The sequence below is a fragment of the Sphingomonas sp. BL-S-28 genome, assembly GCF_055521515.1.
The window spans coordinates 1,931,845-1,989,515 of sequence record NZ_CM145483.1 but is presented as its reverse complement, the minus strand read 5'-3'; the positions used below and the strand labels follow the sequence as shown (position 1 = coordinate 1,989,515).

Genomic DNA, 57,671 nt, shown 5'->3' with positions numbered 1-57,671 from the left:
GCTAGGCAGGGGGTCACACCCCGGCCATGCTTCGAAACCGCTTGCCTGCGCACCTCGCGCGCAAGCAAGCGGCACCATCAGAAATGCCAGCGCAAGTTGCCCAGAACCCGGCGCGGCTGACCGTACCAGCCCGAGTTGAAGAACCCGACGTTGCGGTAATAGGTCTTGTCCAGCACATTGGTGGCGTTCACGCCCACGCTGACATTGGGCGAAAGGTCGTACCGCACCAGCAGGTCGAGCAGGAAATAGCTGCTCTGCGAGACATTGCCGGTCGCGGTGACCGGCTGCCCGTTCGCCTGGAAGGCACCGGTGGGGATCGGCATCGCGCGATAGATGCGGCTCTGCCAGGTTCCGCCGCCGCCCAAAGTCAGCGCGCCGATCTTGTAGGTGGTGTTCAGCTTGGCCAGATGCTCCGGCGTGTCGGGCGAGAAGCGGCTGCCGTCCGCATTTTCGCTGTGCACGTAAGTATAGCCGCCGGCCACCCGCCAATCGCGCGTGATCGAACCGGCGATCTCCAGTTCCGCGCCCCAGGTCTTGACCCCGCTGACCGCGCGGTACGGCGTGCTGCCGTCCGGCAGCGGCGCCGCGCCGGTCAGCAGTTCGGCGACATTGTCCTGCTTCATGTGAAAACCGCTGAGCGCGGCATAGAGCTTCTTGTCGAAGAACTCGCCCTTGAAACCGAATTCGTAATTGGTGCCAGTCAGCGGCGCGAGTTGGTCGTTATTGACGTCGCGCTGGCTCTGCACGGTGAAGACCTGCGCATAGCTGGCGAAGGCGGATATCTGCGATGTCAGATCCCAAACCACGCCGGCGTAGGGCGAGAACTTGTTGCCTCCGCTGTTCGCCGTGCGCGTGAGCGCGCCGGGATTGGTCGTGGTGTTGTAGGTCCGCGTCGTCGTGTCGGCATCGGTATAGCGACCGCCGAGGATGACCTTCAGCCCGTCGAAGGGGTTCAGGCGCACGGCACCGTAAATGCTGGTCTGCCGCGTGCGATCGGTGCTCGACGGGAAACCGCGATCGGTGGTTGCGGGGCGCGGGACGGCGCCGTCCCAGCTGAAGATGCTGGGGAATGCCGTGTAGGTCGTGGTGCCGACCTTGAAGGTCGACAGACCGTAAGCGGGCGTCAGCGTGGTCGCCACGGTTTCCAGTTCGCGGTCGTAGTGGTTGACGCCGAAGACCAGTTCATGGTCGCGGCCCAGCAGGCGCAGCGGGCCGGTGGCATAGCCGTCGAACGAATCCTCACGTGTATGCGAGATGCCGTACGTGTTCACGACATTGAGGCCGAGGCCCGTCTCGCGATCGGGGAAGAACGTGCTGTTGGAACCGGCCAGCAGCAGGCTTTCCGTATCGGTCCAGCGGTGGTTGTAGGCGGCGCGGGCGACCCAGCGGCCGATCTCCTGCTCAAGAACCCCGAAGGCATTGGTATTCTCGCGCTCCCAGCGGTTCCAGCGCGCGGCGGCGCTGTAGGAACGCGGCAGGTCGGTTCGCGTGCCATCGCTGAAGAACAGCGGGACGCCGCTCCACGAACCGCCCTCGCTGTCCGTCTTGAGATAATCGACGCCGGCGCGCAGGCGGGTCGTTTCGGTGATGTCCGCCTCGACGACGCCGTACAGGCTGGGAGAGGTGTCGTGCTGGAAATCGAGGTAGCTGTCCCGGGTGGTATAGGCCGCGACGGCGCGGGCGCGGATCCTGCCGCCGGCAATCACCGGGCCGCCGACATCGGCCTCTGCACGGACATAGTCCCAGGAACCATAGTTGAGGCTGACGTTCGCCTTCAGGTCATTGGTCGGCCGCTTGCGCACGAGGTTGATCGTGGCCGAAGGATCGCCCGTCCCGGTGACGAGACCCGCGGCGCCGCGCACGACTTCGATACGCTCGAAGATCGAGGTATCGGGCATGACGCTGTTGCCGCTGGCACCGACGTTGAAGTTCGATGGCACGCCGTCGAGCTGGAAATTCGTGATGGTGAAGCCCCGCGCCTGGAAGCGGGTGCGATTGCTGTCGTAGGATTGGACAGAGACGCCCGGCGTCTGTTCCAGCACGTCCTGCACGGTGATGAGGTTGAAATCCTCGATCCGCTGGCGGGTGATGACGGTGACCGATTGCGGCGTTTCGCGCAGCGTCAACGGCAGCTTGGTGGCCGTATTGGTGTCGCCGGTCTGGTATCCGTCGCTCTGCCCGGTGACGAGGATTTCGTCGATGCGGCTTTCTGCCGTCTCCGCTTTTCCGGCTCGGTCGCCGGTCTGTGCATAAGCGCTGGACGCGGCAAGCGCGATCAGGGCGCTGCCGGGCGCGATGACGCGCCTCATCGTTGTGAACATCGGTCCTCCTGTTGGGAATTTGTGCTGTCGCCGCCCCGCCATGTCGCACCGGCGGGGATCAGCTGCGCCTTATTTATCTTGCGAGGCATTCGCAATAATGCGATGCCGGTTTGGCCCGATCGGCACTTCTTTGGCCCGATCGGGCAGCAAGTCCCCCATCCAGGCCCATTTCACGATTGCCATGAACCGCGCGAAATCCAGAGCCGACCACCTGCCTGCCGTGGCGATCAAAAGCGCCAGCCTTAAGCGTGACAGCGCCATCGTCGCGTTCCGGGGCCGCCAGAGCGACGGCTATTACGACCCACCGCACACGCACGATCGCGGCCAGTTTTCCTATCGTATCGAAGGATTTTCGATCGTGCAGGCGCCCGGGCGGCGCATTTTCCTGCCGCCCGGACGCGGGGTGTGGATTCCCGCCGGCGTCGTTCACGAAGTGACTTGCCGCGGACCGGCAGCCTACAATGCCTTCTACGTCGACCGCATGGCCGCGCCGCAACTGCCGGACGTGCGCGTGATCGCCGTTTCGCCCTTGCTTCATGCCTTGGTGGAATGCCTGCTGGACGAAGATCCCCTGGCCCATGCCGAGCGTCATGCGCGTATGACCGGCCTCATTCTCGATGAAATAGAGCGATCGGCGGATATCGGCGCCACTGCCCCTGTCATGCCGCAGTCCGCCCGGCTGCGAACGCTGTGCGACCGCCTCTACATGGATCCGGCCAGCCCGCTGGACCTCGACGCCTGGGCGGCCGACGCGGGGATGAGCCGAAGAAGCTTCACGCGCTCCTTTCGCGAAGAAACCGGACTATCGCCGGGCAAATGGCACCAGCAATTGCGGATGCATCATGTCGATGGTCTGCTGACGCAGGGATTGTCGCTGCAACAAGCCGCGTTCCAGCTGGGTTACAGCGGTGTTTCCAGCCTTGGCCGCGCCTATAATCGCACGTTCGGGGCACACAGCCTGTCGTCCGATGCGCCCTTTCGGACCGGCAGTTAGAGCGTTTTCTAATCAGGTGGAATCACCTGATGACTCGGAAAACGCGTCCAACCAATGATCTAGAGCAGCCGAGCCGACGCAGTCGGATCGGGAATTGCTCTAGCGGGCATTCGCGGCACGCCTGGCGAAACCGGGATCAACTTAGAGCAGTTTTCGACCCGACTGCGCCGGATCGACTGCTCTAAGTTTTTGGTTTGACGCATTTTCCGAGTCATCAGGTGATTCCACCTGATTAGAAAATGCTCTAATCGGCAGCGTCGCGAATGATCGGGCATGTCATGCAATGGCCGCCGCCACGACCCCGGCCCAGTTCGGCGCCGGAAATCGTGATGACCTCTATCCCGGCCTTACGCAGCAGGGTGTTGGTGTAGACGTTCCGATCATAAGCAATCACCACACCCGGCGCGAGGCAGACGAGGTTCGCACCGGAATCCCACTGCGTGCGTTCACGCATGTAATGGGTGCCGCCGGTCTCAACCACGCGCATGTTATCGACTTTCAGCGCGCGGGCGACGGAGGCAACCCATCCACCTTCCTCCTGCCGCACATCGAAGCCGCCGTTCGCCCCGGGCCGGATCATGTAAGGCGTGATGGTGTTGACGATGTCGGGATAGATCAGCACGCAGTCCCGATCCGCGAACGTGAAGATCGTGTCCAGATGCATGGCGGCGCGCAGCCGGGGCATCCCCGCTACCAGTATCTGGTCCACGACATCCTGCTGAAACAGCGAACGGGCCAGCAAGGCGATGCCCTGCCGCGACGTGCGTTCGGACATGCCGATCAGCAGCGTGCGATTGCCCGCCGGCATGACATCGCCCCCCTCGATCGTGGCAAGGCCGTGATCCTCTTCCGGGTTGCCGTGCCAGATCGTGGTCTTGCCGGCGAAATCGGGGTGAAACTTGTAGATCGCCGTCGTCAGCAGCGTCTCGTCCTTGCGCGCGGGCCAATAGAGCGGGTTGACCGTGCAACCGCCGTAGATCCAGCAGGTCGTGTCGCGCGTGTAGAGCGTGTTGGGCAAAGGGGTGATGAGATATTGCCCGATTCCGTGTGTCTCGCGAATGAGTTCCATCAGCGCGCCGGAGTGGCTTTCCGGAAACTCCTCCACCGACAGGCCGCCGATCAGGATTTCCGCCAGTTCACGGTTCGGTAAGCCCTCCAGATAGCTGCGCACATCGGTCAGCAGGCCCAGGCCGACCTCGTTTTCGGTCACCCGGTGATCCAGAATCCACTTTCGCGCCTCAGGGATGCCGGCCGTCACGGTAAGCAGGTCGTGCATCTCGACGACGTCGACGCCTCGGTCGCGCATCTTCTGCTGGAAATCGAGATGATCGCGCTTGGCCGCGTCCACCCAGAGCACATCGTCGAACAGCAGGTCGTCGCAGTTCGAAGGTGTCAGGCGCTGATGCGCCCGGCCCGGCGCGCAGACCATCACCTTGCGCAATTTGCCGACTTCGGAATAGACGCCATATGGAATGTCTGTGGACATGCGGCACTCCTTCTGAATAGCCCGATTTTTCAAATCACACGACGATGCGGCCACTGAGCAGCCCGGCCAGCCCCAGCAGGCCGGCGACCAGAACGACCAGGAAAATCACCAGTTCGGCGGCATTGAACAGCCGCTCGCCCTGTTCGCGCCGGGCCCAGACATAGAGTATTGCGGTCCCCGGGATCAGAAGGATCGCCACGAGCATGACGTGCTCCAATCCCGCCGCAACGAACATGACGAGGGAGTAGAGCACGGCTACCCAGGCAATCACCTGATCGCGTCTGGCCTCACCGGCCGCGGCTTCATAGCCTTCCCCGCGGCGGGCGATGAGCACGCCGTAACCGGCGACCAGCAGATAGGGCAGCAGGGCGCTGACGCTGGTCAGGTCCAGCATCAGATTGAAGGCGTCCTGCGACCAATATGTCGAAATGACGAAGAGCGAGACGAGAATGTTGGACAGCCAAAGCGCATTCGCCGGCACCCGATTGCGATTTTCTCCCGAAAAGAGCCGAGGCATGTCGTGCGACCTGGCGGCCGCGAACAGGACTTCGGCACAGATCAGCGACCAGGCGAGATAGGCCCCCAGCACCGAGACCAGCACCCCGATCGAGATGAACACGCTGCCCCACGGCCCGACGACAGCGGCGAGCGCGCTGGCGAGCGAAGGCTGGCGCAGCCCGGCGACATCTGCCTGCGGCATCACCGCATAGGGCAGCAGCGTCACCGCGACCATCAAACCGGTCACGCCCACGAAGCCCAGGATGGTTGCCGTGCCCACGTCGGCGCGTGTCTTTGCGAAGCGCGAATAGACGCTGGCGCCCTCTATCCCGAGAAAGACGAACACGGTGATCAGCATGGTGTCGCGCACTTGCGCCACCAATGTCTTCTCCGGCATCCCCTCCCCGCCCCAGAAGTTGGCCGCGAAAGTATCCCAGTGGAATGCCAGCAGCATAAGCAGCAAGGCCGTAACGATGGGAACGATCTTGGCGATGGTGACGACGAAATTGATGAAGGTGGCTTGCTCGATCCCGCGCAGGATCATGAAGTGGAAAGCCCATATGCCGATCAGCGAGACGACGATCGCGACCGCCGAGCTGCCGTCGCCGAAGATCGGGAAGAACTTGCCGAGCGTCGCGCCGATCAGCACCCAGTAGAACACATTGCCGAGAATGGAGCCCAGCCAGTAGCCGAAGGCGGACAGGAAACCCATGTAGTCCCCGAAGCCGGCCTTGGCATAGGCGAACACGCCCGCGTCGATATCCGGCTTGCGCGCCGCCAGCGCCTGGAAGACGCGCGCCAGCGCGTACATGCCGGAGCCGGCGATCAACCACGCGATGATCGCCCCGAACGGCCCCGTGGCCGAACCGAAACGCGCCGGCAGATTGAAGATGCCCGCCCCGATCATCGAGCCGACGACCATCGACGTCAGCGAAAACAGCGAGATCTTGTTGTCCTGGCTCGTCATCTAGGTCTCCCGGCATGGTAACTTCGGTGGCAGGCGACTTGCGTATTCACTTGATAATCTGGGGGCCGATCCTCTGGACTCCGCGTTTCCCCTCATAAATCCGCGCGCAGCGTGATTGCTGGAAGCACCTTGAATGCGGAGCGGTCCGCGCTTTTCAGATTGGAATCGACTTCCAGCCAGAGCACCCCGACCCCCAGCGCGCGAAGCGGGTTGAAACGGCCCGGCGGCGGCGCGAGCAAATTCGCGATATCCACCCCCGCAAAGCCTTCGAAGCGCCAATCCCTGCGCTTGCCCGGCACGGCGCCGTCGTCCTGCCGGTACCACCGGCGATCGATCGAGATTTCGCCGATCAGCCCGATGCCATCATCCAGCATGGGGTAGTAGGCGTCGATGAAAAGCTCGGTCGCAAGGTAATCATCTGCATTATCGCTGGAATTCAGCCACCGCGGGGCCAGTTCGACGCCGACCTGCCCGGCGCCGACTTGCGCGCCGTACCGTATCCCTGCCGTCAGGGTCTGGTCGGTGGCCAGCCCGCTGCCGAAGAAATTGTCCATCACATGGGCCAGTTCGTAACGCGCAAAGCCGGCAAAACCGGATGCGCTCTGATGCGTTCGCAGCTCAAGCGAAGCGGCAACGGCGGATTCCGCGATGTCTCCGTGCTCCAGAAGCATGGAAGGCCCGGCATCGAATTCCATTTCCAGCCGGTCGGACAAGGGCTGGGCGGTGACGAACGTCAGCGCCGTGCTTGTGGATGTGCTTGTGCGCGAATTCGAACCCAGCGGATTGTGCGAGGCGATCTCGGGAGCGAATTCCAACTCGATCGCCGACGCGCCAACGGCCGTTCCGTCATAACCGGGAATATGCAGCCGATCGATCTCGTCCTGCGGCCCGCGCAGATCGGATTGGAACGTTTGGGATTCATCGCGTGCAGGGGCCGGTGGCTCCGCCAGAACGGGAGGTGAAACAACCATTGACAGTAATCCGATCGCTCGGATTGCCCGATATTTCACTAAACCCTCCGCTTGAACCCGGAAGCTGAACAGGTCTGCCGCAGCCTCGCCCAACACTTGCGGAACTTATTTTTCCTTTATTATTAGATATTTATCAGAGCCATGAGAAGGCCATCACCCGCCACCCTCATCACTGTGATGGTCGCCGGAATTGCCTGCCCGGGAATGGTGCGCCCGTTTTACGGCGCGGCATATCGGGAAAAACCCGTGCGCCAAGGTGGTTACACTTGCGGGCTTTAGCTGTTCAAACGATTGCCGAAACGCCATAGATGCGGCCATTCGGCATGCGAAGCAAAGTCGCCACGGGAATGGAACGATGATGGATGCTCTCCCCACGCGGCTCCGCTGCCGCCCCATGCTGGGATTGGCGGCGCTGAGCCTGCTGCTGGCATCGCCCCCGGCACACGCGGACGAGGTGGTGGAAACCTTGATCTCCGGGCTGGCCGCGCCGGATGCCGATGGCAGGATTTCCGTGGAACTGCGGTTTCTGAATCCCGGCGCGTCCCCCGCCACGGTTATTTTGCCGGAGCAAGTGGCGGCAAGGCTGGCAGGCCCCGAGACCTCGGAAACCGTACCGCTCGATCGTTCGGCGGAGATCCCGAGGTCGATCATCCTCGCCCCGCAAGGCTTCGCCCGGGTGCGTTACCGTCTGCCGCCCGGTTTCGCGCCAAAGGACATGACCCTGTCCATCCCGCAATGGCGCACCGCCGAGATCGCGCTGCACGGCCCTGCGGATGTCAGACTGGCCGAGGCGCCCGCCCAGCCCGGCCAGTCCGTTCGACCCGTCGCGGCCGTCGCGGTCGCCGCGTCCGCGCAACCGGTGCCTGCGGAACCGAACCAGGGCCCGCCGGCGGATCGCAGCGTGGGCAATGCCTTTGTCGGCAACCTTGCCCCCTACGAGCCCATCTATGCAGTCTACGGCCCCGGCACCAATACCGAGGCGCGGATACAGATCAGCTTCGAGTACCGTCTGTTCGGATCGCGCAGCGCCCACGACCTGCCCTCATCCTGGCGTAACGGGCTGCATCTGGCCTATACGCAACGCATGTTCTGGGATTTGCGGGCTGCATCCAAGCCGTTCCGCAATATCGATTATCAGCCGGAACTCATCTACGTCACCCCCGCCAAGGCCTGGGACAACGGCATGACGGTGGCGCTGCAGGGCGGATTGCGCCACGAATCGAACGGCCGCGACGGCGACGATTCCCGCAGCGTGAATTCGTTCTACGTCGCGCCGATGGCCGCCATTCCCTTGCGCGGCGACTGGCGCGTGCTGGTGGCGCCAAGACTGTCCTTCTACATCGGCGACAAGTCGGACAATCCCGACATCGTCCGCTATCGGGGCCACGCCGGGCTTTTCCTGCAAGTGGGCGATCCGAACGGCATTCGCGCCTCCACCAACACCCGCTTCAATTTCTCTTCCGGCAAGGGCGCCATCAATACAGAGGTGTCTTATCCCCTGCCCCGACTGCTGGGGGGCGGCCCCGACCTCTATCTGATCGTCCAGGGCTTCGCCGGCTATGGCGAGAATCTGCTCGACTACAATCGTTCCATCACGCGGCTGCGGGTCGGATTCGCGCTGATCCGCTGACCAGCGAGGCGAGAGGGGAAATTCCGGGCGCCTTTCCGTTCCGGCAGACATCACGCCTTGGTCCGGCTTCTGGCACGCGCCGGTGAACCACACATGCCAAGACCCCGCCGCCAGATCCCGCCACGGCCGGGCGAGCGGGCGGCGCTGAAAATCCCGTGAAATATCGCGCATATCAGACGATTGGATCGGCTGGGCCTTCCAGAGGCAGCAAGTCCTGCGACAGACGTCGCAAGTGCGATGCATTTGCAACACCATGCGAAAATCTTGACCCACCCCTTGCGGCTATCGCGAATCAGTCGCATTAGCGCCTCCGAATTAAGCCACTCTTCGGAAACAAGGGGGAAATAATGTCCATCTCACGTCTGCGCGGCTCACTGGCCAGCGCCTCGCCCGCCTATCTCGCGCTCAGCTGTTTTGGCCTTGCCGCTTCCCCCGCCCTCGCTCAGGAGCAGGACGCAGCAAGCACCGCCAAGCCTGCCCGTCTTGGCGGCGTGACCGTCACCGACACGGCGGTCGAGGATGACGGCATCAAGGTCGACCATGTCGCCTCGCCCAAGTTCACGCAGCCGCTGCAGGATACGCCGCAGACGATCCAGGTGATCAGCAAGGAGCTGTTCAACCAGCAGGGCGCGACCACCCTGACCGAAGCCCTGCGCAACAGCCCCGGCGTCGGCACCTTCTACGCCGGTGAGAACGGCAATACCTCGACCGGCGACGCCATCTACATGCGCGGCGTGGATAGCTCGGGCAGCATCTTCGTCGACGGCATTCGCGACATCGGCACGATCTCGCGCGATACCTTCAACACCGAACAGGTCGAAGTCGAAAAGGGCCCCGCTGGCACCGACAACGGCCGCACTTCGGCGGGCGGTTCGATCAACATGGTCTCCAAGCGCGCCAATATGGACACGGCGGTTTCCGGAACCGCCACGGTCGGCACCGATGGCCAGAAGCGCGGCACGGCGGACTTCAACCAGGCGATCGGCGGCATTCCCAACGCAGCCGTCCGCTTCAACGTGATGTGGCAGGACAGCGACGTTGCCGGCCGCGACCATGTCAACAACAGCCGCGTCGGCGTGGCGTCCTCGTTCGGTTTCGGCCTGGGCACTTCGACCCGCGCCTACCTCAACCTGATGTATGTCGACCAGAACAACATTCCGGACGGCTTCGTGCCGACCATCGGCATCAAGTACTGGGAACCGCAGGCGGGCATCGAGCAGCTTTCGGGCCATCCGGTGGATTCCACCAACTTCTACGGCACGCGTCAGGATCATGACAATGTGACCGCGAAGATGGCCACCTTCATCCTTGAGCACGACTTCTCGGACTCGGTGAAGCTTACCAATAGCGCGCGCTGGGGCCGCACCGATCAGGATTACCAGCTCACCTCGTTCATGACGACGGCGGCGAACATCAAGTGGACCGACATCAACGATCTGTCGACCTACACGATGGCCCGCAGCAACGTGAACCTGAAGGATATCTCCAACAAGATCCTGACGGACCAGCTGAACCTGCGCGCCGATTTCGCGACCGGATCGATCGAGCACAACCTCAGCGTCGGTGTCGAATTCACCAGCGAACAGCAGTACCAGCGCACGATGGCCGGCACCGGCACCCTGCCGCGCGCCAGCCTCTACGATCCCAACTGGAACGATGCGAACAGCTATGTCGCCTCGTACACGGGCGGCCATTCCAAGGGTAAGACCAATACCCAGTCGTTCTATGCGTTCGACACGGCGAAGTTCTTCGATGACATGCTCCTGGTTACCGGCGGTGTCCGCGTCGATCACTATAAGCTGACCTATTTCGTCAACGCGCCCTGCGCCACCGCGGCCGCTTGCGGCACGTCGCCGACCGGGACGATCCTCACCACGACCGACCTGAAGGACAAGGGCACCCTGTTCAACTGGAAGCTGGGCGCCGTGTTCAAGCCGGTGCAGGCGGTCAGCCTCTACGTCAACTACGCGCTTTCGCAGCAGCCTCCGGGCGGCGCGAACTTCACGCTCAGCTCCGCGCTCAACAACGCGGCCAATCCGAACATGGACCCGCAGAAGGCCGATACCTTCGAAGCCGGCGTGAAGTGGAGCGCATTCGACGGTGCCCTCGCGCTGAACGGCGCCGTGTTCCGCACCAAGATCAGCAACGAGATCAACAGCAGCGATCTCGACGATAACGGCAACCCGACGCAGACCGGCAAGAAGCGTGTCCAGGGCGTCGAACTCTCGGCGGTGGGCAACCTCACCCCCGAATGGCAGCTCTCGGCAGGCTACACCTATCAGGACGCCAAGGTCATCAATGGCCCGAACGTGGCGCAGGACGGCACCAACTTCATCACCTACACGCCGAAGAACGCGGCCACGCTGTGGACCACCTACAGCTTCCCGTTCGGTATCCAGGCCGGCGGCGGCGTCCGCTATGTCAGCGGCCTGCACCGCGGCACCGACGGTGCTGTCGGCACCCCGGTGAAGACCGACGGCTACACCGTGGTGGACGCGATCCTGTCCTACGCGCTGACGCAGAACATCAAGCTGCGTGCCAATGCCTACAACCTGTTCGACAAGCATTACGTGCAGGCGATCAACAAGAGCGGCTACCGCTATACCCCGGGCACGCCGCAGACCTTCCTGTTCAGCGCCGACTTCCAGTTCTAAACAAAGTCGGCCACATCCGGACGGCGGGAGTTTCGACTCCCGCCGTCAGTTTTTTACCAGCGGACTTTCGCCATGCTTTTGCACATACCCCAGGTTCTTACCCCGGACGAAGTGGCCGAATTCCGGCGCAGGCTGGATGGGGGAGACTGGACGGACGGGCGGGAAACCGTCGGTGCACAAGGCGCCAAGGTCAAACGAAACGAACAGTTGCGGGACGATTCGCCGCTCAAGGCCGAATTGGGCGATGCCTTGCTGCGGGCGCTGAAGCGCAGTCCGCTGTTCTTTGCAGCCGCCCTGCCGCGGCGGATATTGCCGCCGCGCTTCAACCGGTATGCAGGCGGCGGCGAGTACGGATTTCACGTCGATGGCGCCGTGATGAGCCTGGGCGGCGACGATCAACTTCGCTCCGACATTTCGTGCACCGTGTTCCTCAACGATCCGGATGACTATGACGGCGGTCAGCTCGTCATCAGCGATACCTACGGCGAACATGCCGTGGCCAAGCCCGCGGGCGATGCCGTGATCTATCCGTCCAGCAGCCTGCACCGGGTCGAGCCGGTGACCCGGGGAGAGCGGATCGCTTCCTTCTTCTGGATACAGAGCCTGGTCCGCGACGATGCGGAGCGGCGGATGCTGTTCGAACTCGATACCTCGATCCAGAAGCTGACGCACGACAACGCCGATCAGGACGCCGTGCTCCAGCTCACCTGCGTCTACCACAACCTCCTGCGTCGCTGGTCGGAGATCTAGGCCGTCACGCAGTGCCCTGCGCGAAAGCGGGGGCGGGGGCGGGGGCGGGGGCGGGGGCATGGGTCGGGCGATGCTGGCCAACCGCCTCGCCGATCAGCAGCAGGGTGGGATCGTCGTCGCTCACCGCGGCGACCAGAAACGCCAGCGCCGACAGGGGGCCGCGAATGAGCCGCTCCCCGGGCAACGACACTTCTACCGCCACCATCACCGGGGTTTCGGGATCGCAGCCCGCCGCGATCAGCGAACGGGCGATTTCGCCAGCCGCCGCGCGGCCCATGTAAACGCCCAGAGTTCCGCCTGCCCTGACCAGCGCCTCCCAGTCCAAGTCCAGCGCTTCGCCAGCGCGGGCATGTGCCGTCAGCAAGGTGATCGAACGGGTAACACCGCGCAGCGTCAGCGAGGCATTGGCGCTGGCGGCGGCCGCGCTGGCCGTGGTGACGCCGGGGCAGACCCGCACCGGCACGCCCGCCTGCACCAGATGGTCCATCTCTTCGGCGGAACGACCGAACACGGAAGGGTCGCCGCCCTTCAGGCGCACCACCCGCTTGCCCGACAGCGCGGCTTGCAGCAACAGATCGTTGATCGATCCCTGGGCCTTGCTGTGCCGGCCGGACCGTTTGCCCACACTGACGGTTTCTACGCCGGCCGGGATCAGTTCCAGCACGCCGGGGCCCACCAGCGCATCGTAGAACACCACATCCGCCGCTTCCATCAGCCTTTCGGCTTTGCGCGTGAGCAAGTCGGGATCACCCGGCCCGGCGCCCACCAGCCAGACCTCGCCCGGCGCGATCGGCGCCTGACGAAGCGGTCGGGGCGCGGTCAAGCGGCCACCTGCAGGGTCTGCGGATGGGCGATCAGGATCCGATCGCCGTCCTGCTTCACCGCGATCGTCGGCGTGCAGCCTTTGTCCTCGCCCTGCGCCTCTCCGTTCGCAAGCGCGATGTTCCAGTTGTGCAGCGGGCAGGACACCGAATGGCCATGGACGATGCCCTGGCTGAGCGGGCCTTTCTTGTGCGGGCATTCGTTGACGAGTGCGAAGACCTTGTCGTCGCCGGTGCGGAACACGGCGATCTCCTTCTCTCCCTCCAGCCGGACGGTGCGCGCGCCGCGCAAGGGAATGTCGGACAGGGTGCCGATATCGATCCAGTCGTTCATGTCATTCACTCCGCTGCGATCATTTCCTGGGGTGCCAGAGGTTCAAGGTGCTGGTGCAGTTCGGCCTGCTGCCCGGCCGCGCGTTCGGCCCAGGGATCTTCCTGGCTGAAGCTCTGGGAATAGAGGAACCGGGCGCGCAGCGCCTCGCGCCCGACTTCATCCGCGACGATCCGCTGCTTCACGTATTCGACGCCGACACGTTCGATCCACGGCGCGGTGCGTTCCAGATAGCGCGCTTCCTCGCGGTAGAGCTGAACGAATGCGGCGCAGTAATCGAGCGCCTCCTGCTCGGTGGCGACCTTGCAGAGGAAATCGGTGGCGCGCACGTGAATGCCGCCATTGCCGCCGACATGGAGTTCGTAGCCGGAATCCACGCAGACCACGCCGAAGTCCTTGATCGTCGCTTCCGCGCAATTGCGCGGGCAGCCGGAAACCGCGATCTTGAACTTGTGGGGCATCCACGATCCCCAGGTCATCCGCTCGGTCTTCACGCCAAGGCCGGTGGAATCCTGCGTACCGAAGCGGCACCATTCGGAGCCGACGCAGGTCTTCACCGTGCGCAGCGATTTGCCGTAGGCATGGCCGGAGACCATCCCTGCGGCATTGAGATCGGCCCAGACGGCCGGCAGGTCTTCCTTCTTGATGCCGAAAATGTCGAGCCGCTGCCCGCCCGTCACTTTCACCATCGGCGCATCGTACTTTTCGACGACATCGGCGATGGCGCGCAGTTCGCGCGGGTTGGTGAGGCCGCCCCACATGCGCGGCACCACCGAATAGGTCCCGTCCTTCTGGATATTGGCGTGCATCCGCTCGTTGACGAAGCGGCTCTGCTGGTCATCCTCGTACTCGCCCGGCAGCGCGCAGAGCAGATAGTAGTTCAGCGCCGGGCGGCATGAGGAGCAGCCATCGGGCGTCGACCAGTGCAGCTTGTGCATGACTTCGGGGATCGACTTCATCGCCTGCGCCACGATCTCCCGCCGCACATCGTCGTGGGTAAAACTGGTGCACTTGCACATCGTCTTGGGGCCGGACTTGACCTCATCGCCCAGGGTCAGCGCCAGCAGGTTCTCGACCAGCCCGGTGCAGGAGCCGCAGCTTGCCGAGGCCTTGCATGTGGCCCGCACCGCATCGAGGCTGCACGCGCCCGATGCAATCGAAGCGACGACCTGCCCCTTCGATACGCCGTTGCAGCCGCACACTTCCGCATCGTCCGCCATTGCCGCGACAGCCGCCAAGGGATCCGCACTGCCGCCCGAAGCAAAGGCTTGCCCCAGGATCAGGCTATCGCGGATTTCCGATACGTCCTCGCCCTTGCGCAGCAAGTCGAAGTACCAGTTTCCATCGGCCGTATCGCCGTAAAGCACGGCGCCGACGATCTTGCCGTCCTTGACGACGACCCGCTTGTAGACCCCGCGCGACGCATCGCGCAGGACGATATCCTCACAGCCCTCTCCGCCCGAGAAGTCGCCCGCAGAGAACACGTCGAGCCCGGCGACCTTGAGCTTGGTGGACGTGACGGAGCCGCGATAGCCGCTGTGCCGATCGGTCAGGCCATCGGCAAGGCTCCGGCACATGTCCCATAGCGGCGCGACGAGGCCGTAGACATTGCCCTGATGCTCGACGCATTCGCCTACCGCGAGCACGGCGGGATCGCTCGTCACCATGTGATCGTCGACCTTGATGCCCCGGCCCACGTCAAGCCCGGCATCGCGCGCCAGCGCAGTGGATGGGCGGATGCCCACGGCCATGACCACGAGGCTGGCCGGAATCTCGCGCCCATCCTTCAGGCGCACGCCCTCGACTTTGCCCTCGCCATAGATTTCGGCGGTGTCCGCGCCGGTCAGGATCGTCTGACCGCGCGCTTCGAGCGCGGTCTTGAGCAGCCAGCCCGCCGCCTCGTCCAGCTGACGCTCCATTAGCGTGGGCATCAGGTGGATCACGGTGACTTTCATGCCGCGCAGCGTCAGGCCATGCGCCGCTTCCAGCCCCAGCAGGCCGCCGCCGATCACCACGGCATCGCCGCAAGCATCGGCCGCCGCCAGCATGGTATCCACGTCCTTCATGTCGCGGAAGGAGATGACGCCGGGCAGATCCTTGCCGGGCACCGGAATGATGAAGGGATCGGAACCGGTGGCGATCAGCAGCCGGTCGTAACGGACCTTGCGGCCCGTCTGCGACGTCACGGTCTTGCCCGCGCGGTCGATGGCGACGACCGGATCCGAAGTGACCAGGGTGATGCCGTTATCGTCGTACCACGCGCGCGGATTGATGACGATCTGGTCGAACGTCTTCTCTCCCGCCAGCACCGGCGAAAGCATGATGCGGTTGTAGTTCACATGCGGTTCGGCGCCGAAAATGGTGACGCGATAACGCCCGGCGTCACGCGCCAGCAGTTCCTCCACCGCGCGGCAGCCCGCCATGCCGTTGCCGACGACCACAAGATGCTCGCGCACGTCGTCCGACGGCACGACAAGGGCGTCGTCGTAATCCACCGCCGTGGCTTGCTGGGGTTCGATCCCGTCCTGAAATTCCATTCGCGAGACTCCGCAAAAAGCAAAAGGAGAAACGAGAAAAGGCCGCCATCCGGACCCTCGGTTCGAAACCGAAAGTCTGGATGGCGGCCTTGCCATCGTTCGGGCCTCCGCAACCCGCCAATGGGTCGCTTCGGTGATGTAGGAAGGACAACGTCGTCCTTTGCACTGCACCATATGGGGAAACGCGCTTGGGCTCAAGCGATTCCGTCACGCCTGTCGATCAATAGGACCAATCCAGTTGAATCCAGTACTTGGACGTGTCGGTCGCCATTTCGCGGGCATCGTAACGGGCGTAGCGGAGCGAAATCGCCGTCCTGCGCAGCTTCGCAGATGCGAGAAGATCAAGCTCGTTGCCGTAGTGCTGGCCAAGCCGGTCGCTGTCGAAGCGGTGCCAGGTACCTTGCAGGGCAATCGCTGAAAGCGGCCCCAACTGCTTCCAGCCATAACCGCCACCGAAATAGAGATCGCGCACGCCGTTCGCAGGTGTGGTCAGGAACTTGTCGGCCCAGCCCTGAAACTTGAAATTGGTGCCGAGCGGGGTCTGGAAGCTGGTGAGCGATTGTCCCCCGTCAGAGCCGCCACCGGCGCCGAGCACTTCGTATCCGGCATTCAGTTTCCAGCCCTTCGCATCGAGCGTGGCGTCCGCCAGCCAATAATCGGCATGATAGTCGTTCGGATTGCGACGCCAATCGAATTGGCGGGCGTAACTTGCCTGCCACGAGAGTTTCACCGCCGTGGAAAGGGCTCTGCTGCCCGCCAGTCGCGCGCCATAGGTCTGGCTGGAGAGTCGGTATCCCTGCACGGCCGCCTCGTCCTGATCGATAAGGTAGCCAAAGCCCGTCAGCGTACCGACAGGTGTCGCCAGGGACAGGTTGGCGAACAGATTGTCGCCACTCACCGCCTGCTGGCGCGCGCCGTGCCCGTCCACGCCCCAGATCGTGCGCACGCTCCACGCATAGGCCAGATCCAGCTTCACCCCCTTGAGCGGCGTGACTTCGGCCCGCACTGCATCGAAAGTCTGCGCATTGTCGCGAAAGCCGACATTGCCGACGAAGCGCTCATCATCCAGCGCCAGTTTCTGCCGCCCGGCGGTGAGGGCAATCACCCGGCTCCGGTACTGCAGCTGCGCAAGATAGAGCGCCACATTCTGCGGATCGGCCACCAGCGGCCGCGTTGCAGCGCCGTGCAAACCGTCATAGTAATCGTCGATGGCCGCCAATGTACCTTGCGCAACGATCGTGGCGCTCAAGGGGCCACTCGCTGCCGAAACCCCGCCGCGAACCCGCAGCGTCAAGGCATCGGCGGATTGGTCCAGTCCGTCCTGATCGACATGTTCATAGCGGGCCCGCGCCTCAACCACGGGTTTGAGCACCACGTCTTCGGCATGCGCGACCCCGGCGCATGGCATCGCAGCGGCCAGCCCGGCCGCCGTTCCAATCCTATACCGCATTTAAATTTCCCCCTGCGACCAGATTTGAGCGGCGGTCCGGATCTGTCTCGATCCGGCCGCCGCCTCCTCTCCAATCAGATCCGAGCAGCCGTCTTCCAGCTCGCGCGCCAGCGTGTCTTCACGCAGGCCACGGCGGTGAGCGCGGCCACGGCAAGCCCGGCGAAAATCAGGAAACCGGGGGCGAAGCTGCCGGTGATCTGCTTGGCTAGCCCAAGCGAGCTGGCGAGATAGAACCCGCCGATCCCGCCTGCCATGCCGACAAGCCCGGTCATCACGCCGATCTCCGCCTGAAAACGCTGCGGGACGAGCTGGAAGACTGCGCCATTGCCGGTGCCCAGCGCCAGCATCGCCAGAACGAACATGCTGAGCGCTCCGGGCAGCGAATGCGCCTGCGCCACGCCGACGAGCGCGAAGGCGGCAAACGCATAGACCATCATCAACGCCTTCACCCCGCCGATGCGGTCAGCCAGGGCCCCGCCCATCGGGCGCACCAGCGATCCGGCAAAGACGCAGCCCGCCGTGCAGTAGCCGGCCATGATCGTGGTCAGCCCGAACTGTTCGGTGAAATAGATCGGCAGCGAGGCGGCAAGGCCGACGAAACCACCGAAAGTCACCGCGTAAAACGCCATCAGCCACCAGGCATCGGCCTGCTTGAGCGGCTCGAAATAATCGACCAATCGGCGCGGCGCAGGCTGGTTCGGCGCATCCTTGGCCAGCACCAGGTAAACGACGAAGACAAGCGAAAGCGGGATGCAGGCAAGGCCCAGCACCGCATTCCAGCCGAACATCTTTGCCAGCATCGGCGCGAACAGCGATGCCAGCACCGTTCCCGAATTGCCCATGCCGGCCAAGCCCATGGCCTTGCCCTGATGCTCGGCCGGGTACCAGCGACTGGCGAGCGGCAAGGCGATGGCAAAGCTGGCGCCTGCGAAACCGAGGATGACGCCCAGTGCCAGCGTACCGCCGAAGCTGTTCACGCCCACCAGCCACGCAGTGAACAATCCCGCGATCACGATCAGCTGGCTGATCGCACCCGAACGCTTGGGCCCGATGCGGTCCACCAGCAGCCCGTTGACCACCCGCAGTACCGCACCGGCAAGCGTCGGCAGCGCAACCATCAGGCCCTTTTCGGCAGGCGTCAGGCCAAGCGTCTTGGAAATCTCCGGCGCCAATGGGCCCAGCAAGACCCAGACCATGAAGGCGAGGTCGAAATAGAGAAAGGCTGCGATCAGCGTCGGCACATGGCCGGCTTTCCAGAAGCTGGTCGCGGGCGCTGCCGCAGGTGCATTTTCGGCCGAAGCGGCCTCTCCGTCACGTTCCCAGTAAGCGGTTGCCATCGTAAGTCCCCCGTAAAACGGACACGAAAAAAGCCGCAGGCCGGACGTCACCCTTGGGTGAGACCGGTCAGCGGCTTTGCTGCGAATTTCGGTGAGGATGGCGCTCCACCGTTGAAGCAGCGCATCCGAATATGGTCACGCGCCTTCGCGTGAGATCTGCATCATCAGCCGATTCGGCTCATGTTGCAAGGCACAAAATTTCGGCCGCTTTCAGTGCGACTGCGAAAAGCCCTTCAGATATTCGTCAATCCGGTCGGGATCGAACACGCGCCCGTCGAAGAAGCGATCGGCGCCCAAGGTCAGGTCGCCCTTGCGGGAGCCGACGGCCAGCGGGCTGGCCACCGCGCCTTCCAGTTTCATGCTGGCCCCCGGCATCGGCACGTCGCTGCCGGCAAGCGCGCGGCGGAACACGTCAGGGCGGAACACCGCCCCGGCTCTCGCGGCGTTTTCGGCAGAATGCTCGACCATGCCCCAGCGAACCAGCTGGGAGTAGATCCATAGCGCCTGACTGCGCCAGGGGAAGGAGGTCGCCTCGCGCGAGAACAGCACGAAATCGCGGGCGTCGACCGCAGCATCCCCTGCACGCGGAATGATCCGGCCCGACAGAGCGCGCAGGATCAGGTCCGCAGGCTGGTTCACATAGCGCGCGTCGGCCAGCAGATCGGCGAGCGTCTCGTGATTGGCGGGCTCGTCGCACCAGGCGGCGGCGCGGGCCAGCGCGCGGAGCAGGCGATCGACCGTTTCGGGGTTTTCCTCCAGCCATGTCTCGCGGAAGGCCAGCACTTTCTCCACCCCGCGCTGCCAGATCCGTTCCCCGATGGCGACCGCCTCTGCCCGGCCGGAATCGATCGCCGCGCTGCCCCAGGGTTCGCCGGCGATGAACCCATCGATCTCTTCGGCATGGATCGCCTCGACGGTGAGCGAAGGCGGCAGCACCCGCAGCACCACATCGCGGTCCGGGTCGATGCCCGCGCTCGCCAACCAGTATCGCAGCATCAGGGCATGGCTGGAGAAGCGGTGCACCACGCCGATCACCGGCTTGCGCCGCCACAGCCCGATGGCGGAGGCGAAATCGTGGGCTGTCGCGACAGGATCGCCAAGCCGCTGGGCCGGATCGGGCTCCAGCGCGGCCGCAAAATCGCGTGCCATCACCAGCATATTGCCGTTGACGCCCAGCTTGTAGGGCGCCGCTATCGCGGCCGGCTGCTGGCTGAGCCCCAGCGTCACAGCCACTGCGAGCGGCGCCAGCATGTGCGCGGCCTGCACCTGCCCGTAGACCAGACGGTCGCGCAGCGTAGCCCAGCTCGTCGTGCGTACGAGGTCGAGCGCGATGCCTTCTTCTTCGGCAAAACCGCGCTCGCGCGCCGCCGCCAGCACGGCCACATCGTTCAGCGGCAGGAAGGCGATGCGAAGGTTGGTCGTCATAGTCCGCCTCCCAGAAGGTCGCTGGCGGTAATCAGCGCCTGCGCCACGTCCACGATCTTCTTGCCCTGATTCATCGCGCTGGTGCGCAGCAGGCCATAGGCGTCCTGCTCGGAAAGGCCGCGCTGGTTCATCAGGATCGATTTCGCGCGGTCGAGCACCTTGCGGTCGGCCAGCGCGGTGCGCGCTTCCTCCAGCTCGGTCTGCATTCTGGAGAATGCGTTGAAGCGCCGCACTGCCAGTTCCAGCACCGGCTTCACGCGCTCCTTGCGCAAACCGTCGACGACGTAAGCCGATACGCCGGCATCGATGGCGGCACCGATCATCGCCTCGTCCGACTGATCGACGAACATGGCGATGGGCCGCGCCAGCGCGCGGCTGACCGACAGCATTTCCTCCAGCGTGTCGCGGCTGGGGCTGCCTAGATCCATCAGCACGACATCGGGCGCCATGCGTTCCAACCGCGCGACGAAAGCGCCGCGCGGGGGGACGATGTGAATATCGTCGTAGCCGGCCTCGCGCAGCCCTTCCTCAAGGACGGTGGCGCGCAGGCCGCTGTCATCGATGATGACGATTCTCATTTCCCGCCCCCGGCATAGCGCCGTCGCTGATCGTTGAGTGCGCGCGCCATGTCAACGAGGACCGCGCGGATCAGTAGACATCCCGGACATAACGCTTTTCGCTCTGCATCTGCGCGACATAGTCGTTAGCGTCCTCGCCGCTCATTCCGCCATGCCGGGCAACGATCTGCTTCAACGTCCTGTCGACATCCTTGGCCATCCTGCCAGCCTCGCCGCAGACGTAGAAATGGGCGCCGTCGTCCAGCCACCGCCAGAGTTCCGCGCCTTCCTCCAGCATCCGGTGCTGGACATAGACTTTCTCTGCCTGATCGCGCGAGAACGCCAGGCTGAGCCGGTCGAGATGGCCGTTCCGGCGCCATTCGTCGATCTCGTCGCGATAATAGAAGTCGGTCGCCGCGTGCTGCTCGCCGAAGAACAACCAGTTGCGCCCCTTGGCGCCGCGGGCCTGCCGGTCATGCAGAAAACCGCGAAAAGGCGCGATGCCGGTGCCCGGTCCAACCATGATCGCGCCGCGCGCCGGATCGGCCGGCGGGTGGAAATGGGCCGCCGCCTGAAGAAAGATGCCAACGTCGGCATCCTGCGCCCGGTCGGCCATGAACGCCGAACACACGCCATGACGCCCGCGACCCTGGCAGGAATATCGCACGGTCGAGACGGTGAGTTGCACTTCGTCCCGCTGCGCGTGGGGGCTGGATGCGATCGAATAGAAGCGCGGTTGCAGCGGGCGCATGACCTGCCCCAGATCGCCGGGGCTCAGGCGTACGTCGGTCTCGTGCAGGACGTCGGCAATCTGGCGCCCCCACAGCCACTGGTCGAATTGCGCTTTGCGGTCCGGATCGAGCAGCGGCGCGAAGGCCGCGTCCGGACAGCGCTCCGCGATCAGTTCGAGAATATTGCGGTTGAGACGGGCTATGTCCCAATGGCGCATGAGCGCCTCTGCCAGCGTCATCTCGCCGACCTGCTTGACGGTGACCGGCGCATCGGCGGAGAGATCGAGAACGTCCAGTATCTCCGTGGCCAGCGCGGGGCAGTTTACCGGCCAGACGCCCAGCGAATCCCCGGCCTTGTAGGCGAAATCATGCCCGGCCAGATCGAAACCCAGCTGGCGCACCTCCTTTGTCGCACCAGCCCCGCTCAACAGCACATTTCGCGAAAGCGCCGTGCGAAGCGGCGCTTTTCGGGAATAGGCGGCGATCGGCGTCGTGGCTACCGCCGCGATCGGGGCATGATCGGCCGCCGCCACTTCCGGGGATTGTGCGACCGGGGATTGTCCGCCGCCGGGATCCGGTTGAAGCGCGGAAAGGGCGCTTGCCATCCAGGTCGCAGCGGTGTCCTCATAATCGGGTTCGCAATCGATGCGCGGGGCCAGCCTTGCCGCCCCCAGTTCCTCCAGCCGCGCATCCAGCTTGCGCCCGAAGCCGCAGAACTGATCGTAACTGGAATCTCCAAACGCCAGAACGGAATAGCGCAGGCCTTCAAGGCGCGGAGCCGCTGCATCGGTCAGGGCCGACCAGAACTGCCCGCCATTATCCGGCGCATCGCCGTCTCCAAATGTGCTGGCGATCAGCAGCACCGCATCGGCACTGGTCAGTTCGGCGGGCTTTACCGCATCCATGGCCAGCAGCCGAACATCGTGCCGCGCCTGTTTCAGCGCGTCAGCGCAAGCCTCCGCAAACGCTTCGGCATTGCCCGTTTGCGAGGCCCAGAGCAGCAGGATTTCGCGTGAGGGCGAATGCGCCGACGGTACGGCGACAGGCGCTTCGCCGCCATCGGGCAGCTGCGCCCGCGCGAAGAGGCCGGCCAGCAATCCGTTCACATAGTGCCGTCGCTCCGGATCGAACGGCGAACCTTGCGGAACCAGAGGCACTTCGCGCGCCGGCATCGTTTCCATTGAACGCAGGCCGGAGGTGAAGCCGGTAAGATAGGCCCTTTCCTCATCGGAAAGACGCGGCGGCTGTGCGACCGCCAGCCCCATCACGCGTTCGAACACATCGACGGCGGCCTGATGCATGGGTGAATACCCCGAAAGCGATGGCGCAGGCGCCAGATCGGCACTGTGCCCTTCGGATGTGTGTTGGGCAGTCGCGCTTTCGACGGGGCCGGAAACCCGCATCAGGGCCACGGCGGAAAACTTGAATTCCGGCTGCAGGGAAATCGCGTCCACCGCATCGCTAGTGACCGCATTGATGGCAAGATCGTCCCCGAAAACATCGTTCCAGTGAAACGGCGCAAAGCAATTGCCCGGACGAACCCTGTCCGTGACCACGGCCGGCAGCACGGCGCGGCCGCGGCGCGAGCGTACTTCCACCTGATCGCGCTCTGCAATTCCCAACGATCCCGCATCCTCGGGGTGGATTTCGACGAAAGGGCCGGGATTGAGCTTGCCCAGCGTGGGCACTTTCCCGGTCTTGGTCAGGGTATGCCACTGGTGCTGAAGGCGGCCGGTGTTGAGCACCAGCGGATAGTCATCGTCCGGCATCTCGGCGGGCGACATATGGGGCCGGGGCAGGAAATGCGCCTTCCCGCTTTCCGTCGGAAAGGCAATACGCGGCCGCGCGCCATCCGGCTCCACGCGCAGGGTTTGGGAGGCACCGTCGTTCAGGTATCGAATCGGATTGCGATCGCTTTCCGCCTCCGGCGAACAGGGCCATTGCATCGGGCCCTGCCGCAGACGTTCGTGGCTGGCGCCGCGAATGTCATAGCCCGTTCTCATGTTGCGGAACTGGCGGATTTCTTCGAAAACTTCCGCGGCAGAGGCGTACGTGAAGGCATCGGCGTAACCCATGGCGCAGGCCACGCGGGCAATGATCTGCCAATCCGCCATCGCCTCTCCCGGCGGATCGACAGCCTTTTGCATCAGGGTCAGATTGCGCTCGGAATTGATCATCACCCCCTCCGCCTCGGCCCAGAGCGCGCCGGGCAGGATGATGTCGGCGTAACGGTTCGTTTCGGTATCGATGTAGACGTCCTGGCTGATCACCAGTTCGGCAGCCTGCAAGCCCGCGATCACCGTCTGGCGATTGGAGACGCTGGCTACCGGGTTGGTACAGATGATCCAGCACGCCTTGATGCGTCCTGCGGCCATATCCTCGAACATCGCGACCGTGCCCGCGCCGGTTTCGGTGCGGAGCGTCCCTCTCGGCACGCCCCAGGCATCCTCCACGAAATGCCGGTCGGCTTCGCTGGTGGTCGCCCGCTGGCCGGGAAGGCCCGGTCCCATATAGCCCATTTCGCGCCCGCCCATCGCGTTAGGCTGCCCGGTCAGCGAGAACGGCCCGCTGCCCGGCCGGCAGATCGCGCCGGTGGCAAGATGCAGGTTGCAGATCGCATTGGTGTTCCAGGTGCCATGGGTGCTCTGGTTCAGGCCCATGGTCCAGCACGTCATCCACTCACCCGCAGCACCGATCCACTCGGCGGCCCGACGCAGATCCTCCTCGGCTATGCCGGTAATTTCGGAGACGCGCTCGGGCGGGTAGTCCGCCAGGAAATCGGGCATCGCCTCCCAGCCTTGCGTGAATTGCCCGATGAAGTCGGTATCGATCCGGCCGGAGACCGCCAGCAGGTGCAGCAGGCCGTTCAGCAGCGCAAGATCGGTGCCCGGCCGCACCTGCATGAACAGGTCCGCCTTGTCGGCCGTGGCATTTCGGCGCGGATCGACGACGATCAGCTTCGCGCCGGCTTTCACCCGGTCCATCATGCGCAGAAACAGGATCGGATGGCAGTCCGCCATGTTGGCGCCGATGACGAAGAACAGATCCGCCTTGTCGAAATCCTGATAGGATCCCGGCGGACCGTCGGCGCCGATCGACAGCTTGTAGCCGCTGGCGGCGCTTGCCATGCAGAGCCGCGAATTGCTCTCGATATTGTTGGTGCCGATGAAGCCTTTGCACAACTTGTTGGCCAAGTATTGCGCTTCCAGCGACATCTGCCCGGAAACGTAGAACGACACCGCATCGGGGCCATCCCTGTCGATGATCGCGCGCAGGCCGCTGGCCGTCCGGTCGATCGCTTCCGCCATGGGAATGACGCCCTGATCGGTGCTGCCGGCAATACGGATATAGGCCGCATCGGCCCGCCCGGGTGCCGTGACCGGGACGTTGCAACTGGCGCCCTTGGTGCAGAGCCGGCCGAAGTTGGTCGGGTGGCTCTTGTCACCCGTTACCTTGACGATCCGGCCATCGGCAACATCCATGACGATGCCGCAGCCGACGCCGCAATAGGGGCACACGCTTTTGACGGTCTTGCGGTTCACGCCTGCCTTCCGCACGAAAAAAGCGCCATCGATCACCACCCGCACGGATGGATCGATGGCGCCGTTGCCACTTTGAAATGATGATAATCCGGGAAACCGATCCCCGCGTCGTTGCGGGCCGGCCCTCAGTCAGGCGTACATTACTCAGATGAGGCCGGGACTCGCAAGAGGCTTTTTGCGCTGCACAATCGCGCCCGCCACAGCGGCCGGGAGCGGCTGGGCCGCTGCGGTTTCACGGCGCTAAAGCAATTTATCCAGCGTGATCGGCAAGTCGCGCACACGCGTGCCGATGGCGTTGTAGATCGCATTGGCAACCGCCGCGCCCGTGCCGGTAATCCCGATCTCGCCGATCCCCCTTGCCCCCATCGCGGCGTGCGGGTCCGGTACGTCCGTCCAGATCACGTCGATCTCCGGCACGTCCATGTGCACGGGCACGTGGTACTCCGAAAGACTCGGGTTCATCACCCGGCCCGTGCGCTCATCGAACTGCGTTTCTTCCATCAGCGCCAGGCCCAGCCCCATGATGATGCCGCCGCGAAACTGACTGGTCGCCGTCTTGGGATTGAGAATCCGGCCGCAATCGAACGAACCGAGGAAGCGGCTGACCCTTGGTTCGCCGGTCACGGCGTTTACCCGCACTTCGCAGAACATCGCGGCATGGCTGTGCATCGACCAGTGCATCGTCTCCAGCGGCGGAGGGCCCTCGGCCACGACGCTGACCGCGTCCTGCCGCGTGCGGGACAGGATGGACGCATAGCTTTCGTGGCGGGCAGGATCGCCGGCTTTGCACAGGCCCATGTCGCGGCTGATAACCTCATCCGGCTTGAGCCCCGCCAGAGGGGAGTCATTGCCGGCCAGCTTGAGCAGCGCCTTCACCAATTCGCGGTGCGCCGCGCCCACTGCCGCACCGATCGACGCCGTCTGTTGCGATCCCCCCGCCAGAACGACGCCGGGAAGCGTGGAATCGCCATAATTGAACGCGACGGCCTCGATCGGCAGGCCCAGCCGTTCGGCCGCCACTTGGGTCTGGGCGGTAGCGGTGCCCATGCCCATTTCGTGCGCGGCGATATCGACCACGGCCCGTCCTTCCGCGGTCAGTGTGATCCGCGCGGCGCCGCCGGGCATACGGTAATAGGGATAAGTCCCCGTGGCGCAGCCCATGCCCACCCACCATTCCCCCTCACGCCGCATTCGCGGCCGTGGATCGCGCCGGTCCCAGCCGAAGCGCGCCGCACCGGCGCGCCATGCCGCAACGATCTGGCGGGAGGAGAACGGCAGGCCGGAAAGCGGATCCTTCTCCGGCTCGTTGCGGATACGCAGTTCGATCGGATCGATGCCCAGCGCCGCGGCCAGTTCGTCCATCGCGCTTTCCAGCGCGAAAGTGCCCACGGATTCCCCCGGCGCGCGCATGAAGGTGTTCGCCAGCATGTCCAGTTCCACCGTCTGCACATCGAGCTTCATCGTGTCCGACGCATAAGCACTGCGCGTCGGGAGAATGAACGGTTCCGGCATCGCATTGGTGGCAGTCTTTACGGTGAGACCCGTGTGGATCAGGGCCTTCAGGTGCCCCTCCCGATCCGCGCCGAGGGCGACGCGCTGTTCCGTGAGCGACCGCCCGCCGACCAGGCGATAGACCCCCTCTCGCGAGAGGACGAGGCGCACCGGCCGATCGCACAGCTTGGCGGCCTGCGCCGCCAGCACCTGATGCTGCCACAAGCACTTGCCGCCGAATCCGCCGCCCACGAAGGGGGACGTGACGACAACCTTGTCTTCCGGCATGTCGAACATCTTGCCGATAGACCAGGCCGTATGCGCGACCAGTTGCGACGCATCGTGGATGCGCAGGACATCGCCCTGCCATGCGACGGTGACGGCGTGCAATTCGATGGCGTTGTGATTGTGTCGCGGCGTCCGATAGGTGGCGTCTACCGCCACGTCCGCCTGGGACAGCGCCGCTTCGGCATCGCCGCGCTCGTCATGGAGCGGCTGCCCCATGAACATGGCCGGGCGCGTGCCCCCTGCACGCGCCTCTTCCACGGATGTGAGCGCGGGTACCTCTTCATACTCCACCCGGACGAGCGAGACCGCATGATTGGCCTGCTCCTGCGTTTCGGCAAGAACCACCGCCACCGGCTGGCCGTTCCAGTGGATCTCGGCGTCTTGCAGGATCGGCAGGCTATCGCCGTTCGCGGCCTTGGGCGCCGACATGAAGACCGGCGGCGGGGCAAGACGGGGTGCGTTGCGATGATCCATCACGGCAACGACGCCGGGCGCGTTCTGCGCTTGCGCAGTGTCGATCGCGGCGATGCGGCCCCTGGCAACCGTGCTGAACACCAGCGCCGCGTAAACCATCCCGTCCATCGGGAATTCCGCCGCAAATCGTGCCTGCCCGGCCACCTTGAGCGGACCGTCGATACGCGAAAGCGGCTTGCCGACGTGGCCGTAACGCTCCCGGATCAAGGGATCGGGTTCGCCGCCGGGAATCCAGCTATCCGGAGCGAGGGCAACGGCCTTGGCCATCACCCCCTGAAGGGCGCCCTGCACCGCATTCTTGGCATCGTTCACGATGCTCATGCGCGCTCTCCTGCCAGTTGCGCAAGCACCGCAACAAGCGTGCGGCGCGCAAGCTCGATCTTGAACGCATTGCCGGACAGTGGCCGGGCATCGGCCAGTTCGGCGTCGGCCGCCGCCGCAAATGCCTCCGCGTCCGCCGGCGCGCCGCGCAGCACCGCCTCGGCCCGCACGGCGCGCCACGGCTTGTGCGCCACACCGCCCAGAGCGATGCGCGCATCGCGCACTTGACCGCCCTCGACATCCAGCGCCGCGGCGACCGAAACCAGCGCGAAGGCATAGCTCGAACGGTCGCGCACTTTGCGATATGCGGACCGGGCGCCGAACGAAAGCGGGGGGAGATCGACCGCCGTGATCAGTTCGCCGGGTTCGAGCATGGTCTCGATATCCGGCCGATCGCCGGGCAGACGATGAAGATCATTGAACGCCATGCGGCGCGCGCCGTCGGCACTCTGAATATGGACGACGGCATCCAGCGCGGCGAGAGCGACGCACATGTCGGAGGGGTGCACCGCAACGCAGGCGGGCGATGCGCCCAGAATGGCATGGTTGCGATTGAAACCCGCAACCGCGTCGCACCCCGCGCCCGGCTTGCGCTTGTTGCAGCGCGATCCCTGATCGTCGTAGAAATAGGCGCAGCGCGTGCGTTGGAGAAGATTGCCGCCCACGGTCGCCATGTTGCGGATCTGCGCGCTGGCCCCTGCCACGATGGCCCGGGCAAGCAGCGGATAGCGCCGGCGCACCTGCCGGTTTTCGGCCACCGCCGTGTTGCGCGCCGCGGCCCCGATCCGCAGCCCTCCATCCGGCAATTCCTCAATCGTGTTCGACAGCCCTGTCACATCGACGAGACTGTCCGCCCTTTCGATCGTCTCGCGCATGAGGTCGACCAGATTCGTGCCACCGCCAAGATATCTTGCGCCCCCGGCGGCGCCCCGGCGAACCGCATCCGATACATCGGCAGCGCGGGCGTAGTCGAACGGGTTCATTCCGCAGCCTCCTGCAGATTTTCGTCGGCATAGGTCTCGGTCACAGCGGCGACGATGCCGTTGTAGGCGCCGCAGCGGCACAAGTTGCCGCTCATGCGTTCGCGCACCTCATCGTGCGTGAATGCCAGGGTCTCTGCATTCAGATCGGCCGTCACATGGCTGGGCACGCCGCGCGCGATTTCCGCCGCCATGCCCACCGCAGAGCAAATCTGGCCCGGCGTGCAGTAGCCGCATTGGAAACCGTCATGATCCACGAAAGCCTGCTGCAAAGGATGCAGGCGGCCCGGCTGGCCCAACCCCTCTATCGTGGTGACCGATCGCCCGCCGAACTGCACCGCCAGCGCCAGGCAGGAGAGAATCCGCTCTCCATCCACCAGCACGGTACAGGCGCCGCACGCGCCCTGATCGCACCCCTTCTTGGTGCCGGTCAGATGGAGATATTCGCGGAGATAATCGAGAAGCGAAACACGCGCATCCTGCGGCATGTCTACAAGGGTGCCGTTTACGGTCAGGCTCATGGCTATCGACCTTTCAGGCGCAAGGTCAGATCGGGCCAATCGGACCGGCGCACTTACAGGTCAACTCGGTCACCGCCACATAGTGCCCGATGACCGCCGCCGGTCATCGGGCACAGGGATCGTTTCGTCGAAGGCCGCGAGATGCAGCCTCCGGTTTCCGGATCAGGTTCGGGATCTACCCGCCGGCGAGCGTCGTCCATTTGCGGTCCGATGCGGCGTTAGTGACGACGCTCTCGACGAAGGCCATCGTCCGCAACCCGGCTGCGACGGACGGATATGTGCCATATTCACTCTCACCATCCGCGATCCGGCTGGCGAAGGCGCGATAGAGGTTGGCGAAGGCTTCGATATAGCCTTCCGGGTGCCCGGAAGGGGTCCGCAGGCGGCGAAGAGTGGACTCAGCCAGCCCAGGGCCACCCGCGCGGATGATCTCGGCCGGGCGATCCAGCCAGCGCAAGGTAAGCGTATTGGGCTCCATCTGGGCCCATTCCAGCCCGCCATGTTCGCCGTGGATGCGCAGCTTCAGCCCATTCTCGTCACCCGCCGCCACTTGCGTCGCCTTGAGCGTCCCGCGCGCGCCGTCGTTCAGGCGAAGCAGGACGCTGACATCATCGTCCAGCCGGCGGCCGGGAACATGGGTCGCAAGATCCGCGCAGAGTTCCTGCACCTGCAATCCCGAGACATGCTCCGCCAGATGAAAGGCGTGCGTGCCGATGTCGCCAAGGCACCCGCCCAAACCGGCGCGCGCCGGATCGGTGCGCCATTCCGCCTGCTTGTTGCCATCCCGGTCGATCGCCTGGCTGAGCCAGCCTTGCGAATATTCGACCTGCACCAGACGAATCTTGCCGAAATCGCCGCGCGCCACGCGAACGCGGGCCTCTTCCACCAGCGGATAGCCGCTGTAGGTGAAGGCAAGCCCGAACTGGCATCCCGACCGCGCCGCTGCCTGCGCGATCAGGCGCGATTCTTCCATGTCTAGCGCCATGGGCTTTTCGCAAAACACGTGAAAGCCCGCGTCCAATGCCGCAATCGCCATGGGCGCGTGCAGATGGTTGGGCGTCACGATCGACACCGCATCGATTCGCTGGTCGGCCGGCAAGGCCGCTTCCGCCGCCAGCAACGCGCCCAGCGAGGCATATGTGCGCTCGGGCGCGATCCCCAGCATCTCGCCGGAGCGCCGGTTGCGTTCCGGATCGCTGCTGAACGCACCGGCCACAAGCTGCCAATCGCCGTCAAGGGCGGCTGCCGCCCGGTGGATGGCGCCTATGAAGGCGCCTTCGCCGCCTCCGACCATGGCGAGGCGCAGGGTCCGTTTCATCACCGCTCTCCTTGTTTTTTCTGCTGGCGATAAAGCCATAAATTCAGGTCTTGATCCGATATGATTTACCGGTAAACGTAAGGCAATAAGAAATAAGACGGAGAGTCGAGGATGCGCATGACAGCAAGCCTCAGCCTGACACCTATCGCTGCCGCGGCGGCGGTGATTTTTGCCGTTTCCCTTACTGCCCAGTCGGCCATGGCGCAGACGGCGCCCGCGCCGTTCAACGCCTGCCGCGCCTGCCACAGCGTGGACAAGGGCGGGAAGAACGGCATCGGCCCCAATCTGAATGGCGTTGCCGGCCGGCAGGCGGCATCGGCCCCCGGATTCAATTATTCCCCGGCGCTCAAGGGCTCCAAGCTGAGCTGGGACGACCAGACGCTCGACGCCTTTCTGGCGGCCCCGGCGAAAAAGGTGCCCGGCACCCGCATGCCGATCGCCACGCCCGATCCGGCCAAGCGCGCCGCGATCATCGCCTATCTCAAAAGCCTGAAGTGACGGGACAATCGGCTATGCGCGGTCCGGCAATCTTTCTGGCGCAGTTCATGGGCGACGCGGCCCCGTTCGACACTTTGGACAATGCCGCGCGGTGGATGGCGCAGGCGGGGTACAAGGGCATTCAGGTGCCCAGCAACGATCCCCGCTGCATGGACCTTTCGCTCGCGGCGGAAAGCCAGGACTATTGCGACGAGCTGGCCGGACGCTGCCGCGAGGCGGGCGTGGAGATCACCGAACTCTCCACCCATCTGCAGGGGCAGCTGGTTGCCGTTCACCCCGCCTATGACGCCGCGTTCGATAATTTCGCACCGGCCGAACTGCGCGGTAAACCGGCAGAGCGGCAAGTCTGGGCGGTCGATCAGCTGAAACTTGCAGCCAAGGCGAGCCGGCGACTGGGTTTGACGGCCTGCGCAACCTTTTCGGGAGCATTCGCATGGCCGTTCTTCTACCCGTGGCCCCAGCGTCCGGCAGGGCTGGTGGAAGAGGCATTCGCGGAACTGGGACGCCGCTGGCAGCCGATCCTCGATGCCTACGACGAAGAGGGTATCGATCTCTGCTATGAACTGCATCCGGGTGAAGACCTGCACGACGGCTTGACGTTCGAGCGGTTTCTGGACGCCGTCGGCGGCCATGCGCGGGCCAATATTCTCTACGATCCCAGCCACTTCGTGCTGCAGGCGATGGACTACCTCCAGTTCATCGACATCTATCACGACCGCATCAAGATGTTCCATGTGAAGGATGCGGAACTCAATCCCACCGGGCGCGCGGGCGTCTACGGCGGCTATGCCGACTGGGTCGATCGCCCCGGCCGGTTCCGTTCGCTGGGTGACGGTCAGGTCGATTTCACCGGCATATTCTCGCGCCTGACGCAGTACGGTTACGACGGTTGGGCGGTGCTGGAGTGGGAATGCTGCCTGAAGCATCCGGAGGACGGCGCGCGTGAAGGGGCTCCTTTCATCGAAGCGCACATGATCCGCCGGCCGGAACGGGCATTCGACGATTTCGCAGGGGGCGGCGATCCCGCCAACAACCGGCGCTGGCTGGGTCTGACCTGACAGCAGCGGCACAACGAACCCGATAACGAACGACCCCGATAACAAACATCGCACGGGGCAAAGGGGTAGAGGAGCGGGCATGACGGGCATTAACCGGAAAAGGCTATTCTGGCTGAGCGTTCTGGCGCTCTTCACAGCGTCCATGAGCGCGTCCTTGCGCGCGGCAATTGCGAGCAGCCTGAAGGCGCAGTGGATCGATCCCATCGCGCCGATTTCGGCGGGTGAAATGATCGGGGCCGCGCTCGGCTCTGCGTTCCTTGGCTTTTCGATCACGGTATTCGTCGTCAGCGCCGTGCTGGACCGGGTGGGTATCCGCCGCGTCCTGATCGGCTGCGGCGTCGCCTTTCTGATCGGAACCACGCTGATCGTGGGCGCCGGCGTTTTCGCCACCGGCATGGCCGTCTACCATCTGGTGTGGCTGGGCATGTTGCTGAGCGGCCTTGGCTGGGGCTTTGCCGAAGCCTCGATCAATCCGCTGACGGCGCGGCTCTATCCCGAAGACACGACGCATCGCCTGAACGTGCTCCACGCCTGGTATCCGGGCGGGCTGATCGTCGGCGGGCTCGCCGGCGTGTTCCTTGCTCCGCTGCTGCCCTGGCAAGCGATCATGGCGCTGGTGTTCCTGCCCGCCATCGGCGTGATCGTGATCGCCGCGACGACCCGTTTCCCCGAACCGCCCGCCACGGCCGGTGGCCGCGCGATGAAGGAGATGATGCTGGAAGTCGTTCGCCGCCCCAGCTTCTTCGTGTGGTTCGGCGCCATGTTCCTTACCGCCTCCTCCGAACTGGCCCCCGGCCAGTGGATCGACGTCGCCCTCACCAACCGCGTGGGAATGCGCGGTATCCTGCTGCTGGTCTACGTCAGCGCGCTGATGTTCGTGTTCCGCCACTTCGCCGGGCGGATCGCCGGACGCCTGTCCAATCCGGGGCTGCTCTGGGTATCGAGCCTGCTTGCCGCCATCGGCCTGTTCCTGCTGTCTCAGGCCCAGTCGCCGATGTCCGCGATCCTTGCATCGACCGTCTGGGGTCTGGGCGTCTGCGCCATGTGGCCGACGATGCTGGCCTCCGTTGCCGAACGCTATCCGCGCGGCGACTCCTGGGCGCTGGGGCTGGTGGGATCGGCCGGCGCCTTGGCCAGCTTCTTCGTCCTGCCGCGCCTGGGTGAGATGTTCGATCAGGCGAAAGTGGAGATTGCCGGCGGACCGGAAGCCTTCACGCAGCTGAGCGGCGCCGCGCTGCGCGCGGTGGAAGATGCCGCCGCCTCGCAGTCCTTCGCGCGGCTGACTTTCGTGCCGCTGACGCTGCTGATCGTGTTCGGGCTGATCTGGCTGGCCGAACGCCGCGCCGGCCGCAAGGCGACCCGCGTTGCGGAGGGCGTCGCATGAGCATGTCGCGACGCTCGGTGATCGCCACCGGGCTGGCAGTCGCGGCAGCGCCGGCGCTCTCGGCGGCCACGGGCACAGGCAAGGGTGGCTCGAACGCCGCGCACTTCTCGCTTGGCTATGCGCCGCACGAAGGCAGCTTCGCCAGTCGCGGGGATCTGCTGGAACAGATCGCCTTCGCCGCCGATCAGGGCTTTCGCGCCTGGGAAGACAATGAGGCGCGCAAGCGGCCGGTCGAACAGCAGGAGGCCATGGCCCGCGCGCTGGCGCAGCGCGGCATGACTATGGGCGTCTTCGTTGCCAGCATGCCCAAGTGGTCGGATTTCCGTCCCGTGCTGGGCAGCAACGACGATGCCGATCGCGATGCCTTTCTGGCGGATATCCGCACTTCGATCGAAGTCGCGAAACGGCTGGGTGCCAGGCACATGACGGTCGTCACCGGTTTCATGGACCGCAAGGTGCCCGTCGCGATCCAGACGGGGCGGATCATCGACTGCATGCGCCGCGCCGGCGACATCGTCGCGCCGCACGGGCTGACGCTGGTGATGGAGCCGCTCAATACGCGCACCAACCATCCCGGCGTGTTCATGCAGTCCATTGCCGAGGGCTATGCCGTGGCGCGCGGGGCCAACAGCCCGGGCGTCAAGATTCTGGCGGACCTCTATCACGAGCAGATCCAGTCCGGGAACCTGATCCCGACGCTCGACGCCTGCTGGGCGGAGATCGGCTACATCCAGTTCGGCGACAATCCCGGCCGCAAGGAGCCGGGAACCGGCGAAATCAACTTCGCCAATATCGTCAGCTGGCTGCGCACCCGAAACTACGGCGGTGTGATCGGCATGGAACATGGCAACTCGATAGACGGGCGAGAGGGTGAGGAGCGGCTGATCGCCGCTTATCGGACCATCGACAGAACATAAGAAGGGGAGCGAGAGGATGAAGTACATCCCGATCGGCGTGCTTATGGCGGGTGCTATCCTGACCGGCACGCTCGTCCAAGCGGAAGACAAGCCGGGTTTCAAGGACACGCCCATCCTGCCGGGAGGCAAGTGGCACGTTCATGATCCCGACCGCCCGGCACCGACCGTGGTCACGCCCGCATCCGCTCCGGGCGGGGCACCGTCCGATGCGATAGTGCTGTTCTCCGGCACCTCGCTCGATGCCTGGCATGGCGAGCGCGCGCCGTGGACGGTCGCGAACGGGGTGATGACCATTCCCTCGCGCGAACAGAGCGGCGGCGAGAACAATCTGATCTCAAAGCAGGAATTCGGCGATGTGCAGCTGCACCTCGAATTCCGCTCCCCCAACCCGCCCGAAAAGACGTCGCAGGATCGCGGCAACAGCGGCATCTGGTTCATGCAGCGCTACGAAGTCCAGATCCTCGACGGCTATCAGAACCCGACTTATGCGGACGGCACCGTAGGCGCGGTCTATGCGTGGAAGCCGCCGCTGGTAAATCCGTCGCGCCCGCCCGGCGAATGGCAGAGCTACGACATCGTCTTCGAACGCCCGCGCTTCGATGCGAAAGGCACGCTGGTCCGCCCGGCCTATGTCACCGTATTGCTGAACGGCGTGCTGGTGCAGAACCATCAGGCCATGCTGGGCACCACGGTCTGGCGCAAGGTCGCGCAGTATCAGGCGCACGGCGACAAGGCGCCGATCCAGTTGCAGGATCACAATTCCCCGGTTTCCTTCCGTAACATCTGGGTTCGCCCGCTTCCGGAAGAGGCCATCGCGCAGGATCTGAAAGGGGGCGCACGATAATGGATCGCAGAAACGCACTTGCCGGCATGGTCGCCCTGTTCGGCGCCCAGGTGTTCGCCCCGCTCGCCCGTGCCGCCGGGCTCGCCCCCGCCCCCATTCCGGTGATCGACCAGGGCGCGCCCAGCGTCCGTGTCTTCACGCCGGAGCAGCGCGCGCTGATGACCGCGCTGTGCGAACGGGTCATCCCGACGACCGACACCCCCGGCGCCATCGCCGCCGGCGTGCCGGACTATGTCGAAAAGCTGCTGGCCGACTGGGCGGTTGCGGAGGATCGCTTGCCGATCCTGTCGGGCCTTGCCGAAATCGATGCCCGCAGCCGGCAGGATTACAAGGTGCCCGCCGTGCAGGCCAAGCCCGAACAGCAGGACGCGCTGCTGACGCTGGCGATGCATGATGAACTGCCGGACGGAGAAGAGTTCTTCGAGGCGTTCCGGCAGATGGTCATCGTCGGCTACTACACGTCCGAAATCGGCATGACGCAGGAACGCGAATACTTGCCCGTTCCCGGCGAATACAACGGCGCCTTCCCCTATTCTCAGGTCAACAAGGTCTATTCAGCATGAACATGAATCGTCGTTCCATGATGCTGGCCGGCGGCGTTGCCGCGCTGGCGTCGCAGCCCTTCCTTGCCGGGCTCGCCCGCGCCGCACAGATCCGCAACATCGGACTGCAGCTCTACACCGTGCGCGAACTCTTCGCCGCCAACCCGGTTTCCACGCTCGAAGCGGTGGCCAAGATCGGCTATCGCGAAGTGGAATTTGGCGGTGGCGGCTATGACACCATGGACCATGCGCTGCTGCGCAAGACCATGGACCGCCTCGGCCTGAAAAGCCCTTCCATCCACGTCGGCTACGACGCCCTGCTGGACAATTTCGACGCCAGCCTGACCATGGCGAGGACGCTGGGCGCCGAAACGGTGATCCTGCCCTATATGGTCGACAAGCATCGCAACGGCCCGGCCTGGGATGCCGCGATAACCAATATCAACCGCATCGGCGAAAAGCTGAAGGCGGCCGGCATGGGCTTCGCCTACCACAATCACGATTTCGAATTCACCGTGAAGCCGGATGGCGTCAGCCTTTACGAACGGCTGGTGAAGGGCACCGATCCCGCCCTGCTGAAGCTGGAACTGGACCTCTACTGGGCCATCTATGCCGGACAGGATCCACAGGCGCTGATCCGCAGCCTGCCGGGCCGCATCTATGCCTATCACGTGAAGGACATGCGCCCCGATCGCAGCATGACCTCGGTAGGATCCGGCAAAATCGACTTCGCCAGCATCTTCAAGCTGAACGGCATTTCCGGCGCGCGGCACTTCTACGTCGAAAACGACCAGGCCCCCGCCCCCTTCCTGCCGGACATCACCAAGAGCTTCCAGACGCTCAGCGCCCTGCGCTTTTGATCATCGACCGGGAGAGGATTACCATGGCTTCTACGGACAGGTTCGATGCAATCGTTATCGGCTCGGGCATCAGCGGAGGCTGGGCCGCGAAGGAATTGACCGAAAAGGGTATGCGCGTGCTGATGCTCGACCGTGGCCACATGGTCGAGCATGGCGAGGACTACACCTACGACGGCAAGGCCGCCTATGAGGTGCCCGCGCGCAACATCATGCCGGATGGACTGCGTGAGAGCGACTACTTCATCGCGCAACACGGCTATGTCACCCCCAGCAACCAGTCGTTCTACAACAACGACCGGTTGAACCCCTACGACTTCGGAGAAGGCAGCAAGTTCTACTGGATCCGCCCCGGTGCGTTCGGCGGCAAGTCGCTGATCTGGGGCCGCTGGTGCTTCCGCTGGAGCGCCGCCGATTTCGAGGCGAACAAGCGCGACGGCATCGGCGGCGAATGGCCGATCGGCTATGACGACGTGGCGCCGTGGTACAGCTATGTCGAAAAGTATATCGGCGTATCAGGATCGCGCGAAAACCTCGATTACTTGCCGGACAGCGAATTCCAGCCGCCGATGCCGATGAACGTCGCGGAAAAATGGATGAAGCCGCGGCTGGAATCGGCGTTTCCCGGACGCAAGCTGATCAATGCTCGCCTCTCCAACATGACCGAGGACAAGCCTGAGCAGAACCGGACCAAGTGCCAGTTCCGCAACCAGTGCAGCAACGGCTGTTCGTTCGGCGCCTATTTCTCCACGCAGGCGGTCACCCTGCCTGCCGCCCGTGCGACCGGGCGTTTGACGGTTCGCTCCGACGCGGTCGTCACCAATCTGGAATACGATCCTGCCACCAAGAAGGTCACCGGCGTGCGCTTCATCGATGCCAAGACCGGGCAGGCGGAAGTCGTCAGCGCCAGGGCGGTGTTCCTGAACGCTTCGACGATGGGCTCACTGCAGATCCTCATGAACTCGCGCCCGCAGGGCAGCGATCGCAGCCATTTCGACAGCAGCGGCACGCTGGGCCGCTATGTCATGGACCATATCTTCCGCGTCGGCGTGAAGGGCGACATTCCCGGCATGGAGGAGTTCGTCGAGTACGGCCGCCGCCCCGGCGCCACGTATGTTCCGCGCTTCCGCAATATCGGCAAGGACGAAGGTCTCGGCTTCCGGCGCGGCTATGGCTATCAGGGCGGTGCCTATCGCGAACCGTCCAAGCCGGTCGGCTTCGGCGCGTCGATGAAGGAAGGGATGCGCCGGTACAGCGGCTGGAAATTCCAGATGGGCGCTTTCGGCGAATGTCTGCCTTACGAAGACAACCATGTCGCCCTCAACGCGAACAAGTCGGACCGTTTCGGCGTGCCGCTGATGCAGTTCAACGTCACCTTCCGCGACAATGAAATGCGCATGATGGCGGACGCGCGCGAGCAGGGCGAAAAGATGCTGCGCGCGGCCGGGCTGACCAATATCGAAAGCAAGGTGAAGGAGCACGTGCCGGGCGATGCCATCCACGAAATGGGCGGCGCGCGCATGGGCAACGATCCGCGCGCATCGGTGCTCAACAAATGGAACCAGGCGCACGATGCCACCAACCTGTTCGTCACGGACGGGGCGCAGATGGCCTCCATCTCCTGCGTCAATCCGTCGCTGACCTTCATGGCCCTCACCGCGCGCGCGGTGGATCACGCCGTCCAAGCGATGAAGTCGGGCGCGATCTGACGCAGGCGCAAAACCGCCGTTTCCAGCGCTATCATGGCGCTGGAAACGCGCTATCAGGAGATATGGGGACCACAACCTGATGGCGAGACGAAACGAAAACGGCGTAACGATCCGCGCGGTGGCGCAGCGTGCCGGGGTATCGGCGATGACCGTATCGAATGTCCTCAACGGTGCCGGGCGGGCCAGCGCGGCCACGGTGGCGACGGTGCAGGCGGCGATCGCGGAACTGGGATATGTGCCCAATCTGGCCGCGCGGCGGCTGGCGAAGTCTCGGGCGACGACGGTGGGCCTGCTCTACAGCGACCGGCGCACGCCGTTTCTCGACGCCGTGCTGGTGGGCGCCTTGCGGGCGACCAATGCGCACGGCCTGCAACTGATCCTGCGCGACGGAGACGGCGCCAGCCGGGACGAGGCGGAGCGCATGGCACAGGAAATCGTTCGGTCCGGCGCCGACGCCCTGCTGCTGATCCCCCCCTTTGCCGAACAGCTCAGTGGATCGGGCGTGCTGTCCACGCTGGGCGTGCCTCTGGCGGCGATCGCCACCGGAACCGCGATGGCTGACGTCACGACCGTCCGGATCGACAATCGCGCCGCGATGCTGTCCATCACCCGGCAGGTCATCGCCAGTGGCCACAGACGCATTGCCTATGTCGCCGGGCCCGACCACTACAGCGTGGTGGCGGCCCGCCTCGAAGGATTCCGGGCGGCCTTGCAAGAAGCCGGGCTGGCCGAGGAGGCAGACCTGATCGTCCGGCACGGAGAGTTCGACTATGAATCGGGCCAGGCGGCGGCCCGGACGCTATTGTCCCGTCGGCACCGACCCACCGCGATCATCTGCAGCAGCGACGATCTGGCCGCCGGGGTGGTTGCGCAGGCCAACCGCCTTGGCCTGCAACTGCCCGGAGAACTGACGGTAACGGGCTTCGACGACACCATTCTGGCCTCGCGCATCTGGCCGCCGCTGACCGTGGTCCGGCAACCCGTCGAGGATATGGCCTTTCGTGCCGCACAATGCCTGATCGCCGCCCTAGGCAAGGAAGAGCCCGGCGTCAGCGACGAAATTTTCGATCACGCGATCATAGAGCGCGAATCCGTCGCGCAATTCGGCGGGCTTTGACAATCTACCCATCAAACGGAGTTGCACCATGGAAGCAAGCAGACGCGAATTGGCCGCCATGATTGCGCTGGGAAGCGCCGGCATTGCCGTTTCCTCGGCAAAGGCCGGCACCCCACCTGCGCCGGAGCAACCCCGGTTGGTCCATCACGTCTTTTTCTGGCTGAAACAGCCCGGATCGCAGGCCGACCGTGAAAAACTGATCGCCGGGCTGCGCACTCTGCGGGAGGTTCCGGTCATCCGCCGGCTGGAAATCGGGATACCCGCCGGCACCGAGAACCGTGACGTTGTCGATGCAAGCTACGACGTTTCGGAACTGATGTTCTTCGACAGCGTGGAGGATCAAAAAGCCTATCAGGATCACCCGATCCACAAGGCCTTCGTCAAGTCGTGTGAGCCCCTTTGGGCGAAGGTCGTGGTATACGACATGGCCGTCGTTCCCGAATAGCGGGCGTCCTTCAAAAGACTTGCGATCAAAACCATAGTACCCTGCGCATGGAGAATATCTCTCCATGCGTCGAAGAAGGGGGAACAGATGGCCGCCAATCAGGACATGCCCGCAACGCGGCCGCTGAAGATCTTTGCGCTCGATCCGCAATTCACGAGCTTTCCCGGCAACAAGACCTCGATCGACGTCGATTTCGAACCGCTGGGGCCCGGTCCGGAGGGGGACCGGGTGGTCGTGGTCGATTACGATGGTGGGAACGACTGCACTTACCAGCCCTGCAATCTGGACGATTCCTCGGTGCTGATGCAGGGCGGGCTGGCCCATTCGGAAGCCAATCCGCAGTTCCACCAGCAGATGGTCTATGCCGTGGCGATGCGCACGGTGCGTGCTTTCGACAAGGCGCTGGGCCGCCGGCTGAAACTCTATCGGGACCGGACGAAGCCCAAGCTGAAGCTGATCCCCCATGCCTTCGTCGGCGCCAATGCCTTCTACGATCCCGCGCTGCACGCGGTGCTCTTCGGCTATTTCCGCGCCGATCCGCAGGATCCCGGCGCCAATCTGCCCAATCAGGTGATTTTCACCTGCCTGTCGCACGACATCATCGTCCATGAAGTGACCCACGCGCTGATCCACCGCCTGCGCCCGCATTTCCTGGAGCCGACCAATGCCGATATCCTGGCGTTCCACGAAGGCTTCGCCGATCTGGTCGCGCTGTTCCAGCACTTCACTTATCCGGTCACGCTGCGCGCGCTGGTGCGGCAGGCCCGCGGCGATGTCGGCGCGGATTCGATCCTGAACCAGATCGCGGTGCAGTTCGGGCAGGCGACGCGCACCGGCAACGCCCTGCGTTCCGCGATGCGTGCGCCGGATATCAAGCTTTCGCCCGCCATTGCCGAGCCTCATGCCCGCGGCGGCGTCTTGCTGGCGGCCGTGTTCGATGCTTTCAAGGCGGCCTATGTGGAGGCGACCGGGCCGCTCGTTCGTCTCGCCACCGGGGGCACCGGCATCCTGCCGGCGGGCGAGCTTCATCCCGAACTGGTGGACGAACTGGCCAAAGCCGCCGCGCGCATCGCGGACGAGACGCTGACGATGATCGTGCGTGCGTTCGACTACATGCCGCCGATGGACATGACCTTCGGCGATTTCCTGCGCGCCACCGTCACCTCGCACGCGGCCGTCGCGCCCGACGACCGGCTTGGCCTGCGCGCCGCGCTGATCGAGGCGTTCCGTGCCCGCGCGATCTATCCCGAAGGCGTGCTCTCGCTGTCCGAAGGTTCCGTCACCTGGCCGCTGGCCGATCCGGCGCTGACGCCGATCGACCTGACCGATGCGCTGGACTGGTTCCATTACGACGCGGTCTATTCCAGTCTCGACCCGCTGCGCCGCAAGCGTTCGCGCGATCAGGCGGACACCACGGAGCACGTGCGCGACACCCGCTATGAGGATTTGCAGACCAAGGCCGCCAAGGCGATCCACGCCTATGCCGATACCGCCCGGGTCCGCGCCGAACTGGGCCTGCATCCCACTCTGCCGGTGGCGGTGCGCAGCTTCCACCGCGTTGCCCGCGTCAGCCAGGACGGGCGCATCCTGAACGAGATCGTCTTCCGCCTCGAACAGCAGGACGCCGATGCCGCCGCCGATCCACGCTTCGGCGGGCTGCCTGTGCGCGGCGGCTGCACGGTGATCGCCAGTGCGGACGGGCGGATCCGTTACGTGATCGGCAAACGCCTGCCGGAACCCGATGCGAAGGGGCCCGACGATCCCGGTGCGCGGCGAGTAGCAGCCATCGCCGGTTTCGTGGAGCAGTGCGATCTGGCCGATCCGATGAGCACTTATCGCGATCCGCTAAAAGTACCGGGCCGCATGATGGCCCGCGCCAGCCTGCGCGCGCTGCACGCGGGAGAAAGCTGATGGACCGGATCGCAATCTCGATGTTCAACGTCGGCTTTGGCGATTGCTTCCTTGTTGCCATCCCCACGGGGGACAAGGTCTGCCGCGTGCTGTTCGATTGCGGACGGCACAAGGGCGGCAAAGTGGAGAACCAGAAACTGGCGGACCGCGTGATCGCCGCCGCCACCGATGGAGACGGCGTCGCGCGGATCGATCTGGTGGTCGGCACGCATCGTCACAAGGATCATGTCAGCGGTTTTGCCTCTGCCGGCTGGGAAAAGGTGCAGGTCGGCGAAGTGTGGATGCCATGGACGGAAAACCCGCGCGATCCCGCCGCGCGCGGCATTGCGGAGCGGCAAGTGCGTAGCGCCGCGCTGGCCAGTCTGGCCCTCTCCCCCGCTCTGGCCGCCGCGCCGGCCCGTGATCGCGGGGCTTTGGCGGCGGCCAATGCCATGCTCTCATTGGCGCTCAGCAACGAGGCGGCGATGGACACGCTCTATTCGGGGTTTGCCGGCAATCCGGTGCGCCGCTACCTGCCCGATCCCGCCGCCCCGGCCGAGCCTTTGGGACTGGCGGGCTGCCCCGGACTGCGGCTGCACGTGATGGGCCCATCCCGCGATGCCGCTGCGCTGGCGGTGATGGATCCGCCCCGCGCCGAAACCTTCCGCCGCCTTGCCATGGCGCAGGACAGCGCGGACACCGACACGCTTACGCCGTTCCCACCCCAATTGCGGCTGGACCCCGCCGCCCTTCCCTTGGCGCAGCGCAAGGCGCTGGCCGCGCGCCTGTCGGACAAGGACAAGGCGACGATCAAGGGCTTTTCAGAACAGGTGGACCTCGTCGGGCTGGCTGCCGAGATCGACGCGGCGATCAACAACACCAGCCTTGTCATCATGATCGAGATCGGCAGCGCGCGGCTGCTGTTCTGCGCCGATGCGCAGTGGGGCAACTGGAAGTCGATCCTGGCCGATGCGCACTGGTGCGACCTGCTCCGCCAGACCACGTTCCTGAAAGTGGGCCACCACGCTAGCCACAACGCATCCCCCGTTACCCTGATCGACACGCTGCTGCCCAAGGACATACCGGCGATGATCTCTGTCGATCCCGCCGCCTACTCCAATGTGCCTTACAAGAGTCTGGTCGACGAAATGGAAGGCCCGCGGGCCATGAACGTGATCCGCAGCGACCAACCGGCGGCGGCACAGGGCGTCGACAGCGCCGATACCGATGTGATCGTGATGGAAGTGCCGTTCTGACGCATTGAAACGGAAAAGGCCGGCGCACCGAAGTGCACCGGCCCCATCCTGTTGCGATTCCGCGAATTACCAGCGGACGGAGACACCCGCACGGCCGCCAACGCCGCTGGAGCCCGAACCGGTAACGCCTTCCACCTTGGCGAAGGCGGACAGGCCCTGCGAAGAGCCCTGAATGCCCGCTTCCCAGCGCGCGCGGCCACCTTCGGAGGCATCGCGGAAGTAGAGGTCCTCACCGCCCGAAGACAGCGTGGCGCCGGGGCGACCGTTCAGTTCGCCTTCGTAGTTTACGCCGAGATAGGGCTGCAGCGCCCAGTCGCCCGCCTGCGTCTCGATGCCTGCCCGCACGCCTCCGCGTCCGTAGAAGCTCTGGACATGGTCGAACTTGGCGCCGACGCCGCCGGTCGCGGCAAAGCCATCAAGATCGGCATTGGTCCACGAAGCGCTGGCCGAAGGCTCCACGAACATCGTGCCGGTGCGGATGTGGTAGCCCGCCTCGATCTCCACGCCGTAGCTGGTGCCGTTCGACTTCGGCGCGCTGGCGCCGTTGCCAAGGTCGTACTTCAGCGAATAGCGATCCAGCTTGGCCAGCGCGTGGGCGAACAGGCCATCCTCGCTGCGGTAACGGGCATAGAGGCCCACGTTGCCGCCGCTCAGCTTGATCTTGTCACCCGTCGACTTCACCTTGCCGTCCTGCGAGACGTAGCCGCCGGTCACGCCCAGGCCCCAACCGGTGCCGTTGGCTGCCGAACGGCCCCAGTCGAGCCCGAACTGGCCGCCGAACCACGTGTCCCGCACGTCCAGATTCGGTGCGAAGCTGGTCGCGGTGCCCAGCACGGTTGCCGAATAGAGCGGACGCGAGCGGTTGGTCTCGCTGCCGCCCAGCACCTGACCCCAAAGCGCCACGCCGTCCTGCGGCGAAAGCGCGCGCATCTGTTCCGACCAGGCATCGCCCGAACGACGCCAGTAATGGCGCACTTCGGCACCGGTGCGGACCAGTTCGAAGGCCTGCGTGCTGGGCACGCCGACAAGGTCCAGATTGCCCGCCGCGTCGGTGACCAGCTGGTAATCGACGAAGCCCTTGTTCACCGCGCCGCCTTCAAGAACGAAGGCGCCATTGGCGATCGATGCGGCATTCACCAGACGAATGCCGTCGAAGTTGAACTTCGCGCCGGTGGCGCCGCTCAGGTCCTTGATGGCGATCGTGGTCGTGCCGGTAACGGCGCCGACATTCAGCTGGTCTGCCGACTGGGCAGCGCTGGCGCCCACCGCCGTCGAACCCAGGTTGGCTTCCAGCACCACGCGCGAATTGCCGCTGCCCACGAAGGCGGCGTTGCCCAGATCGAGCACGTCGCCGGTGTGGCCGTTGACAAGGCTGATCGTGCCGCTGTTGCGGAACGTGGTGACACCCGTCAGCTTCATCGTCGCGGCGGCGGCAGCGGCAGCGTTGATGTTCAGCGTGCCGCTGTTGGTCACCGTGGCATTGCCAGCAAAGGTGCTGTCGCCGCCCTGCGCGTTCCAGGTCCCGGCGTTGGTCAGCGCGGTGGAGGCCGTGTCGAAGGTCATGAAACCGTTGATCGTGCCATTGTTGGTCAGCGTGGCCGCACCGCCCGAAAGCGCGACGGCATGGTTGCTGTCCGCACCCACCGTGCCCGATAGCACGATGGTCTGGCCACCGGCCGCATCCGAAACCAGACCATAAGTTGCGCCTTGCAGCTTGCCCGTGCTGCCCTGCGTCACCGTGGCAGTGCCGCCGGTGGTCATGGCAAGGCCCGCACCCGTCTTGGAGACAACTGTGCCGCTGCTTGCCAGCGTGGCCGAGACATTGCCGCTGGTCGACGTCAGGCTGATGGCATCACCCGATGCTGCCGAAACGCTACCGGCGGTCAGCGCGATCGCCCCGCTGTCCGAGGTCGCGACAACGCCGCGCGAACCCGCGCCGGTAACCGCAACGGTGCTTACGGTGAGCGTCTGCGCGCCCGATCCGGTCTCGACGGACACGCCATCCGAGCTTGCCCCGCTGGTGGTGACGCTGGCGCTGTCGATGGTGATCGATCCGGCACCGCTGGCGCTGGCCGCAATGCCCAGAGAATTGGCACCGGTGGTCGAAATCGTGCCGAGGTTGGTCAGCGTGCCCGCACCGTCGACAACCGCGAAGGTGACGCCATTGGCATTGTCACCCTGGGTGGAGACGCCGCCGGTCGTCGTCGCCGCGGCGGTCGTGACGCTTGCCGCGACAGGCGCCGTGCTGGCTCCTACCGTGACCGACGTCGAGCCCGACTGCGATCCCTGCACCGAAACGCCCGTGGCACCCGTGCCCTGAGTGGTGACCGTGCCGAGGCTGGCGGTCAGGTTCCCATTCGAACCCGCACCGATCTGGGCGAGCGTCACGCCCGCCACATTATCGCCCGACGCCTGAACATTGGCCAGCGAGACCGAAATCGCGCCATTGCCGGTGCCGGCGACCGAAACGCCCGCGCCGCCGACGCCGTCGACGACAACCGAGCCGGTGTCCGCCAGCGTGATCACGCCGCTGCCCGACAGGCTGACGCCAAGAACCTGGCCGCCCGTGGCGCTGGCCGTGACATTGCCGAGTTGCACGGTCTGCACGCCGGTCATGCCGCTGGACTGGACGCCGGTGGCATTGCCCGTTGCCGAAACCGTCACGCCGGTCAGGGCATCGATAGCCAGTCCGGCGCCGTTGGTCGCCGAAATGCCGGTGGCGTCGGCAATGGCACTCGTGGCGGTGAGGCCGGCCCCAAGGTCGAGGCTGGCCGTGCCCGAGCCGTTGCCGAACGCGACGCCTGTCGCGCTACCCGCACCGTTCACGGCCAGGCCGCCGGTCAGCGTCACGCTCTGGTCGGTGCCGCCATCGATGGAAAGGCCGAATGCGGTGTCGCTGGCGCTGGTGACGGAAACGAGGCCGTTCGCCGTCAACCCGATCGCGCCGGTGTCACCCGCCAGATCGATGCCGGTGGCCGCGCCGGATGCCGAAACGGTGACCGGACCGGCAAACGAAACCGTCTGCGCGCCCGTGCTGGCGATCGCCACGCCCGTGGCGGTGCCCGCGGCAGACGCGGGATCGTTGGTCACGCTCAGGGCGCCGCCGAAGGCAATCTGCGCATCGCCGGCAAGGTTCGCGGTCAGACCGGTAGCGTCGGCGCCGTTGGCCGAAACCGTCATGCCCTTGGCCAGCGAAACGGCGGCGTCATTTCCGCCCAGCATCACGCCGGTGGCCGAACCACCCGTGGCGGCCACGGTGAAGGTGCCGCCGACGTTGAGGCTGGAACTGTCCGACGCGGCCACCTGCTGCACGCCGACCAGACTGCCCGATGCTCCCGTCAGATCGAAGGCACCGTCAAGATCGATGGTCTGCACCGTACCTTCGCTTTGCACGAATCCCTGCTGGAGTTCCGTACCGGTGAAATCACCCGCTACGGTCAGCGAGACGGGGCCGGTGGCATCGACCTGCAGGATGCCAAAGCCGCCACCGGAACTGGAGACGGCCAAATCGCCGTCAAAGCGCGCGTCCTGCGACGTGCCGCCCATCATGTAAGTCCCGAAGACCAGGTTGCTACCCGCGGTGACCGAGACGTCATCCGCCGACGTCAGCGAGAGCGCGCCGTTGCCGCTCACGAAGGCGCCAGCAGCATAAGTGCCGCCCTGAACGTTCAGGCCTTTTGCGAAATTCACCGCGACATCGCCGTCGCCCGACGCTGCGACACCGATGGCGGTATTGCCCGTGCTCGTTACCGTGAAGGCATCCGCGGCGTCGATCGAGACATTGCCCTGGCTGCCCTGCGCCTGCACGCCGTAGGTCGGCCCGGCACCGGATACTGTCAGCGCGCCATTCAGAGTAACGGCTTGGCTGGCACCATCGGTCAGGGAAACGCCGCTGCCCTGCCCGGCGCCGCCATCGACAGTGAGCGCGCCCGTGCCGGTTACCGACAGCGCGCCGCTGCCGCCTTCCAGGCTTACGCCCATGGCGCCGGTCGCGCCGACGATCGTCGCGCCATTGGTCAGCGAAACGGTCTGGTCGGTGCCATCTGCCAGCGACACACCGGTGGCCGTACCTGCCGTGCTGGTCACGGCCAGACCATTGGCGGCCGTAACGCCCAAGGCGCCGGTGCCAGCGGCAAGGTTGACGCCGATGGCGTCCGCCGATCCCGAAACGGTCGCGCCGCTGCCCAGCGTTACGGTCTGATCGGTACCATCCGCCAGCGAGACGCCGGTGGCCGAACCGGCCGAAGTGCTGACACTCAGGAGATTGCCGAAGTTCACATCCTGCGCGCCGCTCGCGCCGGAGGTGCTGACGCCGGTGGAATCACCGCCCGCCGCCGAAACGGTCAGTGCCGCGCCGGTGCCGCTCACCGCGATATCGACCGAACTGCCGCCGGTAACGTCAATGCCGGTCGCGCCGCCAGCAGTACTGGTGACGGAGAGGCTGGCCCCGGTGAAGCCAACCGAGACAGCATCGCTCGCCCCGCTCAGCACCACGCCGCTGGCATCGCCAGCTGCGCGGACCTCAAGGTCGCCGGAATAAGCAGTGCCGGCCACGGTGGCAGGCGCGAAGGCGACCGTCTGCGAGGTGCCGCCGGAAACCGAAACGCCGGTGGCGGAAGTCGTGCCGGTCACGCCAACATACTGGCCCGAACCGGTCACGCTGACCGCGCCGGCGGCGTTGGTTACCGCAAAGCCCGTGGCATCTGCACCCGAAACCGTGAACGTGCTGCCGGCATTGGCGCGCGTGGCGGCCATCGTCACATCGGTGCCCTGATCGACCGACATGCCCGTGGCGCTGCCGCTGGTGGAAGTAACCGAAAGCGCGCCGGTGTTCGTCAGCGTGCTGGTGCCAGCCGAACCGTTGCCGGTGACGGCAAGGCCGGTGGCGCTACCGGTGTTCGACGATACGGTGAGCGCCGCGTTGTTGGTGAAGACGAAGTTGCCGGCGCTCGGCAGGGTGCCGATGCCCACGGCGTCGGCACCGTCCGTGCTGACGGTCACGAGGTTGGAATTGGTGGCGGTCAGCGTGCCGCCGCCAAGGCCTTCCGCCCGAAGGCCGAAGAACTGACCGGCCCCGGCCGAATTGACCGTGACCTTGCCTTGATTGACGATGCTGCCGTCGGCGCCGGTGATGGCAAGACCCGCACCGACAGCGGAGCCTGCGCTCGACGGCTGGGTCACGGTGACCGTGCCATCGACGGCGTTGGTGATCGTGGCCGCACCGGTGCCGGTTGCGGCGGCCACGGCGCCGAGGGCACCGGCATTGACCGTGCCGTGATTCATGATGTCAGCGTTGCCGGTGCCGGAGGTCTGCGCCTCCAGGCCGGTCTGCGTGCCAGTGATCTTCGCCCCGTTGCGCACGCCGATCAGCGCGTTGTGATCCACCGATCCGTTGATGGAGACGGCGGTCGTCGTGCCCGTCGCATTGACGACGGCGGTGGCGTAGATGTCGATCTTCAGATTGGCGGGCGTGCCGTAAGTCGTCTGATCGTAGCTGATGCCGTTGGCGAAATCGGTGCTGTCGCTGATGCACGACGCCACATTGGGATCGGCCGAGGTGTTCGGCACGCCGCAGCTGGTCGGCACCACCGCGTGGGCGACGCCGGGTGCGAACATAACGAGGGTCAGCGCCGACGCGCCGGCCATGAGCTTGGTCTTCAAGGCAATTCTCCTGTTAGCGCAGTATCGTGGGCCGGGTCTGCGCAGACCCGGCCGAATTCGGTGAAAAGTGGAATGAAAGAGGCGTGGGCACGGCCGCAGTCCTGACGTCGCGGATCACATGTGGAACCGGACGCCGACCATGGCCGTCACGTCGTTGTAGCCCCTGCCCAGATCGGCCCCGATGCTGGCCTGCAGGTCGATATTGCGCATCTGCAACGTCGATCGCAGGTCGATCCGCCCGGTATTGGCCGCCGCCTGTGCACCCGAAGTGGTGAAGCGGTAGTTCGTCGCCCCGTCGAAAGCCGCGGTAATCGAACGATCCGGATCGAAGTCGTGGACCCAGGCCGCGCGCAGCGTGGTGACCAGCGCCTTGCCCGGCGACAGATCGACGCGGTTCGCCACGTTCGTACCCAGCAGGCTGCGAACGCGCGTCCAGTCCTTGGCGAAGAAGGCCAGTCCTAGCGTCGCGTTGTCCTGATCCTCGCCATGGCTTTCGACGAAGTTCGGCAGCGACAGGCGGGTGGCCTCGATGGCGGCGAACGGCTGGAACACCACATTGCCATTGCCGAACTGGCGGGCAACCTGGGCACGGCCGGACCATGCGTGCATCTTGAAGCTGCCCCGCGCCTGCACGTTTCCGTCGGCATAGAGCCACATGTCGCGCAAGTAGTCGGTGTTCGCCACGCTGTAGAGCAGGTCCGCGCTGAGCGTCCAGGCGCCGGGGTGGAAGCCGCCATAGGCGCCCACGGTATAGACCTTGGCCTTGCCCGAGGTGCTCGCCCCCGGAACCGAGAAGCTCTGCGGATCGAAGCCGAAGCTGGCGCCGATCACGCTGCGCGCGTCCGGGCGATAGTCCCAGCCACCCTGCACCACGTAGCCGTCGGTGCGCGTATCGTGCGCCCCGTCAGTTCCGTCGAGCCGCTGGCGGCCGCCCTGTGCCGACATCCACAGGTTGCCCAGCGGTTCCTTGCGCCAGGGCGCGGCGAACGTGCCCACGCGGCTGACGATCTGGTTGTCGATCACATCGTGGTTGTTGCCCACCGCGGTCAAAGCCGCGCTCTGCGCCGCAACCACGCCTTCGCCGGTCAGACTGTCGTAGACCGTGCCCAGCGCGCCCACCGTCGGGATCGAGATGATCGCGGCGGCCGTCGGCGCGAAGGCGTCGGTCGGGGTCTGCTGGATCTGGTCGAGCACGCCGCCGATCATCGACTGGCGGGCGCTGAGCCCGGCCGGTGCGAATTCGATCGTGTAACGGATCGCCTGCTGCGTGGCCGAGGGGTAGTCGAGCGCGAAGCTTGCCACCGCCGAATTCGGCGCGACCAGCGTGACCGAATCCTGCCCGGTGATGCCCCCGGCCGCCTCCAGGATCACCGCCTCGTTCGCCCCGGTCCGGGCATAGCCCAGATTGAGGAGATTGGTGGTGACCTTGCCCGCCAGCACTGCCGCACCGGATACGACGACCCGGTCCGCAGTGTTCGACTTCATATCAAGGTCGAGGTTGTATTCGCTCTGCGCCGTCAGGGTCAGGCCGCCGCTCACCGCCAGTTGCGACACGACGCCGCCACCGCCCGGATTGAGGATGCCCGAGTTCACGAACGAGCCCGAACCCACGTTGACCAGCGAACCGGCCAGGAAGATCCCGCCATTGACGTTGGTGAAGCTGCCGACGCCGTCACCCAGGTCGATCGAGCCGACGATGGTGCCGGAGTTGACGATCGTGTTGTTGCCGCCCTCCGCATAGATGACCAGGCCTTCCTGCCCGTCCATGGTCTGCAGGTTGCCGGAGGTGGTCACCGTGTTGTCCGCGCCGCCCAGCAGCGAGACGGCATGGCCGCCCAGACCGCCGACGACGTTGACCGCGCCGATGTTCAGCGCGATCGCGCTGCCGCCAAGCCCGCCGGTGCTCTGCGCGACAAGGGCGCTGGAACCCGCGCCGGTGGTCACCACATCGGCGTTCACGGTAAGGTTCACCGCATTGCCGATGCCGGAGCTGCCGAGCACGCCGGTGCCCGAACCCACGGCCGCGCCGCCGCCGCCAACCGACTGGACGACCACGCCATTGGCATTGGCGCCGCTGGTGCGGATCGCCGCACCCACGGTAACGTCCACCACGCCGGCATCGACGCCGTTGGTGATCGCCGCGGTTTGGGCGATGGAGGCCATGCGCGCCGCACGCAGCGTGCTGACCGCACCGGCGTCCACCACGTCCAGCGTCTGGACCGAGCCATCCGCGCCAACAATGGAAGCCGCGCCGCCGCCGCCGCCGATCGACTGCACCAGGAGTGCCGTCGATCCCGCGCCGGTGGTGGTGATCGTCTTGTTGATCGCCACCGAAACGTCGCCGCCGCTGCCGGTCGCGCCGTTCGATGCGCCCAGCGTCAGCGTGCCATCCGCGTTCGCACCCACGGCGCTGACGTAACCGCCGCCGCCGCCGATGGACTGCACCACGACACCCGCCGCGCCCGCGCCGGTGGTCTGGACACGTCCATCGAGGGTAAAGTCGATGGAACCGCCCGAACCGCTGGCCGCGCCGCCAAGGTCCACGTTCGTGACCGTGCCGGTGCCGCCGGTATTGTCGAGGGTCGCGAGACCGCCGCCGCCACCGATAGATTGCACGAGTACCGCATTGGCGCCGGTGCCGCTGGTGACGACATCCGCCTTCTGGTCGAGCGTGATATTGCCGCCATCACCGCCCGCACCGCCGGTCGCACCGGCCGCAAGGGTGATGTCGCCCAGCGCGCCGCCTTCCATCGAGGACAGCGTGGCGACACCGCCGCCGCCGCCGATCGACTGGACGACGAGGGCCGAGGCGAGATTGCCCGAAGTGCCGATGGCGCCGGTGGAGCTGGTGAAGGTAATGTCCCCACCATTGCCCGCCGTCGTCTGCGCGCCGCCGACGGTGAGCGAAGCCCCCGCCAGCGATCCGTCGGCAAGGCCAAGCGCCATGGTGCCGACACCGCCGCCGCCGCCGACCGACTGGGCGAGCAGGCCGAGAGCCCCGTCGCCTTCGGTAACGATGGTCGCGCTGTTGGCGATGGTCACTGCCGCGCCCGAACCGGCCGAGTCCCCGCTGCCGCCGACAATGGTGGACCAGACGGCATCGCCGCTGCCGAACACCACGTCGCCGGTGACACCCTCGGTGCCGCCGCCGCCGCCGATGGACTGCGCCGCGAAGCCGATGGCGCCTGCGCCCTTGGTCTGGACTTCGTTGGCGTTGGTCACATCGATGACGTTGCCGTCACCCGCGACGCCGCCGGTGCTGCCCAGTTGCAGGGTCAACCCGTTCGAGCCGACTTCCAGCGGATCGGGCACGGAGAGCGCCACGTTGCCGCCGCCCGCGCCGATCGCCTGGGCCAGCAGGCCGTAGGAAAGCGCGCCCGCCGTCTGGAGCACACCGCCCGAGAGGTTGACGACGACCTTGCCCTGCTTGCCGCTGATCCCTTCGCCCTGCGCGCCCAGCGTCAGGTTCACGCCGTCGAAGGCGCCTGCCTGTGCCGCGATGGCATAGGCCGACTGGCCGCCGCCGCCCGCGATGGACTGCGCGAGGACCGCGATGGAATCGTCCGCCATGGTGACGATGCTGCCGGTGGAAGTGACGGTCACGTCACCGCCATCGCCGCCCGCACCGCCGGTGCCGCCCACTTGCGTGTTCAGCGAACCGCCGGTGACTGCCAGCGAACCGGTGAAGCCGCCGGCACCGCCGCCGCCGCCGATCGACTGCGCCAGTATGCCGACCGAGGCTGCGCCTTCCACAAGGATCGTGCCGCTGTTGGTGACGGTGATGTCACCGCCATTGCCGCCCGCGCCGCCGCTGCCGCCGAGTGCGGACGTCATGCCGCCAAGCCCGGTGCTGAGCGTGCCGGAAACGACCATTCCCGCCGTACCGCCGCCGCCGCCGATGGACTGCGCAAAGACGCCGTAGGACAGATCGCCCTTGGCATCGATCACGCCGCTGTTGCTGACCGTGATCGTGCCGCCGTCGCCGCCGGCCCCGCCCGAACCGCCAAGGCTCGTCGTGGTGGAGCTGCCGGTGCTGAGCGAGCCGGAGATGGACATGCCGCCAAGGCCGCCGCCGCCGCCGACCGACTGCGCGAAGACACCGATGGAGTTGGCTTCCAGCGTCTGGATCACGCCGCTGTTGGTCACCGCGATGTCGCCGCCATTGCCTCCACCGGCACCTGCGCCGCCGATGGACTGGCTGATCGCGCCGCCCGCGCCGACGGAAAGCCCGCCCGCAAAGCCGCCCGAACCGCCACCGCCGCCGACCGACTGGCCGAAGACCGCGACCGAACCCGCGCCCTGCGCCAGCACGTTGCCGGCATTGGTCAGCGTGATCGCGCCGCCGTTGCCGCCACCGCCGCCGGAGCCTGCGCCCAGCGCCGAATTGACCGCGCCGCCAGTGGCGATCGTGCCGTCGACCGCAAAGCCGCCCGAACCGCCGCCGCCGCCGATCGACTGGGCGAAGACGCCGTAAGACAGATCGCCATCGACCACCACGGTCGCGCCCGCGGCATTGGTGACGCTGATCGCGCCGCCGTCACCGCCGGCTCCGCCCGAACCGCCAAGCGTGTTGGAAATGCTGGAAACCGCACCGTTCGCCGCCAGCGAGAAGCCGCCAAGGCCGCCGCCGCCGCCCACGGACTGGGCGAAGACGCCCGCCGCATTGGCTCCGGCCGCATGGATCTGGCCGCTGTTGCTGACGGTAATATCGCCGCCCTGGCTGGCATCGCCACCGGCCCCGCCGATGGTCGACCCGAAGGCACTGTCGCCCGATCCGGTGAGACCGCCTGCGAAGCCGCCGGCACCGCCGCCGCCACCGATGGACTGGGCGAAGACCGCAACGGCCCCGGCGCCCAGCGTTTCGATAGTGCCGCCGTTGGTCAGCGTGATCGCGCCGCCAAGGCCGCCGCCACCGCCAGCGCCGCCGCCGATGGTCGACTGCGCATCGCCGGTGAGCGCCACGGTCGCGCCGGCCGCGAAGCCGCCGTTACCGCCGCCGCCACCGATCGACTGTGCCTGGATACCGTAAGCGAAGGCGCCTTCGGTGTAGACCGCGCCGCTGGTGTTCACGGTGATGTCACCGCCGATACCGCCCGCGCCGCCGCTGCCGCCGATCGTGTCGGACACGGCATCCATCTGCGAAGCCGCGCCGCCGACGGCAAAGCCGCCGACACCGCCGCCACCGCCGACCGACTGGGCAAGGATCGCCACCGCCTGATCGCCGGCCGTCGCCACGAGGCCGCTGTTGCCGACGGTGATATTGCCGCCTGCGCCGCCGTCGCCGCCGGCTCCACCGACCGACGAACTGGCCGAAGCGCCCTCGGCCGAGAGACCACCGCCGGCTGCGAAGGCACCGGCACCACCGCCGCCGCCGATCGACTGCGCGAAGATCGCGATCGAGGCGTCGCCCAGCGTGACGACTTGCCCCGCATTGTCGATGGCGATCGTGCCGCCAAGGCCGCCGGCTCCGCCGATGCCGCCGCCGACGCCGTTCTCCACGTCGTCACCCAGCGCCAGCGCGCCGCCGGCCGCAAAGCCGCCCGCACCACCGCCGCCGCCGACCGACTGCGCGAAGACGCCGTAGGAGATCGCGCCATCGGTCTCGATCTTGCCGCCAGCCGCGTTGCTGACGGTGATGTCACCGCCGTCGCCCGCCGTGCCGCCGTCTCCGCCGACCGCCTGCGAAACCGCGCCGGCCTTGGACGCCGCGCCGCCGGTCGAGAAGCCGGCGACACCGCCGCCGCCGCCCACCGACTGCGCGAAGAGTGCCGTGGCATTGCTGCCCAGCGTCAGGATCGAACCGCCGTTCTCCAGCGTGATCGTGCCGCCCGCACCGCCTGCGCCGCCCGAACCACCGATCGTGTTGGAGGTTGCCCCGCCCTCGGCCGAGAGACCGCCGCCGGCTGCGAAGCCGCCGGCACCGCCGCCACCGCCGATGGACTGCGCGAAGACCGCAATGGCGCCCTCGCCCGCCGTCTGGATCGCGCCAAGGCTGCTCAGCGTGACATTGCCGCCGATACCGCCGCCGCTGCCCGAACCGCCACCGACGCTGGAGTCCACGTCGCCTTCGAGGCTGAGCGCGCCGCCAGCCGCAAAGGCGCCCGAACCACCGCCGCCGCCGACCGACTGTGCGAAGACCGCGTAGGAGAAGTCGCCCAGTGTGGTGATCGAACCGCCCGCGCCGTTGCCGATGGAGACTTCGCCGCCGTCACCGCCGGCTCCGCCGCTGCCGCCCACCGTGTTCGAGGCGCTGTCCGCCTTCGAGGCGCTGGCGCCGACCGAGAAGCCGCCGGCACCGCCGCCGCCGCCCACGGACTGGGCATAGACCGCCGTGGCATTGGCGCCTTCGGTGCGGATCGAGCCGGTGTTGACCAGCGACACCACGCCGCCGGCACCGCCCGCGCCGCCGACGCCGCCAACCGAGTTGGAAGCCGCGCCGCCTTCGATCGTGAGGCCGCCGCCCGCCGCGAAGCCACCGGCGCCGCCGCCGCCGCCAACCGACTGCGCGAAGACCGCGATGGAGCCATCTCCGGCCGTGCCGATCTTGCCGGCATTGCTCAGCGAAACCACGCCGCCGATGCCGCCGCCGGCACCGTCGCCCGCGCCGACCGACGAATTCGCATCGCCCTCAAGGCTCAGCGCCGCGTCGGCCGAGAAGCCGCCCTGACCGCCGCCGCCGCCGACAGACTGCGCGAAGACCGCGTAGGACAGCGTGCCCAGCGTGATAACGGCGCCGTTCGCGCCATTGGCCACCGAGACTTCGCCGCCGTCACCGCCCGCGCCTCCGCTGCCGCCGACCACGGTCGAGGCGCTGTCCGCCTTCGATGCGGAGGCACCCACGGCAAAGCCGCCCTTGCCGCCGCCGCCGCCGACCGACTGCGCGAAGATTGCCGTCGCATTGGCGCCTTCGGTCTGGACCAGGCCATCGGTGGTGATCGAAACCACGCCGCCGGCACCGCCCGCGCCGCCCGAACCGCCAACGCTGTCCGAAGCCGAACCGCCTTGTGCGGTCAGGCCCGCGCCCACCGCAAAGCCGCCGGCACCGCCGCCGCCGCCCACGGACTGGGCGAAGACCGCCACCGAACCCGCACCCTTGGTCGCGATCGTGCCGGTGTTGTCGAGGCTGACGAGGCCGCCTGCGCCGCCGCCGCCGCCGCTGCCGCCGCCCACGCCGGACTCGGCATCGCCTTCAAGGCTGAGGCCCGCGCCGGCCGCAAAGCCGCCCGAACCGCCGCCACCGCCGACCGACTGCGCATAGACCGCGTAGGACAAGTCACCATCGGTCGTGATCGTGCCGCCATTGTTGGCGATCGTGACGTCGCCGCCCGCACCTGCCGCGCCGCCGCTTCCGCCGACGAGGTTGGAGGCCGCATCGGCGCTGGCTGCTGCCGCACCGGCGGAGAACCCGCCCGCGCCGCCGCCGCCGCCCACCGACTGAGCCAGGATCGCGGTCGCGTTGGCGCCCAGCGTCTGGATCGTGCCACTGCTGGTAACCGAAACGAGGCCGCCGTCGCCGCCGCCCGCGCCTTGGCCGCCCACGGCATTGCTGGCCGCGCCGCCCTTGACGCTGAGGCCGCCCGAAACGGCAAAGCCGCCCGAACCACCGCCGCCGCCGATGGACTGCGCCAGCACCGCCAGCGAGCCGTCGCCGCGCGTGCCGATGTCGCCCGCGTTGTTGATGGACACTACGCCGGCCGAACCGCCCGCGCCGCCCGAACCCGCGCCCACGGTGGAGCTGGCATCGCCTTCGAGGGCAAGGCCCGCGCCGACCGAGAAGCCGCCGGAACCGCCGCCGCCGCCGATCGATTGCGCCTGCACCGCGATGGACATCGCACCTTCGGTCACGATCGTGGCGTTCGCCGAGTTGACCAGCGTAACGTCGCCCGCCGAACCCGCCGTGCCGCCGTCTCCGCCGATGGAGCTGTTCGCCGCGCCGCCCTTGGCGAGCGCACCGCTGACCGCGAAGGCGCCGTTACCGCCGCCGCCGCCGATCGACTGCATCAGCACCGCCGTTGCGTTGGCGCCCTGCGTCAGGATCGTGCCGTCGTTGTAGAGCGAGACCGTGCCCGCCGAACCGCCGCTGCCCGCGCCGCCGCCAATGGCATTGGAAAGCGTGCTGTCGCTGCCGCCGGCAAGGCCCGCGCCCACCGCGAAGCCGCCGGAGCCACCGCCGCCGCCGATCGACTGCGCGAAGACCGCCACGGCACCGTCGCCGCTGGTCTGGATCAGGCTGTAGTTGTTGACGCCGACATTGCCGCCGTCACCCGCCGCGCCGCCGGCGCCGCCGCCGACCGAGGAGGTCGCCCCTTCGGACAGCGAGAGCGCGCCGCCCGTGGCGAAACCGCCCGAACCGCCGCCACCGCCGATCGACTGGGCAAGAATGGCGTAGCCGAAGTTGCCGGTGGTCACGACCGTGCCGGTCGAGCCATTGGCCACTTCCACCGTGCCACCGTCACCGCCGGCGCCGCCGCTGCCGCCCACCGCGTCGCTGGCCGATGCCGCCTTGGAAGCGGATGCGCCCAGCGAGAAGCCAGCCGAACCGCCGCCGCCGCCGATGGACTGCGCAACGATCGCTACCGAGCGGTCGCCCAGCACCTGGATATTGCCGGTGGTCACCACCTTCACGCCGGCCGCATCGCCGCCGACGCCGCCCGAACCGCCAAGGCTGTTGGCCACGGATTCCGAGGTGGAGGAGATCGAAAGCGAGCCGGAGAAGCCGCCCACGCCGCCGCCGCCGCCGATCGACTGCGCCACGACGCCGTTCGATGCCGCGCCGAAGGTGTAGATGTCGCCAGTGTTCTGCACGGTCACCATGCCGGCGTTCTGGCCCGAACCACCCGCGCCGCCCGTGGCGCTGGAGGCCGCCTTTTCGCCCAGCGCCAAGGTGCCGGCCACGGCAAAGCCGCCCGAACCGCCGCCGCCGCCGATGGACTGCGCCAATACGCCGTCCGACAGGGCGCCGTGGGTCTGGATCAGCGCGCTGGTGGAGACGAGGACATTGCCGCCCACTCCGCCATCGCCGCCCGAACCGCCGGTGACGGCACTGGCGCCCTCACCGTCCGATGCCGCCGCCAGGCCGAGCGAGAAGCCGCCCACGC

At 66.0% G+C, this 57,671-nt stretch carries 34 protein-coding genes (1 of these 34 running past the window's edge); 16 read left to right on the top strand and 18 right to left on the bottom strand.

The window, feature by feature from the left end; all coding sequences use genetic code 11:
- Positions 1–77: 77 nt before the first annotated feature.
- Positions 78–2,321, bottom strand: coding sequence for a TonB-dependent siderophore receptor (locus ACZ1JC_RS08330; protein ID WP_465140010.1), 2,244 nt, complete (start codon positions 2,319–2,321; stop codon positions 78–80).
- A gap of 181 nt (positions 2,322–2,502) precedes the next feature.
- Between ACZ1JC_RS08330 and ACZ1JC_RS08325 the strand changes: the two genes are divergently transcribed.
- Positions 2,503–3,315: an AraC family transcriptional regulator gene (locus tag ACZ1JC_RS08325; protein WP_465140011.1), complete on the top strand. Its 813-nt coding sequence runs from the start codon at positions 2,503–2,505 to the stop codon at positions 3,313–3,315.
- 244 nt (positions 3,316–3,559) lie between these two features.
- Here ACZ1JC_RS08325 and ACZ1JC_RS08320 read toward each other — a convergent pair whose 3' ends face one another.
- The 3 genes from ACZ1JC_RS08320 to ACZ1JC_RS08310 all read right to left on the bottom strand — a co-directional run bounded on the left by ACZ1JC_RS08320 (position 3,560) and on the right by ACZ1JC_RS08310 (position 7,333).
- Positions 3,560–4,801, bottom strand: a complete 1,242-nt coding sequence (locus tag ACZ1JC_RS08320; RefSeq protein WP_465140012.1) for an arginine deiminase — start codon at positions 4,799–4,801, stop codon at positions 3,560–3,562.
- Positions 4,802–4,835: 34 nt separating this feature from the next.
- Positions 4,836–6,266 carry a basic amino acid/polyamine antiporter gene (locus ACZ1JC_RS08315; protein ID WP_465140013.1) on the bottom strand — a complete coding sequence of 477 codons (1,431 nt, stop codon included), beginning with the start codon at positions 6,264–6,266 and terminating at the stop codon, positions 4,836–4,838.
- A gap of 92 nt (positions 6,267–6,358) precedes the next feature.
- A complete protein-coding gene (locus ACZ1JC_RS08310; protein ID WP_465140014.1) occupies positions 6,359–7,333 on the bottom strand; it encodes a hypothetical protein in 975 nt (324 codons plus the stop codon).
- Between the two features lie 259 nt (positions 7,334–7,592).
- On the opposite strand from ACZ1JC_RS08310, the gene ACZ1JC_RS08305 reads away from it, so the two are divergent.
- The 3 genes from ACZ1JC_RS08305 (at position 7,593) to ACZ1JC_RS08295 (ending at position 12,271) form a co-directional block, all read left to right on the top strand.
- On the top strand, positions 7,593–8,867 hold the full coding sequence (locus tag ACZ1JC_RS08305; protein ID WP_465140015.1) for a phospholipase A: 1,275 nt from the start codon (positions 7,593–7,595) through the stop codon (positions 8,865–8,867).
- Positions 8,868–9,214: 347 nt separating this feature from the next.
- Positions 9,215–11,521, top strand: a complete 2,307-nt coding sequence (locus ACZ1JC_RS08300) for a catecholate siderophore receptor Fiu (RefSeq protein WP_465140016.1) — start codon at positions 9,215–9,217, stop codon at positions 11,519–11,521.
- A gap of 72 nt (positions 11,522–11,593) precedes the next feature.
- Positions 11,594–12,271, top strand: a complete 678-nt coding sequence (locus ACZ1JC_RS08295) for a Fe2+-dependent dioxygenase (protein ID WP_465140017.1) — start codon at positions 11,594–11,596, stop codon at positions 12,269–12,271.
- 4 nt (positions 12,272–12,275) lie between these two features.
- Here ACZ1JC_RS08295 and cobA read toward each other — a convergent pair whose 3' ends face one another.
- The 12 genes from cobA to ACZ1JC_RS08235 form a co-directional block, all read right to left on the bottom strand.
- Complete coding sequence (gene cobA / locus ACZ1JC_RS08290; protein WP_465140018.1) at positions 12,276–13,094, bottom strand: uroporphyrinogen-III C-methyltransferase; 819 nt, start codon at positions 13,092–13,094, stop codon at positions 12,276–12,278.
- A complete protein-coding gene (nirD, locus tag ACZ1JC_RS08285) occupies positions 13,091–13,426 on the bottom strand; it encodes a nitrite reductase small subunit NirD (RefSeq protein WP_465140019.1) in 336 nt (111 codons plus the stop codon). The genes cobA and nirD overlap by 4 nt, the downstream gene beginning before the upstream one ends.
- A gap of 5 nt (positions 13,427–13,431) precedes the next feature.
- Positions 13,432–15,960, bottom strand: a complete 2,529-nt coding sequence (gene nirB, locus ACZ1JC_RS08280) for a nitrite reductase large subunit NirB (protein WP_465140020.1) — start codon at positions 15,958–15,960, stop codon at positions 13,432–13,434.
- 220 nt (positions 15,961–16,180) lie between these two features.
- The gene (locus ACZ1JC_RS08275) at positions 16,181–17,410 is read right to left on the bottom strand and encodes a hypothetical protein (protein WP_465140021.1); all 1,230 of its coding nucleotides are present in this window, start codon (positions 17,408–17,410) and stop codon (positions 16,181–16,183) included.
- A gap of 74 nt (positions 17,411–17,484) precedes the next feature.
- Positions 17,485–18,747 (bottom strand): nitrate/nitrite transporter, encoded by a 1,263-nt coding sequence (locus ACZ1JC_RS08270; protein WP_465140022.1) that lies wholly within the window; start codon positions 18,745–18,747, stop codon positions 17,485–17,487.
- A gap of 210 nt (positions 18,748–18,957) precedes the next feature.
- Positions 18,958–20,172: a CmpA/NrtA family ABC transporter substrate-binding protein gene (locus ACZ1JC_RS08265; RefSeq protein WP_465140023.1), complete on the bottom strand. Its 1,215-nt coding sequence runs from the start codon at positions 20,170–20,172 to the stop codon at positions 18,958–18,960.
- Entirely contained in the window at positions 20,169–20,750 is a 582-nt protein-coding gene (locus ACZ1JC_RS08260; protein ID WP_465140024.1) for an ANTAR domain-containing response regulator, read from the bottom strand. Before ACZ1JC_RS08260 ends, ACZ1JC_RS08265 begins: the two co-directional genes overlap by 4 nt.
- A gap of 70 nt (positions 20,751–20,820) precedes the next feature.
- Positions 20,821–25,002 carry a molybdopterin-dependent oxidoreductase gene (locus tag ACZ1JC_RS08255; RefSeq protein ID WP_465140025.1) on the bottom strand — a complete coding sequence of 1,394 codons (4,182 nt, stop codon included), beginning with the start codon at positions 25,000–25,002 and terminating at the stop codon, positions 20,821–20,823.
- 240 nt (positions 25,003–25,242) lie between these two features.
- Complete coding sequence (locus ACZ1JC_RS08250; RefSeq protein WP_465140026.1) at positions 25,243–27,576, bottom strand: xanthine dehydrogenase family protein molybdopterin-binding subunit; 2,334 nt, start codon at positions 27,574–27,576, stop codon at positions 25,243–25,245.
- On the bottom strand, positions 27,573–28,559 hold the full coding sequence (locus ACZ1JC_RS08245) for an FAD binding domain-containing protein (RefSeq protein WP_465140027.1): 987 nt from the start codon (positions 28,557–28,559) through the stop codon (positions 27,573–27,575). Before ACZ1JC_RS08245 ends, ACZ1JC_RS08250 begins: the two co-directional genes overlap by 4 nt.
- Entirely contained in the window at positions 28,556–29,077 is a 522-nt protein-coding gene (locus ACZ1JC_RS08240) for a 2Fe-2S iron-sulfur cluster-binding protein (protein WP_465140028.1), read from the bottom strand. The genes ACZ1JC_RS08245 and ACZ1JC_RS08240 overlap by 4 nt, the downstream gene beginning before the upstream one ends.
- A 175-nt stretch (positions 29,078–29,252) precedes the next feature.
- Positions 29,253–30,395: a Gfo/Idh/MocA family protein gene (locus tag ACZ1JC_RS08235; RefSeq protein WP_465140029.1), complete on the bottom strand. Its 1,143-nt coding sequence runs from the start codon at positions 30,393–30,395 to the stop codon at positions 29,253–29,255.
- Between the two features lie 111 nt (positions 30,396–30,506).
- Here ACZ1JC_RS08235 and ACZ1JC_RS08230 point away from each other — a divergent pair, with 111 nt between their 5' ends.
- The 12 genes from ACZ1JC_RS08230 (at position 30,507) to ACZ1JC_RS08175 (ending at position 42,912) form a co-directional block, all read left to right on the top strand.
- Positions 30,507–30,893, top strand: a complete 387-nt coding sequence (locus ACZ1JC_RS08230) for a c-type cytochrome (RefSeq protein WP_465140030.1) — start codon at positions 30,507–30,509, stop codon at positions 30,891–30,893.
- Between the two features lie 14 nt (positions 30,894–30,907).
- On the top strand, positions 30,908–31,951 hold the full coding sequence (locus ACZ1JC_RS08225) for a sugar phosphate isomerase/epimerase family protein (RefSeq protein ID WP_465140031.1): 1,044 nt from the start codon (positions 30,908–30,910) through the stop codon (positions 31,949–31,951).
- 79 nt (positions 31,952–32,030) lie between these two features.
- Positions 32,031–33,335 (top strand): MFS transporter, encoded by a 1,305-nt coding sequence (locus tag ACZ1JC_RS08220; RefSeq protein ID WP_465140032.1) that lies wholly within the window; start codon positions 32,031–32,033, stop codon positions 33,333–33,335.
- Positions 33,332–34,252: a hydroxypyruvate isomerase family protein gene (locus ACZ1JC_RS08215; protein ID WP_465140033.1), complete on the top strand. Its 921-nt coding sequence runs from the start codon at positions 33,332–33,334 to the stop codon at positions 34,250–34,252. Before ACZ1JC_RS08220 ends, ACZ1JC_RS08215 begins: the two co-directional genes overlap by 4 nt.
- A gap of 16 nt (positions 34,253–34,268) precedes the next feature.
- Positions 34,269–35,096: a 3-keto-disaccharide hydrolase gene (locus ACZ1JC_RS08210; protein WP_465140034.1), complete on the top strand. Its 828-nt coding sequence runs from the start codon at positions 34,269–34,271 to the stop codon at positions 35,094–35,096.
- Positions 35,093–35,659, top strand: a complete 567-nt coding sequence (locus ACZ1JC_RS08205; protein WP_465140268.1) for a gluconate 2-dehydrogenase subunit 3 family protein — start codon at positions 35,093–35,095, stop codon at positions 35,657–35,659. Before ACZ1JC_RS08210 ends, ACZ1JC_RS08205 begins: the two co-directional genes overlap by 4 nt.
- 2 nt (positions 35,660–35,661) lie before the next feature.
- Positions 35,662–36,498, top strand: a complete 837-nt coding sequence (locus tag ACZ1JC_RS08200; RefSeq protein WP_465148490.1) for a sugar phosphate isomerase/epimerase family protein — start codon at positions 35,662–35,664, stop codon at positions 36,496–36,498.
- A gap of 23 nt (positions 36,499–36,521) precedes the next feature.
- Positions 36,522–38,204 carry a GMC oxidoreductase gene (locus ACZ1JC_RS08195; protein ID WP_465140036.1) on the top strand — a complete coding sequence of 561 codons (1,683 nt, stop codon included), beginning with the start codon at positions 36,522–36,524 and terminating at the stop codon, positions 38,202–38,204.
- 79 nt (positions 38,205–38,283) lie between these two features.
- Positions 38,284–39,321, top strand: coding sequence for a LacI family DNA-binding transcriptional regulator (locus ACZ1JC_RS08190; protein ID WP_465140037.1), 1,038 nt, complete (start codon positions 38,284–38,286; stop codon positions 39,319–39,321).
- 28 nt (positions 39,322–39,349) lie between these two features.
- Positions 39,350–39,766 carry a Dabb family protein gene (locus tag ACZ1JC_RS08185; protein WP_465140038.1) on the top strand — a complete coding sequence of 139 codons (417 nt, stop codon included), beginning with the start codon at positions 39,350–39,352 and terminating at the stop codon, positions 39,764–39,766.
- A gap of 87 nt (positions 39,767–39,853) precedes the next feature.
- Positions 39,854–41,677: a hypothetical protein gene (locus ACZ1JC_RS08180; protein WP_465140039.1), complete on the top strand. Its 1,824-nt coding sequence runs from the start codon at positions 39,854–39,856 to the stop codon at positions 41,675–41,677.
- Positions 41,677–42,912: a ComEC/Rec2 family competence protein gene (locus ACZ1JC_RS08175; protein WP_465140040.1), complete on the top strand. Its 1,236-nt coding sequence runs from the start codon at positions 41,677–41,679 to the stop codon at positions 42,910–42,912. Before ACZ1JC_RS08180 ends, ACZ1JC_RS08175 begins: the two co-directional genes overlap by 1 nt.
- Before the next feature lie 66 nt (positions 42,913–42,978).
- Here ACZ1JC_RS08175 and ACZ1JC_RS08170 read toward each other — a convergent pair whose 3' ends face one another.
- Positions 42,979–48,573 carry a hypothetical protein gene (locus ACZ1JC_RS08170; protein ID WP_465140041.1) on the bottom strand — a complete coding sequence of 1,865 codons (5,595 nt, stop codon included), beginning with the start codon at positions 48,571–48,573 and terminating at the stop codon, positions 42,979–42,981.
- A 114-nt stretch (positions 48,574–48,687) separates the two neighbouring features.
- Positions 48,688–57,671, bottom strand: partial view of a hypothetical protein gene (locus ACZ1JC_RS08165; RefSeq protein ID WP_465140042.1) — the final stretch only. Its footprint extends 9,193 nt past the window's final position; 8,984 of the gene's 18,177 nt are visible here — the last part of the coding sequence; the start codon falls outside the window, past its right edge; its stop codon occupies positions 48,688–48,690.

Bases quoted from the DNA above. Each gene is read 5' to 3' on its own strand.
- ACZ1JC_RS08330 (WP_465140010.1), bottom strand. From the start codon at position 2,321: ATGTTCACAACGATGAGGCGCGTCATCGCGCCCGGCAGCGCCCTGATC.
- ACZ1JC_RS08325 (WP_465140011.1), top strand. From the start codon at position 2,503: ATGAACCGCGCGAAATCCAGAGCCGACCACCTGCCTGCCGTGGCGATC.
- ACZ1JC_RS08320 (WP_465140012.1), bottom strand. From the start codon at position 4,801: ATGTCCACAGACATTCCATATGGCGTCTATTCCGAAGTCGGCAAATTG.
- ACZ1JC_RS08315 (WP_465140013.1), bottom strand. From the start codon at position 6,266: ATGACGAGCCAGGACAACAAGATCTCGCTGTTTTCGCTGACGTCGATG.
- ACZ1JC_RS08305 (WP_465140015.1), top strand. From the start codon at position 7,593: ATGATGGATGCTCTCCCCACGCGGCTCCGCTGCCGCCCCATGCTGGGA.
- ACZ1JC_RS08300 (WP_465140016.1), top strand. From the start codon at position 9,215: ATGTCCATCTCACGTCTGCGCGGCTCACTGGCCAGCGCCTCGCCCGCC.
- ACZ1JC_RS08295 (WP_465140017.1), top strand. From the start codon at position 11,594: ATGCTTTTGCACATACCCCAGGTTCTTACCCCGGACGAAGTGGCCGAA.
- nirD (WP_465140019.1), bottom strand. From the start codon at position 13,426: ATGAACGACTGGATCGATATCGGCACCCTGTCCGACATTCCCTTGCGC.
- nirB (WP_465140020.1), bottom strand. From the start codon at position 15,960: ATGGAATTTCAGGACGGGATCGAACCCCAGCAAGCCACGGCGGTGGAT.
- ACZ1JC_RS08275 (WP_465140021.1), bottom strand. From the start codon at position 17,410: ATGCGGTATAGGATTGGAACGGCGGCCGGGCTGGCCGCTGCGATGCCA.
- ACZ1JC_RS08270 (WP_465140022.1), bottom strand. From the start codon at position 18,747: ATGGCAACCGCTTACTGGGAACGTGACGGAGAGGCCGCTTCGGCCGAA.
- ACZ1JC_RS08265 (WP_465140023.1), bottom strand. From the start codon at position 20,172: ATGACGACCAACCTTCGCATCGCCTTCCTGCCGCTGAACGATGTGGCC.
- ACZ1JC_RS08260 (WP_465140024.1), bottom strand. From the start codon at position 20,750: ATGAGAATCGTCATCATCGATGACAGCGGCCTGCGCGCCACCGTCCTT.
- ACZ1JC_RS08250 (WP_465140026.1), bottom strand. From the start codon at position 27,576: ATGAGCATCGTGAACGATGCCAAGAATGCGGTGCAGGGCGCCCTTCAG.
- ACZ1JC_RS08245 (WP_465140027.1), bottom strand. From the start codon at position 28,559: ATGAACCCGTTCGACTACGCCCGCGCTGCCGATGTATCGGATGCGGTT.
- ACZ1JC_RS08240 (WP_465140028.1), bottom strand. From the start codon at position 29,077: ATGAGCCTGACCGTAAACGGCACCCTTGTAGACATGCCGCAGGATGCG.
- ACZ1JC_RS08235 (WP_465140029.1), bottom strand. From the start codon at position 30,395: ATGAAACGGACCCTGCGCCTCGCCATGGTCGGAGGCGGCGAAGGCGCC.
- ACZ1JC_RS08230 (WP_465140030.1), top strand. From the start codon at position 30,507: ATGCGCATGACAGCAAGCCTCAGCCTGACACCTATCGCTGCCGCGGCG.
- ACZ1JC_RS08225 (WP_465140031.1), top strand. From the start codon at position 30,908: ATGCGCGGTCCGGCAATCTTTCTGGCGCAGTTCATGGGCGACGCGGCC.
- ACZ1JC_RS08220 (WP_465140032.1), top strand. From the start codon at position 32,031: ATGACGGGCATTAACCGGAAAAGGCTATTCTGGCTGAGCGTTCTGGCG.
- ACZ1JC_RS08215 (WP_465140033.1), top strand. From the start codon at position 33,332: ATGAGCATGTCGCGACGCTCGGTGATCGCCACCGGGCTGGCAGTCGCG.
- ACZ1JC_RS08210 (WP_465140034.1), top strand. From the start codon at position 34,269: ATGAAGTACATCCCGATCGGCGTGCTTATGGCGGGTGCTATCCTGACC.
- ACZ1JC_RS08200 (WP_465148490.1), top strand. From the start codon at position 35,662: ATGAATCGTCGTTCCATGATGCTGGCCGGCGGCGTTGCCGCGCTGGCG.
- ACZ1JC_RS08195 (WP_465140036.1), top strand. From the start codon at position 36,522: ATGGCTTCTACGGACAGGTTCGATGCAATCGTTATCGGCTCGGGCATC.
- ACZ1JC_RS08190 (WP_465140037.1), top strand. From the start codon at position 38,284: ATGGCGAGACGAAACGAAAACGGCGTAACGATCCGCGCGGTGGCGCAG.
- ACZ1JC_RS08185 (WP_465140038.1), top strand. From the start codon at position 39,350: ATGGAAGCAAGCAGACGCGAATTGGCCGCCATGATTGCGCTGGGAAGC.
- ACZ1JC_RS08180 (WP_465140039.1), top strand. From the start codon at position 39,854: ATGGCCGCCAATCAGGACATGCCCGCAACGCGGCCGCTGAAGATCTTT.
- ACZ1JC_RS08175 (WP_465140040.1), top strand. From the start codon at position 41,677: ATGGACCGGATCGCAATCTCGATGTTCAACGTCGGCTTTGGCGATTGC.